Origin of the sequence: Halomonas campaniensis (genome assembly GCF_002211105.1) — a bacterium.
In the GTDB taxonomy this organism is placed as follows: Bacteria; Pseudomonadota; Gammaproteobacteria; order Pseudomonadales; family Halomonadaceae; genus Vreelandella; species Vreelandella campaniensis_A.
Window position 1 is genome coordinate 140,687 of the sequence record NZ_JPUA01000003.1, and the last position, 56,327, is coordinate 197,013.

Genomic DNA, 56,327 nt, shown 5'->3' on the forward strand with positions numbered 1-56,327 from the left:
CGCTACTGGCTTGTCAGTCCGCTGCGCGTTTGGGAGCGGGTAAAGTGAGTTTGGCGACGGCGCCTGAGCATATTGTCGCCAGTTTGATGCGTTGTCCGGAAGTGATGGCACATGGCATACGTGGTGGCGCTGAGGCGGCTGAGTTGCCCAATAACGCTGATGTCATAGTGGTCGGCCCTGGGCTGGGTCAGGCTGCCTGGGGGCAGGCTGTATTGCAGAGTGCGCTGCAGGCAGACAAACCGCTGGTAGTGGATGCCGATGGGCTGAACCTATTGGCGCGTCAGTGGCCGGATGTGCGTCGCGATAACTGGATATTGACACCACACCCCGGTGAAGCCGCACGACTATTAAACTGTTCCGTTGCCGATATCCAGTCTGATAGGCCCGCTGCTGCCCAGGCGCTGCAACGGGCCCGGGGTGGCGTGGTGATTCTAAAGGGCGCGGGCAGCCTAATCGCCGGCCCCACTGGCTTGGTCGTGTGCCCTTACGGTAACCCGGGTATGGCCAGCGGCGGCATGGGTGATGTACTCAGCGGCATGCTGGGCGCGCTGATTGCGCAGCGTGGCGAGGTAGAGTTTAGTGCCTGGCTGGGTGCCATGGTGCATGCGCTAGCGGCAGATCGCGCAGCCGAGGAGGAAGGCGAGCGTGGCCTGCTGGCCAGCGATCTGGCATTCTATGCGCGAAAATTGATTAATCCGTGAAGGCAGCCCACATGCAGGTGCAATTAGACAGTGAAGAGGCCCAGGTCGCCTTTGGCGAAGCGCTCGGGCAGGTGTTGCAAGGACGCGGGCTCGTCTATCTAGAGGGTGAGCTGGGTGCCGGAAAAACCACCCTGACTCGGGGCATTTTGCGCGCTTACGGCCATCTCGGTGCGGTTAAAAGCCCCACTTATACCTTGGTAGAGCCTTACGAGCTGGGATCCCAGCGGATTTACCATCTGGATTTGTACCGTTTGTCGGATCCGGAAGAGCTTGAGTTTATTGGTGGTCGTGACGTGCTGGCCGACGATGCGCTGAGCATTATTGAGTGGCCCAGCCGGGGTGAAGGATGGTTGCCAGCGCCTGACCTTCGCCTAACCTTGGAAGTAATGGGTCAAGGGCGTTTAGTCTCCCTGGCGCCGGGGAGTGATCAAGGTGAACGTATATTGGCTGCCTTGCAGGATCCATTAAATAAAGCAAGTAAGCTAAGTTCCGACCAGTTGGAGAGTGGTGTGATTCAATGGAAATAAAGGGCATAGCGGCACGTGTATATCGCTTATTGGCCGCCAGTTTTTTTGCCCTGGCAGCGGTTAATGTTCAAGCGTCCAGCGTAGAAAGTATGCGTCTTTGGGCGGCGCCGGATCATGCTCGGCTGGTATTTGACCTCTCCGCTGCGACCAATGCCAACGTGTTTTCGCTAGAGAATCCGGCGCGGTTGGTGATTGATTTGGATGATACCCAGATGGGCACCGACCCCAGCACGCTGCCTTTGCATGACAGTGCCATTACTTCGGTGCGTACCGGCACGCGGGAGGGGGGCGGTCTCCGGGTCGTGCTTGAGCTCAATCGAGAAATAGAGCCGCGCCACTTTACCCTGACCCCTAATGAACAATACGGCCACCGTCTGGTGGTGGATCTCGAATACCCCGGCGAAAGCGCCGTTGAGAATCCGATCGACCCTATTGAAGCGATGATTCGTGATCAGGAGATCCAGGCCCAACGCGCATCGGCCCAAAGCCAGCTGCCGGGTGAAGCAGCTCCGCCTAGCGATGCAGCACCGGTTGAAGTGCAGGAAGCCAAGCCGCATCCACGTCGAGACATCATCATCGCTGTCGATGCCGGTCATGGTGGCGAAGACCCTGGCGCAATTGGCCCTTCAGGCACACGGGAAAAGGACGTAGTGCTGGAAATTGCCCGTCGTTTAGCTGCTGAGGTGAATGGAACGCCAGGCTTTAAGGCGGTGCTAACCCGTGATGGTGACTACTATATTGGTCTGCGTCAGCGCACCGCACTGGCTCGCGAACAGAAGGCGGACTTCTTCGTCTCCATTCACGCTGATGCCTTTACCAGCCCACGTCCTCAGGGCAGTTCGGTCTATGCGCTGTCGCAACGTGGTGCCACCTCGGAAACCGCCCAGTGGCTGGCCGATAGCGAAAATCGTTCGGATCTGATCGGTGGTGTCGATGGCAACCTCTCTTTACGTGATAAAGACCAGGTGCTGCGTGGCGTGTTGTTGGACTTGACCATGACCGCGACCTTAAACGATTCGCTCTCTATCGGTGGGCAGGTGTTAGAGCAGTTAGGGCGAATTAACCGGTTGCACAAGCCCCGGGTAGAGCAGGCGGGGTTTATGGTGCTTAAATCCCCCGATATCCCCTCGCTGTTGATTGAGGTTGGCTTTATCTCTAACCCTGACGAAGAGCGTCGTTTGCGTGACCCGGTGCACCAGTCAGGGCTTTCCCAGGCGATTTTCAGTGGCTTACGCGACCACTTCCAGCGCTACCCGCCGCCAGCCAGCCTGCTAGCCTGGCAGCGTGATAATCAGCGCCAGCCGTCGGGTAACGAGTACCGCATTCAGTCAGGAGATACTCTTTCAGCGATTGCCGTGCGCCACGGCGTGCCGGTGAATCAACTGAAGCAGGCCAATGATTTGAATGGTGACGTGATTCGCGTTGGCCAAGTGTTACAGATTCCCCGCTCATGAGGTTTTGTCGTGACTGATATGACCGCTACCGTACCGCGCATACAGGTACTCGACCCACGGCTGGCCAACCAGATTGCCGCCGGTGAGGTGGTTGAGCGTCCTTCATCGGTGACCAAAGAGCTGATAGAGAACGCTATCGACGCGGGTAGCCAGCGCATTGAAGTGGAAATTGAGCAGGGCGGAGCGCGGCTGATTAAGGTGCGCGATGACGGCATCGGTATTGGCGAAGAGGATTTACCGCTGGCCCTGGCCCGCCATGCCACCAGTAAGATCGGCAGTTTGGAAGACTTGGAAGGCGTTAGCTCGTTGGGCTTTCGCGGCGAGGCGCTGGCGTCGATCAGCTCCGTCTCCCGGCTGGAATTGATCTCCAATGCCGAAGATGACCCCCGCCATGGTTGGCGGGTGGTGGCAGAAGGGCGGGGCATGGATGCACGGGTGACCCCCGCGCCACACCCCCGAGGTACTAGCGTCGGCGTGCGCGACCTGTTTTTTAATACCCCCGCTCGGCGCAAGTTTCTGCGCACAGAAAAGACTGAGTTTGCCCATGTAGAAGAGGCGTTTCGCCGTCAGGCGCTATCCCGCTACGATATTGCCTGGGTGTTGCGTCATAACCAAAAAGTCATTCATCAGCTGCCAGCGGGTCACTCAGCGGCGGCCCGGGAGCGGCGGATTGCCTCGCTGTTGGGTAAGAATTTTATCGAGCACGCCCGTTACATTGAGCGCGAAGCGGGCGGTTTGCGGCTAAGTGGCTGGGTGGGTCTGCCCACCCACTCGCGCTCCCAGGCCGACCAGCAGTACTTCTTCGTTAACGGACGCGTTGTGCGTGACCGCCTAGTTGCCCATGCGGTGCGCCAAGCCTACCGCGATGTTCTGTTTAACGGTCGTCATCCGGTGTTTGTGCTCTATCTGGAGCTCGATCCAGACGTTGTGGACGTCAACGTTCACCCCACCAAGCACGAAGTGCGCTTTCGTGATGGTCGCATGGTGCACGATTTTCTCTACTCCAGCCTCCACCACTCCCTGGCGTCCGCTAAACCCGCCGAGAGCGCAGAGGAGGGTGAGGCTGAGGTAGCTGATACACCGGGCGCATCGCCACAGGGCGAAGCTTCAGAAGCGGGCGCCGAACAGCCCCGCTGGCAGCAGCAGGGGATTGCGCTGACCCACTCGCCGGATCGCCACCCAGGAGCCGAGCGAGTGCGTCGCTTTATGCAGGGCTATCAGGCGCTCCACCCCAATCATGAAGAGACCCTGTTAACGCCACAGCCGAGCGCTCCCCAGCGAGGTGATGAGGTGCGTGAAGCGCCCCTGGCGATGCCCGATAACGACCCCACTGCGCCGCCGCCGCTGGGGTTTGCCTTGGGGCAGTTACACGGTATTTATATTCTTGCCCAGAACGCAGAGGGCTTGGTGTTGGTGGATATGCACGCCGCCCACGAGCGCATTGTCTATGAACGCATGAAAACTCAGCTGGCGGCGGCGAAAGGACTGGATGCGCAACCGCTGCTGGTGCCTGTTTCCATTGCTGCCAGCCGGGCTGAAGTAGCCACCGCAGAGAGCGAGCAAGAAGCGATTGCCAAGCTGGGTATTGAGCTGGATATCGCCGGGCCAGAAACGCTGCTGGTGCGCCAATTGCCTGCCTTGCTTGCCCAGGCTGACCCTGAGGCGCTGGTACGCCAGATGCTGGAAGAGCTGGCGCGGTATGGGCGTACCCATCAAGTCGAGGCTCGCTTGCATGAACTGCTCTCCACCATGGCTTGCCATGGCAGTGTGCGCGCCAACCGACGGCTAACGATTGATGAAATGAACGCGCTGCTACGCGATATGGAGCGCACCGAGCGCAGCGACCAGTGTAATCATGGCCGTCCTACCTGGACGCAGATGGGGCTAAAAGCGCTCGATCGGCTGTTCTTGCGTGGACAGTAGCTGAGCAGACAATAGCAATCACCCTTTTTCTTACCTGATGGAAACGCATGGCTGATACGCGCCCCTGGGCGATTTTTTTAATGGGCCCGACGGCCGCCGGGAAAACCGATACCGCAATGGCACTGCACGAGCGCCTGGGGCATGAGCTGGTCAGCGTTGATTCGGCCATGGTGTATCGCGGCATGGATATTGGCAGTGCCAAACCCAGCGCGGCGGAGCTTGCCCGTGCGCCCCATCATCTGATCGATATCCGTGACCCAGCAGAACCCTATTCGGCCGCTGATTTTCGGGTAGATGCGTTTTCGCTTATGCGACAAATCAGCGCGGCGGGCAGGGTGCCACTCTTGGTCGGCGGTACTATGCTCTACTACAAACGGCTGGTCGAAGGGGTTGCAAATCTTCCGTCTGCAGATCCGGCGATTCGCCAACGACTTGAAGCCCAGTGGCAGGCTGAGGGGCTAATCTCACTGCATAAACAGCTCGCGGAAGTGGATGCGGTGTCTGCCCAGCGCATCCATCCCAATGACCCGCAGCGTCTGATGCGTGCCCTGGAGGTGTACTTCGCCAGTGGGCGGCCAATGAGTGAACTCTGGGCGGAGCAACAGCCGGAAACCTTTCCCTGGCGCGTGTTGTCCATAGCATTGGCACCCAGTGATCGCAGCTTGCTGCATCAACGTATTGCTCAGCGTTTCGAAGTAATGTTGGGTGAGGGCTTGATAAATGAAGTCGCCGCCCTCAAAAAGCGTAACGACTTACATTTAGGCCTGCCGGCGATGAAGAGTGTTGGTTATCGCCAAGTGTGGGAGTACCTGGAAGGTGAGTATGACTATGCCACTCTCGTTGAGCGAGGCGTGATTGCAACTCGTCAGTTGGCCAAGCGACAACTAACTTGGTTGAGAAGCTGGCCAGAACTTAACTGGGTAGATTCACAGCGCTCGGATGCACTGGATCAGGTGCTGAAACTCGTGCGTGACAGCGGTGCTTAGCGTAAGATAGTCCGCTAAGATAGTAACTTAGTAGATGTGTTTTCGATTGGCTGAGTGATTGGCCTTTCGATTATCACTAGGCTCTTCGGGCATCATTCGGCCTTCCGGGCAGTAATAAATAGTGCGGCGTAGCACCAGTAGGGCACGCCATTTGATAATTAACCCCCAACGACAGTTTTAGGGAGAGCAACATGTCCAAAGGGCAGTCCCTTCAAGACCCGTACTTGAACATTCTGCGCAAGGAGCGCATTCCGGTCTCAATCTTTTTGGTCAACGGCATTAAGCTGCAGGGCCAGATCGAATCGTTTGACCAGTTTGTTATCCTGCTGCGCAATACCGTCAGTCAGATGGTTTACAAACACGCTATTTCTACGGTTGTTCCGTCTCGTAACGTACGCTTGCCTGCGCAAGACCCGGCAGAGCAGGATGCGGAGATTTAACACCGCTGGAGAAGCAAGAGAGTCCACGAGGTATTGATTGTTTTTCGAACGCCCAGACGCCGGTGAAACGGCAGTTCTTGTTCACGTCGATTTTCATGATGAACAAAAACGTGAAGACCCGGGTGAGTTTTTAGAGCTCGTACGCTCTGCTGGTGCAGAGCCTGCGACTCTACTCACTGCTAGCCGCCACCGACCTGACTCGCGCACCTTTATTGGGTCAGGTAAGTTGGAAGAGCTGCGGGCACTGCTCGCGGCTCACGAGGCAGAACTGGTGATCTTCAACCACAGTTTAAGTCCCTCTCAAGAGCGCAATGTTGAGCAAGAGCTCAAGTGTCGAGTGCTTGACCGTACCGGTTTGATCCTCGATATCTTTGCGCAGCGGGCAAGAACCCACGAAGGTAAGCTGCAGGTAGAGCTTGCTCAGCTTGAATATATGTCGACTCGCCTAGTGCGGGGTTGGACACACTTAGAGCGCCAAAAAGGCGGGATAGGCCTGCGCGGCCCAGGTGAAACACAGTTAGAGACTGACCGTCGACTGCTCCGCGGGCGGATCAAGTCGATCCATAAGCGGCTCGATAAAGTACGCAGTCAGCGTGACCAGAATCGCCGCGCGCGCGCACGTGCGGAAATTCATAGCGTATCGCTGGTAGGGTACACCAACGCCGGTAAGTCGACCCTGTTTAACGCTTTGACCAATTCCGAGGTGTATGCAGCCGACCAGTTGTTTGCGACACTTGACCCTACCCTACGACGGCTTGAGATTGAAGACGTGGGCCCCGTGGTGATGGCTGACACCGTTGGCTTTATTCGCCACTTGCCGCACAAGCTGGTTGAGGCGTTTCAAGCGACGCTACAGGAGGCCTCGGAGGCGTCGCTGCTGGTACATGTGATCGATGCTGCAGACCCCGACCGCGAATTAAACATGGAGCAGGTGGAGCTAGTGCTCAAAGAGATCGGCGCCGATGATGTGCCGGTACTCAAAGTCATGAATAAAATTGATAAGCTCGATAGCGCCCCCCGTATAGAGCGCGATGGCCACGGCATGCCCGAAGTTGTTTGGCTATCAGCCCAGCAGGGGCAGGGCTTAGAACTGTTGCATGAAGCGCTGAGTGAGCGCCTGGCCAACGATGTTATAGGCTTTTCGCTGACGCTTACGCCAGAGCAAGGTAAGCTGCGCGCAGGTCTGCATGAGCTGAATGCCGTTCGCGAGGAAGCCTTTGATGAGCAGGGGCACTCGGTGCTGGATGTGCGTTTGCCGCGTCGCGATTTTAACCAGCTAATGGCTCAGCTTGGCGAGCGTGCCAATACCTATTTACCTGAAGCGTTGCAGGAAACTGAAGATTGGTAGCCTCACCGTATAATGTCTAGTACGCTGTCGGTATCTGGTTTTGTATAAAAATGGTACAAGATTTAAAGAGCAATAATATCAAAACGCCAGCGCTTCGTTGATCGATGAAGCCAGATGCGTGAGCGAATACCCTTAGTGGAGAAGAAGTATGGCCTGGAATGAGCCTGGTGGTGGCAACCAGCACGACCCTTGGAGTAGTGGCGGCCGACGCGGTGGAAACGATGGTAATGGAAACCGTGGCAATAACAGTGGCGGCGACAATGGCAATAAAGGGGGCAACAACCAAGGCCCGCCTGACTTGGATGAAGCGCTGAAGAAGTTTCAGGACAAGCTCAACAGTATGCTGGGTGGGGGCAAAAAAGGCGGTGGCAGGAAAACCGGCGGTGGCGGTAGCGATAAAAACCGCAACCCCTTTGCACTTCCAGGCCTTCTGATTGTCGTTGCGCTGGCGATCTGGGCCGCGATGGGCTTCTACTTGGTGGATCAATCCGAGCGGGGTGTTGTGCTTCGTTTTGGTAAATACCAAGATGTTGTCAATCCAGGCCTTCAGTGGAATCCGCCGCTGATCGATGATGTGCGTATGGTCAATGTGACCCGTGTACGCTCGCTGTCGCAGACACAGTCGATGCTGACGCGTGACGAAAACATTGTCGAAGTGGAAATTTCTGCTCAGTACCAAGTGGCTAACCCACGTGATTTTGTACTCAACGTACGTGATCCTGCTGTCTCGATTGAGAACGCGCTGGATTCGGCGTTGCGGCACGTCGTAGGTGGTACCGATATGATCGATATTCTTACCTCGGGTCGTGAGATTCTGGGTAGCTCGGTCGCCAGCCGTCTGCAGTCTTACCTGGATAACTACGGTGCCGGTATTCGTTTGCAAACCATCAACATCGAGTCCACTTCGGCCCCGGCGCCAGTGATCGATGCTTTCGATGACGTTATCCGTGCCCGTGAAGATCGCCAGCGTACTATCAACCAGGGTATTGCTTACGCAAACGCGATTATTCCTGAGGCGCAAGGTCAGGCGCAGCGTATTGTTGAGCAGGGGCAGGGTTACCGTGAGTCAGTAGTTGCTGAAGCGCAGGGTCAAGCCAACCGCTTTAACTCGCTACTTTCCGAGTACACAAATGCCCCGGATATCATGCGTGAGCGCATGTACCTGGACACGATGGAAGAAGTGTTCGGCAAAACACCGAAGGTGTTGCTGGACGTGAGCGAAAACGCGCCGTTGATGTATCTGCCGCTAGATCAGCTTAGAGGTGGCAGCAGTAATCGCAGCAACGCTTCCAGCGGCAGTAGCGATAGCGATGAACAGCTAGACCCGAGTGTGCTTGAGCGGTTACGCAACACCCAGGGCAGTTCCAGCTCTTCTTCGAATACCAATAGTAGCTCCATCCGCAGGGAGGGCCGGTAAATGATTAATAATCGATCCCTGCTGATTGTTGGTGGTCTGGCTGCCGTGGCGTGGCTGGCAAGCAACACTCTGTACGTGGTAGACGAAACCGAGCGAGCCGTTAAGCTGCGCTTTGGTGAAGTCATTGAAGAGAATATTCAGCCTGGCTTGCACGCTAAAGTGCCGATCGCGCAAACGATCCGTAAGTTTGATGTTCGTCTCCTAACGCTGGACACCGAGACCAGCCGTTACCTGACTCTTGAGCAAAAAGCGGTCATAGTCGACTCCTACGTTAAGTGGCAGGTGGTCAATCCTACCCGCTACTACGAGGCAACGGCGGGTGATGAGTTGATGGCCATTCGCCTGATACAACCGCGGGTGGATGAGAGCCTGCGTAACGAGTTTGGTCGCTTGAATCTTCAGGAAATTATCGCTGAACGTCGTGATGACCTGATGACAGGCCCCACAGAAGAGCTTGACGAGCTGATGCGTGAAGAGCTCGGGGTCGCCATTCGCGATATTCGTATCAAGCGCATCGATTTGCCTGAAGACGTATCAGCCGCTGTTTTTGAGCGGATGCGCTCCGAGCGTGAGCGTGAAGCCCGTGAGTGGCGTGCTCAGGGGCAGGAAGAGGCTGAACGTATTCGCGCCAATGCGGATCGCCGTCGCCAGGTACTGCTTGCTCAGGCCAATGAGCGCTCCGAAACCCTGCGCGGTGAAGGTGATGCCCAAGCCGCTGCGATTTTCTCAGAAGCGTATGGTCAGAATCAGGAGTTCTTCTCTTTCTGGCGTAGTCTCAATGCCTATAGCGAAAGCTTTGCCGACGATGGCAATCTGATGGTGCTGGAGCCCAGTAGCGATTTCTTCCGCTATTTGCGTAATCCTGCTCCAGAAGGTAATGAAAGCGACAGCGAGTAAGGCGTTTTTTGCGGGTGTTCCTCGTCTCGCCATTCCTATGGCCAGGCGGGGTTCACCCGGCCAATAAACGTGATAGAATTCATTAACCGGGCGTCGCCCGGTTTTTTTGTGGCCCTTGTTTAACGCTAATGTCGCCAATGACCATGCGACGTTACTGATTGAATGTGCTGGGCCTTCATCGTCTTGCAGGACTGTTCACATGACCATCGCTGACCGCTGGCTGCTGCCCGACGGCATGGATGAGGTGCTTCCGCCTCAGGCAAGCCGTATGGAAGAGCTGCGCCGTGCGCTGCTCGATCTTTACCACTGCTGGGGCTATGACCAGGTCATGCCGCCACCGGTGGAGTTTCTAGATTCCCTATTAACCGGCACCGGTACGGATCTGGATCTTCAGACTTTCAAGCTGACCGACCAGTTAACCGGCCGCATGATGGGCGCCTCGGCGGACGTTACACCGCAAGTGGCGCGGATGGATGCCCACTCGCTAAAACGTCAGGGACCGGTGCGTCTTTGCTACTGCACTAACGTGCTGCGTGCCAAGGCAGACCAGCATCAGGGTGGCCGTAGCCCAGTGCAGGTGGGTGCTGAGTTGTTTGGTCATGCGGGGCTTGAGGCAGACAGTGAAATTATTCACTTGGCGCTGGCCAGTATGAAAGCCGCAGGTGCGGAGGAGATTCACCTGGCGCTTGGGCATATCGGCATCTACCGTAGCCTTGTTGAAGCCGCAGCGCTCAGCGATGAGCAAGAGGGGGCGCTATTTGAGGCGTTAGCGCTAAAGTCGCCCACTCAACTGGCGCAGCTTGTAGACGCCAGTGTCAGCGACCCGGCCTTGGCGGATATGTTATTGGCCTTGGGCGAACTGCATGGCGGCGCGGATGTTTTGCCTCAGGCGCGGGAGCGTTTTGCCGGGGCGCCTGCCTCGGTGACAGCGGCACTGGATCAACTGGATGCGCTTTATCAAGGGGTGCTGGCACGCTTTGATGTGTCGCTCTACTTTGACTTGGCGGAGCTGCGCGGCTATCAATACCACACGGGTATGATGTTTGCCGCCTATGTGCCGGGCTATGGCCATGCGCTGGCTAAAGGCGGGCGTTATGATGATACCGGGCGGGCTTTTGGTCGTGCCCGCCCGGCCACTGGCTTCTCAATGGATCTGAAACAGTTGGCATCGCTGGCACCGGCATCCCCTAGTCGTGGGGCTATTTGGTCGCCCGCTACGCAGGATGCGTCGCTCAACGCTGCCATTGTCGCGCTGCGTGAGCAGGGTGAACGCGTGATTCAAGCGCTGCCAGGGCAGCGTACTGGGCCGGCGGAGCATGAGTGTGACCGCCGTCTTGAGCTTATCGACGGCCGTTGGCAGCCAACGGCCCTGACACAAGAGACGAGTGCATCATAATGGGTAAGAATGTCGTAGTGCTGGGCACCCAATGGGGTGACGAGGGCAAGGGTAAAATCGTTGACCTGCTGACTGAATCCGCCTCCGCCGTGGTGCGTTTTCAAGGTGGTCATAACGCCGGTCATACGCTGGTGATCGACGGCGAAAAAACCGTACTTCACCTTATACCTTCCGGCGTTTTGCGCCCAGGCAAAACCTGCGTGATTGGTAATGGAGTGGTGCTTTCACCTGAAGCGCTGATCAAAGAGATTCGTGAACTGGAAGCCAAAGGTGTGCCGGTGCGCGAGCGCCTGCGTCTGTCGCCAGCTTGTCCGCTGATCCTGCCTTACCATGTGCGCCTGGATCAGGCCCGTGAAAAAGCCCGTGGCATTGCCAAAATTGGAACCACTGGCCGGGGCATTGGCCCTGCCTACGAAGACAAAGTCGCCCGTCGCGGCCTGCGCTTGGGCGATATGCTGCATCGCGAGCGTTTCGCTTCCAAGTTGGGCGAAGTGCTCGACTACCACAACTTCGTGCTGGTGAATTACCACGGCGAACCGGCAGTCGACTTCCAGGAAGTGCTGGATACCGCGATGCAGATGGCCGAAGAGCTGCGCCCCATGGTGTGCGATACCGTCAGTATGGTGCACGACCTGCGCAAAGCCGGTGAGAATATCCTGTTTGAAGGTGCTCAGGGCTCGCTGCTGGATATCGACCACGGTACCTACCCCTACGTGACCAGCTCCAACACTACCGCAGGCGGCACGGCCACCGGCTCTGGCGTCGGCCCGCTCTATCTGGATTACGTGCTGGGTATCACCAAGGCGTATACCACCCGTGTGGGGTCAGGTCCGTTCCCCACTGAGCTATTTGATGTCGATGGTCGTCACCTTGCCGAGCGTGGCCATGAGTTTGGTGCCACCACCGGTCGTGCCCGCCGCTGTGGCTGGTTTGACGCCGTGGCACTGCGTCACGCAGTGCAGATCAACTCGGTCTCCGGTATCTGCCTGACCAAGCTGGACGTGCTGGATGGCCTGGAAAATATCCGCGTTTGCGTTGGTTATCGCAGTAAAGATGGCGACGTGCTGGAAACGCCGGTGGATTCGGAAGGCTACGAAGCTGTCGAGCCGCTTTACGAAGACCTGCCAGGCTGGAAAGAGTCGACCCTAGGCGCTAAAAAGGTAGAGGATCTACCCGCTAATGCCCGCGCTTATATCAGCTATCTCGAACAGCAAGTAGGTACCAGCATCGATATTATCTCCACCGGTCCAGACCGCATGGAAACTATCGTGCTGCGTAATCCCTTCGATAGTTAAGAGCGGTTAGCGCGCTGGTCACTGTTAGTGAGCAGATGAGTAGATGAATCAAAAGGGGCAACTTAGTTGCCCCTTTTGCGTAGATGGTGGGTATTTAAAAGTCGATCCCGCGGCGTGCCTTAAGGCCATTGTTGAAGGCATGGCGCACTTCCTGCATTTCGGTCACCGTATCGGCCATGGCAACGAGTTCGCGGTGAGCGTTGCGGCCGGTAATAATCACTGTCTGCTCAACAGGGCGATTCTCCAGCGCCCGTTTAACGGTTTCTATCTCCAGATAGCCAAATTTGAGCATATAGGTGATTTCGTCGAGTACCACCAGATAGGTGGCTGGATCCGCGAGCATACGCTCAGCCTCTTTCCATACGGCTTGGCAGGCGTCGGTGTCCGCTTGTCGATTTTGCGTATCCCAGGTGAAGCCGGTCGCCATGATAGCCACCTCTAGATTGGTATCTTCTTCCAACCGATTGCGCTCGCCGCACTCCCACAGTCCTTTGATAAACTGCACCACGCCTACTTTATAGCCATAGCCCAAAGCGCGGGTGACCGTGCCCCAGGCAGCGGTTGTTTTACCTTTTCCGTTCCCGGTGTTAACAATGATGAGGCCCCGTTGCTCGTTGGCACTGGCGACTTTCTCCTCTACGCGCGCTTTGAGCTTCTCCATAGAGGCTTTGTGGCGGGTGTCGCGGTCACTCATGGTATCTCCTGATAAAAGACAGTAGTCACTGTTATAAACCGCTAGCCTAAGCTATCAGCAAAGGGTTGAACATCTTTACGGTTGCCCTTGGAGATAATTTTTGTATAGATATTTTCCCAGTTTCGTGAACCTTTGTCTTAATAATTCATTCCCAAAATCAACAAACAACAACAGAATTGGCCCCTAGGGGGCTGGCTGCTCTAGAATAGGGGGTCATGTCTTGCCAGGAATTACACCATGCCCTCATTTGATATTGTCTCAGAGTTCGATAAGCACGAAGGCGCTAACGCCGTGGATCAAGCCAACCGAGAAGTGCAGTCGCGGTTTGATTTTAAGGGGGTCGACGCCAGCTTTACCCTTGAAGGCGACAAAGTACAGCTAGAAGCGGAAGTTGATTTCCAGCTTAAGCAGATGCTCGATGTACTGCGCGCCCGGCTCATTGCTAGGGGCATCGATGCCCGCTGTATGGATATTCAAGACCCGGTACTCTCCGGGGTTAAGGCGCGCCAGGAAGTCGCTCTCAAGGAGGGGCTGGATGCGGCGGAAGCCAAAGACATCGTCAAGCGCATCAAAGCCAGCAAGCTCAAAGTGCAGACGCAAATTCAGGGTGAGAAGGTGCGTGTCACGGGGAAAAAGCGCGACGATTTACAAGCTGTCATGGCGTTGCTGCGCGGCGAAGAGGGGCCGGATCTTCCGCTCCAGTTTGATAACTTCCGCGACTAGCCCGTGGTAGTTAATCTTCGAACATTTTAATTATGTAATATTCGTTTTATACAGGAGTCACGCACTATGTCTGATCCGCAGCCGGTTTATTTAAGCGATTACCAGCCACCCGCTTATCGGGTAACTCATACCGAGCTGACGTTTGATCTTGACCCCGCCGCGACCCGTGTGAAAGCGCGACTGTTGATGGAGCGGCACTCAGAGGCTGCCCCTGATGCACCGCTTGTCTTGAATGGCGAGCACCTAAAACTGATCTCCCTGGCGATCGATGCAACGCCGCTGGATGCCGCTGCCTATGAACTAGATGATGAAGGCCTGCGTATCGCGCAAGTGCCGGAGCGCTTTGTGTTGGAGAGCGAGGTGGAGATCGCCCCGCAGGAGAATACGGCGTTAGAGGGGCTGTACCAATCCAACGCTATGTACTGCACCCAGTGCGAAGCCGAGGGTTTTCGGCGGATTACCTTTTACCCTGACCGCCCGGACGTCATGGCGACCTTTAAGGTCACCGTGATTGGGGATCAGCAGCACGAGCCGATTTTGCTCGCTAACGGTAACCCGATCGAGCGCGGGGAGCTGGAGGGCGGTCGTCATTTTGTTACCTGGGAAGATCCACACCCCAAGCCCTGCTACCTGTTCGCCCTGGTGGCAGGCAACCTGCATAGCGTAGAGGATCACTTCACCACCATGAGCGGGCGGGATGTCACGCTGCAGATTTGGGTGGAAAAAGAGAACCTGGATAAAACCGAGCATGCCATGGCCTCGTTAAAGCGCGCCATGGCGTGGGACGAGCAGGCATACGGCCGTGAGTACGACCTGGATCTGTTTATGATCGTGGCCGTCAATGACTTCAATATGGGGGCGATGGAGAATAAAGGGCTTAATATTTTCAACTCCGCCGCGGTATTGACCCACCCCCAGACCGCCACCGATGCAGCGTTCCAAAACGTAGAAGGCATAGTCGCCCACGAATACTTTCACAACTGGTCGGGCAATCGTGTTACCTGCCGCGACTGGTTCCAGCTCTCGCTCAAAGAGGGCTTTACCGTCTTTCGCGACCAGTGCTTCTCGGCGGATACCAACTCTGCGCCGGTTAAGCGGATACAGGATGTCTCCTTTTTCCGCACCGCCCAGTTTGCCGAAGATGCTGGGCCCACGGCGCACCCGATTCGTCCCGACCACTATATTGAAATTACCAACTTCTACACCCTGACGATTTACGAGAAAGGGGCTGAAGTCGTCCGTATGCTGCGTAATTTGGTGGGAGAGGAGAGTTTTCGTCGCGGTTCCGATCTCTACTTTGAGCGCTTCGATGGCCAAGCGGTGACCATTGAAGACTTTGTCGGCTGTATGGCAGACGCTTCCGGTGAAGACTTCAGCCAGTTTATGCGCTGGTACTCCCAGGCGGGAACCCCAGATATCGACGCCCATGGTGAGTACGATTACGTGCAGGGTGAGTACCACTTAACGCTGCGTCAGCGAACGCCTGCAACACCGGGCCAGCCAGATAAGCTGCCGCTGCATATTCCGGTGCGCATGGGATTGGTGGGTACCAAATCCGGCCAGGATCTTACCCTGACGCTCAATGGTGAAAAGATCGGTAAAGATGCGGTGATTCATCTGCGCGAAGATGAGCAGACCTTTGTGTTCACTGATGTGGCTGAAGCGCCGGTGCCCTCTTTGTTGCGCGAATTTTCCGCCCCGGTGAAGCTGCATTACCCCTACTCCAGGGAAGATCTCGCCTTCTTGTTGACCCACGACAGCGATGGTTTCAACCGCTGGGATGCTGGTCAGCGATTGGCGCTGTTGGCCCTGGATGACCTGATTGCCGCTCACCGGAATGGCGTGGAAAAGGTCATGGATAGCCGCGTCGTGGATGCCTTTAAAGCGTTGCTTAATGGGCCAATGAACGATAAAGCAGTGCTGGCAGAGATGCTGACGCTGCCCTCCGAGGCGTATATCGCCGAGCAACAGCCTATCGTTGATGTGGATGCCATTCACGCGGCCCGGGAGTTTGTGCGTCAGTCGTTAGCCATGGCGCTGCGCGATGAGTTTCTCGCCATCTACGAAGCCAATATGTCAGACGAAGCGTACGCGCCGACGCCGGAGCAAATAGCTCAGCGCAGTCTGAAAAACGTGGCGCTGGCTTATCTGATGTCGATTGAAGATGAGCAGGGCCTGGCGCTGTGTGAAGCGCAATTCGCCGCCGACCACAATATGACCGATGTGCGTCAAGCGCTTACCCTGCTTGTGCACAGTGATCGCGATGATTTGGCCTCGCCAGCACTCAAAGCCTTCGGTGAGAAGTGGGCCCATGACCCGCTGGTGATGGATCAGTGGTTCACTGTCCAGGTATCGCGCCCTCAGCCAGATGTGCTTGAGCGGGTGAAGTACCTAATGCAGCATCCTGCATTCTCACTTAAAAACCCCAATCGAGTCCGTGCGCTGGTCGGCGCCTTTGCTCAGAACCGGGTCAATTTTCACCGTTTGGATGGCCTGGGCTACCAACTGCTGGCTGACGTGGTCATCGAACTCAATCGGCTTAACCCGGAAATTGCTGCGCGGCTGATTACACCATTAACCCGCTGGCAGCGCTTTGATGAAACCCGTCAAGCATTGATGCGGTCGGAGCTTGAGCGGATTAAGGCGCAGCCCCTCTCTTCAAATGTTTACGAGGTGGTCGAGAAGGCATTGGCATAAGGTATTGCTATTAAACGTGTATTCTAAGGAAAGGAATAACAACAGTGACAGACTCTCAGCAACACTATTTACTGATTATCAATGGTAAATCCGCCGGTAATCCGGCATTGCGTGAAGCAGTCGATGAACAGCGCCGGGCAGGGATGCTGATTACTGTTCGCGCTACCTGGGAAGGGGGCGACGCTGCTGATATTGCTGAGCACTCTAATGCTATGGGTATTACCCATGTAATTGCCTGCGGGGGCGACGGCACCGTCAGTGAAGTGATGAACGGGCTGATGCGTTTGCCCCATGACCAACGGCCTGTGTTGGGCGTTGTGCCCCTTGGCAGTGCCAATGACTTTGCTACTTCCGTTGGTTTGCCGCTGGAGCCAGCGGCCGCTCTGGCCGCTGCTCGGGAGTTAAGCGCCTATCCCATTGATGTCGTGCGCGTCACTGCAGGCACTGGAGGCGAAACTACCACCAGCTACTATATCAATATGACGACCGGTGGGTTTGGCGCTGAAGTGACGTCATCAACACCCAAAACCTTAAAGCGGCTGCTGGGGGGCGGGGCCTATTCAGTGATGGGGGCGCTAAAAGCTTGGCGCCACCGCAGCTACCGCGGCACGCTCCATTGGGATGAAAAAGAGGAGAACGCGTCGCTACTGCTCCTGGCGCTGGGCAATGGCCGCCAATCAGGTGGTGGGCAGGTATTGTCACCACGTGCCAAGCTGGACGATGGCCGTTTGGACGTACTGTTGGTGAAAGACTTTCGGTCGGTAACCGAGCTGACCAAGCTGATTAGCGAGCTGCAAAGTTTTCCTTATGATGGGCGGTTTGTGCGCTATTTCACCACGACCCAACTGAGGTTAACCACCCAGGAGAAGGATTCGCCATGGCCACTCACGCTGGATGGCGAGGCGCGCTACTACGATCAGTTCTGCGCGGAAGTCGTGCCCCTCGCGCTACGTGTGCTACTACCTGAGGAGTGCCCGCTGCTCTCCTCGACCAGTCAACCTTAGCTCTGATGACGACTGATTTAACCATGGCCCAGATTTTTAACGTTATATAGGAGAAGAACCCAATGGCAAATCGCGTGTGGATACCCGCATTCGCCGCCGTGGCACTACTGTTGAGTGCCTGCGGTGATTCCCAGGAAGATCCCACCGTGACAACCGATGATAATTCTGCGGTGACGGATGAAGCAACGACCCGGGAGGAGGGGGCTGGCGCAGAAGAGGCGCCGGAGGCGGCTGAAAATTCAGCAGATATATCCACGCCCGAAGAGGTAGAGGATGATATTGAAGCACGTCAAGCCGCTGAAGAACTTGAACGAGCGGAAGCGCTAGAGAGTGACACTCAGCCTGACGACACCTCATCCAGTGACGTTGCAACGGCTGGCGGTGAAGAGGTTGAAGCCGGAGAAGATACGCTGGCCGCTAATCCTGAAGATGTACTCGATGAAGAGAGTGCAATGCCAGGTGAGGCTACCCGCTCGGACGTGGATGACATTATTGCTGAAACCGAACGCCGTTTTGAAGAAGCCGAACAGCGGTTAGAGGAGCAGTTTCAGGAGGTGGAGCAGCAGTCGCCGACCTTGGAGCCGATGGAAAGTGAGGACGTTTCGCCCAGTTGGGACACCGAAAGCAGTTTGCCAGAGCGGACGCCGTTGCAAGATGATCGCGAGGCAACCGATGTTGACGCCTTGATTGAGGATACCGAACGCCGCTTTGAAGAGGCACAACAGCGGCTCGAAGAGCAGTTTCAAGAGCTGGAAAATCGAGAGGCCGAGAGTGGCGCGGTAGTTGAGCCATCAGGCGAGCTTGATAGCAGAGCAGATAGCCAGGAAGCCGACGGTGCCGGTGAGCCTCAGAGTGAGAGGTAACGCTTTGGGTAATTACCGTTAGGCAATAAAAAAGGCCCGCGTTTGCGGGCCTTTGTCCATCCGTTAGCAATTAAGCTGGGCGGATGTTGGAAGCCTGAAGGCCTTTTTTACCCTGAGTCACTTCAAAGCTGACTTTTTGACCATCTTGCAGGGTCTTGAAGCCTTCAGCTTGAATTTCGGAGAAGTGGGCGAACAGATCGTCTCCGCCGTCATCAGGAGAGATGAAGCCGAAGCCTTTAGTGTCGTTGAACCACTTAACAGTGCCAGTTGCCATTTTCTATTTCCTTAACGTGCTTAGTAATCACGGGCAACTCAATTGTTCACCCGCTACAATTACTCTAGATGTAAACACGGCTGTCGTCCAGCGACATTCCTAAGATTTTTTATTTCGTTGCGAGCAGGCTTAAATGATCGAGTTGGGTTTTATTGATGCGCAGTTTATTTCCTTTTTGGTGGCGATCACGCTGTTAACGATCAGTCCCGGTGTCGATACGCTGCTGGTGATTCGTAACACGGCGCGCGGAGGTATCCGTGATGGCGTCACCACGAGTTTAGCTATTTGCTGCGGCCTGTTTGTTCATGCCACGATTTCTGCGCTGGGGATCTCGCTGATCCTGCTGCAATCGGCCTGGGCGTTCCATATGCTGAAGCTGGTGGGAGCGGGTTATCTCATCTGGCTGGGCATTACCAGCTTGTTAGCGGCGCGGCGGGGGCAGCCGCTGCCTATTAATGGAATGCTACAAGGTATGCCGACCGTTTCACGCTGGCAGCCGGTCAAAGAGGGCTTTTTGTCCAATGTGTTGAACCCCAAAACCGTGGTGTTCTACATGGCCTTTTTGCCTCAGTTCATCGCTCCCGGCGACCCTGCTTTACTGAAATCGCTATGGCTGGCGGGGGTGCACTTTATCATCGCTAATATCTGGCAAATCAGTGTAGTGATGATGGTGGGGAGCGCCGGCAAATGGTTGGCTAACGCACGTTTTGCGCAAGTGCTTAATGCCGCGACAGGCAGTGTATTGGTGGTGTTTGGTATTCGGTTGGCATTAACACAACGCCCGGTATAAACCGGGCGTTGGTGTCAATCTAAAGCAGAGGATGCGGTTTAGCGGCGGGCAAGGAGCGCCCGGTCGTAGCGTACCTGCTGCTCGTTATCGCTAAGCAGTGAAACGCCTTCGCTGCTGCCACCGTTAGCGAGGCTTTCAAAAATCACCCGATAGCTAAGCACTGCCTGCACGTAGTCGCGGGTTTCGCGGAAGGGAATACTCTCAACAAAAAGGTCAAAGGCTTCTACTCCGTCCCCCAGCCACTGATCGACGCGGCCAGGCCCCGCATTATAGGCCGCTGCGGCGGCCAGTCGATTGCCCTGGTAGCGCTGCAGCTTGTCACGCAGGTAAGTGCTACCCAGGCGGATATTAAGCTCGGGGTCGAGTACGCCGTAGGGGCCAGGATCGCTAATGCCCAATTCGCGGCTGACTTGGCTGGCGGTACCGGGCATTAGCTGCATAAGTCCCCGCGCCCCGGCGGGTGAAAGGGCGTTGGGGTTATAAGCACTTTCGCGCCGGGTAATCGCCATCAACAAGTAGGGATCAACGCCCGTCATACGGCCCCAGTGCTGAAAGCTATCGTGGTAAGCCTGAGGGAAGCGCCAATCCAAAGCGTCCCACATTTCAGCGGCAATAGTGGTCTGCACTAAGCGCGCATGCCACTGCTGCTGTGCGGCATAGTCGGCGAGTGCGCGTGCCTGTTGCGGTGAGCCGCTCTGTACCGCGTGTAGCCACTCGCTGTTGGCGAGACCGTCCTCGCCAATGCGTAACAAGGCCTCGGTGCGCTGAACGGCGGGGAGTTGGGCAATGCGTTGGCGCGAGGCTTCATCAAAATGATTGCGTTCAAGATTCAACTGATAGGGTTGGCCGAGCTTTTCTGCTGCCGCGAAGCCGTAAAAACTGCGATCCTGCGCAGCCTGCTGGTAGCGTGCTTCGGCGGCTGCCTGATTACCAAGCTGGCCATTGGCGCGGCCTAGCCAATATTGCCAACGGCTATTTTCCTGTTGGCTTGCAGGCATTTCCGCAATCCAGTGGATCACCCCGTTCCAGTCCCGGTTAGCTAGCGCATGACGCACACGCAGTTCTAAGACGCGCTCGCTCTCAAGGGTCGGTAGCACGCTGTCGACCCAGCTTAGCGTGCCCGGTACATCGCGCACCAAGGCATAAAAAGCCAGCTCTTCCTCAATGGCTTGGCGGTCACTGGGCAGCAGGTTTAAACGCGGCGAGAGCGTCTGCCAGGCGGCAAAAGCGGCTGACGTATCTTCACGGGTGAAGCGCTGCATGGCCGCTCGGTAGAAGCTTGCCGTGGCGGCACACTCTGGGCCTAAGCAGGCAGGCGCCTGGGTGATCGCGCTGCTGCGTGCCGTTACGTTATCCACCGTTTCTAATGCAGTTTGCCATTGGCCACTTAATAGCCTGCCAAGATAGTTTGAGAGGCTCGACTCTCCCGCCTGCCAGGCGAGCATCTTGCGTTCCCAAATAGCCGTGGCATCGATGGTGCCGTTCGCCCGCAAGCGATCAAATAGCGGGTCGCAAGCGTTGGGCTGTGAGCTGCCTACGCGCCATAACTTTAACCCTGCCTCGCTCGCCAGTTGGGGTTGAGTCGCCAGTAGTGCCGTATAGTAATAACACTGACGAGCGGTGCCTGCTGGCTCACCATCGGCCACCGCGAGCAGATCGCTATAGCGCCCTGCGTGACCATACTTTGCAATCGCTTGACCGCGTATCCACCCCGCGAGAGGAGAGTCAGCGTGCTGGTCGATAAATTGATGCACCCGTTCAGGAGCCACGTTAGGCAATTGCCCCCTTATGCGGTGGTACTCCACGTAACCGCGTAGCGGGTGATCTGCAATTGAGCGCTCATCGACACGCGCCCACTGCTGCTCGCGGGCAGCGGCGAGGGCATCGCGTAATTCACTATCAGATGCAGCCCACGAAAGCGCAGGTAAGCCCGCCAATAATGCGGTACACAGCACGCGGGCGGTATGGCGAAATGGCGAAACCAACATGGTGCTCTCTCTCTATAAATCGGTGTCACTTAATCTGGGCCTGGGAGCAGCCCACGCAGATTGCGGTGCAACCGCTATACTGAACGAATATAAGCCGTCATGATCTGACAGCCTAGATACGCAAAGGATCTAATTTCGATGGCCCCATTATCCACTTGGTGGTTGCTGCGTCGACTCAAATCCCGCGTTTGGGCGACAAAACGTATTGTGCGCGCGTTAAAGCTGTTTATTCCCATGACCCGTGATGTGATCCGTGGTGAGTTTCGACCGATTCCCTGGTCGGCATTTGGCATGATGGCATTAGCGCTGGGCTATCTGGTAATGCCATTTGATCTGATTCCCGATTTTCTGCTGCTTATCGGCGTCGTTGACGATGTGCTGATTGTCGGCTGGCTGCTCAATCGCATCGACCAGCGCCTGGAAGGCTATCGGGCCTGGAAATATAGCGATCCCGACATGACGCCTTCTTAGTGGATCTCTTCTCTTAACGCTGTTTCTTCATCCCCGACTGCTTGAAAAAGCGCGGCTTAACCCCATATCAGGCTCACGATACGACTTTTATGCCCCTGCCCACTGGCGCAGGGGCAATTGACCAACGTGAGCCACAAGGGATAAGCGCATGACTACAGCTACCCACGAACAAGCGGCTGATAAATCAGCTAACCACGAAGAGACGCTAGGCTTTCAAACGGAAGTCAAGCAACTGCTGAATTTGATGATTCACTCCCTGTACTCCAACCGGGAGATATTCCTGCGCGAGCTGATCTCAAACGCTGCAGATGCCTGTGACAAGCTGCGCTACGCGGCGCTGGATAACGACGCGCTCTACGAAGGTGATAGCGAGCTGCGCATCGAAATCGAGCATGATAAAGAGGCCAACACCATCACCCTGCGTGATAACGGTGTGGGTATGAATCGCGAAGACGTGATCGCCAACCTGGGCACCATTGCGCGCTCCGGTACCGCTGAGTTTCTCAAGCAGCTCTCCGGCGAGCAGCAGAAAGACGCCAAACTGATCGGTCAGTTCGGCGTAGGCTTCTACTCTGGCTTTATTGTCGCCGATGAGATTTCGGTGCGTACCCGCAAGGCGGGTACGCAGGCTTCAGAAGGCGTTGAGTGGCGCTCAAAGGGGGAAGGTGAGTTTACCGTTGCCGATATCGAGCGTGCCCAGCACGGTACGGAAATCACGCTGCACCTGAAAGAGGACGCCAAAGAGTTTGCCGACGACTATCGGCTGCAGGGCTTGGTGCGCAAGTACTCGGATCATATCGAAGTGCCCGTGCGCATGCCGAAAACCGAAACGGCCAAGGACGACGAGGGCAACCCCGTCGAGGGTAGTGAAGTGACTACCTGGGAAACCGTTAACGAGGCGACGGCGCTCTGGTCGCGCCCCAAGAGTGAGGTTTCCGACGATGAGTACAAGGCGTTCTACAAGCACGTTGCCCACGACTTTTCGGATCCGTTGACCTGGAGCCATAACAAGGTCGAGGGCAAGCTTGAGTATACCAGCCTGCTTTATGTGCCGGGTCGGGCACCCTTTGATCTGTTTGAGCGTGACGGTGCTCGCGGCGTTAAGCTCTACGTTCAGCGCGTGTTTATTATGGATGACGCTGAACAGTTCCTGCCGCTTTATCTGCGCTTTATTAAGGGCGTGCTGGATACCCGCGAACTGTCGCTAAACGTCTCCCGTGAGCTGCTCCAGCAGGATCCCAAGGTCGATAAAATCAAATCGGCGCTGACCAAGCGCGGATTGGATATGCTCAAGAAGCTGACCAAAGATAAAGAGCAGTATCAAACTTTCTGGAATACCTTCGGTAGCGTATTGAAAGAAGGGCCGGGTGAAGATCCCTCCAACCGCGAGAAAATCGCTGGCCTGTTGCGCTTTGCCTCTACCCATACCGATACGGCTGCCCAGGAGCATGCGCTGGCAGACTATGTTGAGCGCATGAAAGAGGGGCAGCAGAAGATTTACTACGTGGTGGCGGATAGCTTCAATGCGGCCAAAAACAGCCCGCACCTGGAGATCTTCCGCAAAAAAGGCATCGAAGTCCTGCTGCTGTCTGACCGTATCGATGAGTGGCTGATGAGCCATCTCACTGAGTTCGATGGCAAAACCTTTGCCGATGTGGCCAAGGGCGAGCTTGACCTTGGCGATGTGGAAGACGAAGCAGAGAAGAAAGCGCAGGAAGAGACCGCTAAAGCCAAAGAGGATCTGGTGAAGCGTGTTAAAGAAGCGCTAAGCGATGGTGTGCAGGAGGTGAAAATCACCCACCGTCTGACTGATTCGCCTGCCTGCGTCGTGCTGCCTGAGCATGAGATGGGCTACCAGATGCGTCGTATCATGGAAGCGGCCGGTCAGCCTCTGCCCGAAGTAAAACCGATTCTGGAGCTAAATCCAGATCATGCGTTGGTGGCTCGCCTGGAGAGCGCTGAAGGTGACCTGTTTGGCCAGTTAGCGCATATACTGCTGGATCAGGCAATTATCGCCGAAGGTGGCCACTTGGATGACCCCGCCGCCTACGTGAAGCGTCTGAATAGCGTTCTGACGGCCTAATAATCTACGCTGCGCTAACGACGACGGCCCGCTTGGTTAACCCCAGCGGGCCGTCTGTTTTGATAGAGTAGGGTAATACGTTCTGCAAGACTTATTGGGACACTATTATGATGGCTGAGCAGCAAACCAATGGTGCAGTGCCCGCCCGTGTAGCGGTACTGGGGGGCGGTAGTTTTGGTACGGCGCTGGCGAGCATTGCCGCCGATAACGGCGCCCGGGTTCGTCAATGGATGCGCGATGAGGCGTTGGTCACGCAAATTAATCAAGAGCATCGCAATGGGCGTTATCTGCCACACTACGCAATGAATCCGGCAGTAGAAGCCTCGACCGACCTTAAAGCCGTGCTGGCGGATGCCGAGCTGGTGTTGATTGCCATTCCCTCAAAAGCCTTTCGCAGCGTGGTGCAGGCGGCAAAAGCGTGGCTACGACCAGAGCAGATATTGGTGAGTACTACCAAGGGGATCGAGCAGGAGGGCTTTCTGCTCATGAGCCAAGTGCTTGAGCAGGAAACAGGTTTTAGCCATATTGGCGTGATTGCCGGCCCCAATTTAGCCTCTGAAATTGCCGATAAGCAGTTAACCGCGACGGTGATTGCAAGCGCAGACCCGCTAACTCGCACCCGCGTACAGCAAGTATTGGGCTGCCGTTATTTTCGAGTCTACGCCAGCGATGACCGGCATGGCGTTGAGCTGGGCGGTGCGCTGAAAAATATTTATGCGATTGCCGCCGGTATGGCGGCGGCGCTGGGCATGGGTGAAAACACCCGCAGCATGCTGATGACCCGCGCCTTGGCGGAAATGAGCCGCTTCGCCGTTGCCCAGGGGGCTAACCCGATGACCTTTTTAGGGCTGGCGGGGGTGGGGGATTTGATCGTTACCTGCTCGTCTAACCTATCGCGCAATTACCGGGTTGGCTACGCCATGGGCGAGGGGCGAACGCTGGAAGAGGCTGTCGATGCCCTTGGCCAGGTCGCGGAAGGGGTAAACACCGTTAAGCTGGTATGCGCTAAAGCGAGTGAAATGGGCGTTTATATGCCGCTGGCGGAAGGCCTCAACCATGTGTTGTTTGACGGCGTGCCGGCGCAGGAGATGGCGCGTACCCTGATGATGGGCGAACAGAGTAGCGATGTAGAGTTTATTCTGCCCCGTGAAGCCGTACAGCAGGCCCATCGGGATCAAGCTCCTTCCAAGAACAGTGGAGGCAGTAATGCCTGATGTGCTGATTATGCGCCACGGTGAAGCGGCGCCGGGATATCCGGATCAGGCGCGCCGATTGACGCCCCGCGGCGAGCTGGAAGCCGAAAAAATGGCGCGTTGGCTGGCGGAGCGTTTGGCATCGGGGGAGCTGTGTATGCCGAGGATTTATGCCAGCCCCTATGCGCGGGCGCAGCAAACCGGGCAAAGGCTCTGCGATGCGCTGGGAGCGTTGCTTGAAACGCTGGATTTTATTACTCCGGATGACGCACCGGGCGCGGTAAGCGACTGGTTGCTTGAGCAGCCTGAGGGCGCGCCAATAATACTGGTCAGCCATATGCCGCTGGTAGGCGAGTTGGCGGGTTTATTGGTCGAGGGCAGTCCAGCCCAGGGGGTGGGCTTCCCAACCGCTGCCATAGCCGAGCTAGAGGCCGAGGTGTGGGCAGCAGGCTGCGCGCAACTGAAGCGATTTACCCAGCCCAGCCAGCTTTAAGAGCTAGGTGCCGCAACGAGCATAGTGAGATCGGAACAACCCTTCGCGGGGGCGCTGTTAACCCATCCATGGGCGCTACTTTTGTCATCCCTGACAAAAGACCCCCGCTACGGGTTGCTCCAATCTCGTCAGCAAAAATTGAGATAGCACCCGTCTATTTGGTATTACAAAAGCGCGTCGAGCTTCTCTTTTAACAAGCCGTTCACCTGCTGTGGGTTGGCGGTGCCGCGTGAGGCCTTCATCACCTGACCCACAAAGTAGCCAATCATCTTGCCGCGTTTCTCCGGCTCCGAGTCGCGATACTGGGCGACCTGGGCAGGGCTGTCGGCGATCACTTGATCGATCATCGCTTCGATAGCGCCGGTGTCGGTTACCTGCTTGAGGCCTTTCGCGTCGATCACCTCGTCAGCGCTTTCACCCTGACCATTCCACAACGCCTGAAAAACCTCTTTAGCGGCTTTACCGTTAATGGTGTCATCCAGTACGCGGCTGATCAGCTCGCCTAGCTGGCGCGCTGAGATTGGGCTATTGGCAATGCTCAGGCTTTCGCGGTTAAGTGCCCCGGAAAGTTCACCCTGTACCCAGTTGGCCGCCTGCTTGGCATCGCCGCACTCGCTATGCACCGCTTCAAAGAATTCAGCCATATCGCGACTGGCAGAGATCACGTTGGCGTCGTAAGCAGAGAGGCCTAGCTCATTCTGGAAGCGCTCGCGCTTATCCGCCGGCAGTTCGGGCAGTTGGCCCCGCAGGTGATCCAGGTAGGCCTGGTCAAGCACCACCGGCAGCAGGTCAGGGCAGGGGAAGTAACGGTAGTCGTTGGCCTCCTCCTTGGTGCGCATGCTGCGGGTTTCATCGCGGTCAGGGTCAAATAGGCGGGTTTCTTGAACCACGCTGCCGCCATCTTCGATCAGCTCAATCTGGCGCTCCACCTCAAAGGCAATCGCGCGCTCGACAAAGCGGAAGGAGTTAACGTTTTTAATCTCTGCACGGGTGCCAAAAGCTTCCTGGCCTTTGGGGCGTACCGAGACGTTCACGTCGCAACGCATCGAGCCTTCCGCCATATTGCCGTCGGAAATGCCCAGGTAAGTCACGATGGAGTGAATTGCCTTGAGATACGCCGCGGCCTCTTTGGCACTGCGCATATCCGGCTCGGAGACGATCTCCAGTAGCGGCGTGCCCGCCCGGTTTAGGTCGATACCGGTCATGCCATGAAAATCTTCATGCAGTGACTTGCCGGCATCCTCTTCCAGGTGGGCATGATGAATGCGGATACGCTTGGTGCTGGCATCTTCCAGGGTAATTTCAACCTCGCCAGGGCCGACGATGGGGTGGTACATCTGGCTGGTTTGGTAACCCTTGGGCAAGTCAGGGTAGAAGTAATTTTTACGGTCAAACACCGAAACTTCGGCGATGTCCGCATGCACTGCTAGGCCAAACTGCACGGCCATGGCCACGGCCTGCTCATTGAGCACTGGCAGCACGCCGGGTAGGCCTAAATCCACCGCGCAGGCCTGGGTGTTGGGCTCCGCGCCAAACGCCGTCGAGGCGCCGGAGAATATTTTTGAACGTGTTGCGAGCTGAACGTGGACTTCAAGCCCAATCACGGTTTCCCATTGCATTAGGCGTACTCCTCGGCAAAGGCAGGACGTTGTAAGTGCCAGTCAGTCGCTTGCTGAAACTGGTGGGCGACGTTAAGCAGCTGCGCTTCGGCAAAGTGGGTGCCCAGAATCTGCAGGCCGACGGGGCGGCCACCGGCAAACCCTGCTGGTACGCTGATGCCGGGAATGCCCGCCAGGTTCACTGCGATGGTGTAGATATCCTGCAGGTACATCGACACCGGGTCTTTTTTGGCGCCCAGGTCAAAGGCCGGGGTGGGTGAGGCGGGGCCCATCAGCACATCGACGTCTTCAAAGGCGTCCAGGAAGTCCTGACGGATCAGTCGGCGCACTTGTTGAGCCTTGGTGTAGTAGGCGTCAAAGAAGCCTTCAGAGAGCGTGTGGGTGCCGATCAGGATGCGTCGCTTCACCTCTTCGCCAAAGCCCTCTGCACGGGAGCGGGTATACAGGTCAATCAGATCGCTGGGATTGTCACAGCGATAACCGAAACGCACGCCGTCGTAGCGGGACAGGTTCGATGAGGCCTCGGCAGGGGCGATGACGTAGTAGGCCGGAATCGCATAGTGGGTATGCGGCAGGCTAACTTCGCGTACCGTGGCGCCCAAAGATTCGTAAACCTTTACCGCTTCGCGGACGGCTTTCTCGACCTCTGGATCCAAGCCATCGCCAAAATACTCTTTGGGCAGGCCGATCTTGAGGCCCGAGAGGGGCGCATTCAGGCCCTCCACGTAATCGGGGACGCCACGGGCAACGCTGGTGGAATCGCGGCCGTCATGGCCAGCGATGACACCCAGCAGATGGGCGCAATCTTCGGCACTGCGTGCCATGGGGCCGGCCTGATCAAGGCTTGAGGCGTAGGCAATGATGCCAAAGCGCGACACGCGGCCATAGGTGGGCTTCAAGCCGGTAATCCCGCAAAACGCCGCGGGTTGGCGAATCGAGCCACCGGTATCGGTACCCATGGCGGCGGGCACCAGACCCGCCGCGACCGCTGCTGCACTGCCGCCAGAACTGCCGCCGGGTACTGCAGTGAGATCCCAGGGGTTTTTGACCGGGCCGTAGTAGCTGTTTTCGTTGGAGGAGCCCATGGCGAACTCATCCATATTGGTTTTGCCCAGGCTGATGGTGCCCGCCGCGTTAAGTTTTTCCACTACGGTGGCGCTGTAGGGGGCGATAAAATTATCCAGCATTTTCGAGCCGCAGCTGGTTTTTACACCCTGGGTACAAAAAATATCTTTGAGTGCCAAGGGGATTCCCGCCAGCCGCCCGGCGTTGCCCGCCGCTCGCGCTTTATCGGCGATTTCCGCCTGCTGCAGCGCCTGCTCCGCGGTCACGCTGATAAAACTATTCAGCTGGCCGTCAGCCTTTTCAATGCGCTGTAAATAGTGAGCGGTCAGCTCGCGGCTTGAAAACTCACCGCTTTTTAGCGCGGCGGCGAGTTGCGTTAAGGTTTTCTCATACATGACCCAGAAGCTCCGTTCAGGGGAGAAAAAAAATGGCAATAGTGGTGGCTTGATTAAAGGTGCCTGCGCCGTTACGCAGCGTGCTACTCAATGCGTTTATTCAACGACGCGGGGCACGAGATACAGGCCATTTTCCACTGCCGGAGCACAGCGCTGAAACGTGTCGCGCTGGTTGGTTTCCGTTACTTCATCGGCGCGCAGTCGCTGGGTCGCATCCAGCGGGTGGGCGAGCGGCGTCACGCCTTCCGTATCGAGGCTTTGTAGCTGGTCGACCATGTCCAGAATCCGGCTTAGGTCGTCTACAAAGCCGCTGGCTTGGTCATCGCTGACGGCGAGTCGGGCCAAGTGAGCAGCCCGGCGCACATGAGATTCTTCAAGCGCCATGATCGAGAATTCCTCGTTAACGTGATGGAACATAATCCGCTTTCAGCGGTATACATACCGATATCAAAAAAACGTCTTGTGCCGCAGACGTGGAAAATAGCCGCAAAAGGTACCACATTTTGGCCCCAACGGGCAGTGTTAGGCGCGACTCGTGCTTGCTGCCAAGGGGTTGCAGTGATACCGTTTGCATCCGCACAGGGTTCCCGGTCTGCACTAGGTAACAACATCCATGTTTAAACGTTTGAGGGGGCTGTTTTCCAGCGATCTATCGATCGACTTGGGTACGGCCAACACACTGATTTATGTTCGCGGTCGCGGTATCGTGCTCGATGAGCCGTCCGTGGTTGCTATCCGCCAGTCTGGCAATATGCGCAGCGTTGCCGCAGTTGGTACTGATGCCAAGCGAATGCTGGGGCGTACGCCCGGTAATATTACCGCGATTCGGCCGATGAAAGATGGCGTTATTGCCGACTTCACCGTCACCGAACAGATGCTTCAGCACTTTATTCGTAAAGTCCACCAAAGCACCTTCTTAACCCCCAGCCCGCGTGTGCTGGTGTGCGTTCCTTGCATGTCAACGCAAGTAGAGCGCCGGGCGATTCGTGAGTCAGCAGAAGGTGCCGGTGCCCGCGAGGTGTTCTTGATTGAAGAACCCATGGCGGCGGCGATTGGCGCAGGCCTTCCGGTCGATGAAGCGCAGGGGTCGATGGTGGTGGATATTGGTGGTGGTACCACTGAAATCGCGATTATCTCACTCAATGGCGTGGTCTACTCCGAGTCTATTCGGGTGGGTGGCGACCGTTTTGATGAGGCGATCACCGCTTACGTGCGTCGTCATTACGGCAGCCTGATTGGTGAAGCCACCGCCGAGCGCATCAAAGAAGAGATTGGCTGTGCCTATCCTGGTGGTGAGCTGCGTGAAATTGATGTGCGCGGCCGTAATCTAGCCGAAGGCATCCCACGCAGTTTTACGCTCAACTCCCACGAAACCCTGGAAGCGTTGCAAGAAACGCTGGGATCTATCGTGGCCGCGATCAAAAGCGCCCTTGAGCAGTCGCCGCCGGAATTGGCCTCAGATATTGCCGAGCGTGGCTTGGTATTGACGGGCGGTGGGGCGCTGTTACGCGACCTGGACAAGCTGATCGCTGAAGAGACAGGGCTGCCGGTGATCGTTGCCGAAGACCCGTTGACCTGCGTTGCTCGCGGCGGTGGTAAAGCGCTGGAGATGATTGATCAGCATACCTTTGAGTTGCTGTCGAGCGACTAATCGCAGCGGTTAATTGCGGGGGGATTGCCTATTAAACCGCTGTTTTCGCACGGGCCACTGCCGGGCTACCGGCTGTTTTTTTGCGTCCTGGCCGCCAGTGCATTGATGTTTGTCGACCTGCATTTTACCCGCATGGAGCAAGTGCGTGCGCAAATGTCGATGGTCGTTGCCCCAATTCAATGGGTTGTTAGTGTGCCTAGCGACCTGTTGAATTGGGGGTCACTTGCGCTCTCCGATCAACAGGCCTTGGTGGATGAAAACCGTCGCCTGCGAGAGCAGATTCTTACCCTTTCTCATCGTGGTCAGCGGTTGGCAAATCTGACCGCGGAAAACAGTGAGCTGCGTGAATTGCTGAGAGCAGCAAAGCGGCGTGATATTCCCTATATCACGGCTGAGCTGATATCGCTGGATAATGACCCCTTTAGTCACCAAATGGTGGTTAATCGTGGCCATCGTAACGGCGCCTACGTGGGGCAGCCGGTGATCGATGCCTCGGGTTTGGTGGGGCAAATTACCGCGGTTTCTGCCTACTCCAGCCGGGTATTGCTGTTAGCCGATGCCAGTCATGCTTTACCGGTTCAGTTGAATCGCAATGGGCTGCGCTTTATCGTCCAAGGGACGGGGCGTTACAGCAGTGTTAACGTGATGTACGTGCCGGATACGGCGGATATCCGTGAAGGCGATTTATTGACCACATCAGGCTTGGCGGGACGCTTTCCACCGGGTTATCCAGTGGCACGTGTTACCGAGGTCTATCACGATCCTGGCCAGCCTTTTGCGCGCGTGACGGCTGAACCCATGGCTCAACTACAGCGCTCGCGTCACTTCTTACTCCTTTTTCCGCCTCCGCGAGCAGAAGTGGATGAACACGCCTGGGATGAAACGCTGGATATCTCATCAGAGGCTTTAAGCTCTTCGCTTCAGCTCTCCACTAACTTAAGCCGTGCATTGCCTGAACAACCTACATCATCCCAAGAGGTGCCCTGATGCCGCGTGCACCTATTGTTCCGCTAGTGGTTATTTGGTTTAGCCTGCTTCTGGCGTTATGTTTACAAGTGATGCCGCTAGCCGATGGTTGGCAGGTATACCGCCCTGAGTGGTTGGGGCTTATGTTGATCTACTGGTGCATGCGTACTCCCGACAGAGTCGGCGTTTTTCATGGCTTTGTGCTGGGCATTTTAATGGATTTGATTGAAGGCACTGCGCTGGGTCAGCATGCGCTTATCTACGCTCTGTTGGCATTTCTCTGTGCCCTGGTGTATCCCCGCTTTCGGGCCTATTCGCTGGTACAGCAGTCGGCACTGGTGCTGGTACTGCTGGGGTTAATGCAGCTGGTCGCCCAGTGGCTGCGCACTATCGTGGGTGACTTTTCGATTCATTTAGCCTTTTTGATACCTGCGCTGATCAGTGCGTTGCTATGGCCGTGGCTGGCGACGATGTTTCAAGCCTTAGAACGTCGGTTGGCCGCCTCATGAGCGCGCCTGTTTTGTGCTTGGCGTCTGCGTCTCCCCGTCGTCGGGACTTGCTCGCATCCATTGGTGTGCCGGTGACGGTTCACCCTTGTGATATCGACGAAACACCGCTGGTCGGTGAGACGCCCCACGCCTATGTGCAGCGCTTGGCGGTTGCCAAAGCTGAGGCGGCTGCCCCCTTAACCGGTCTGCCTACGCTAGGTTCGGATACCGCTGTAGTGGTCGATGGGCGTATTCTAGGTAAGCCGGCGGATTTTGATGAGGGCGCCGAGATGCTGCGACTGCTTTCAGGGCGGACTCATGAGGTGCTTACCGCCGTCGCAGTGAGTGGGCCAGCGGGGATGCTCTCCAGCTGTGTGGCCACCCAGGTGACCATGCGTGAAATAAGCGCAGATGAAATCACAGCCTACTGGCGCACCGGCGAGCCGGCTGATAAAGCTGGCGGCTACGCAATACAGGGATTAGCGGCCATATTTGTAAAACAGATTCAAGGCAGTCACTCGGCAGTGGTAGGGCTACCGCTGTTTGAAACGACGCACTTGCTATGCCGACAGGGAGTGCCTATCTGGCGGCGCGTTTAATTCCCTTGAATAGAGGGCGTCGCCGCCTGTATCGCTGGCAAGGAATACGTCAACCAACAAGGAATTTTGCATGAGCGGTGAAGTTCTCATCAATTTAACGCCAATGGAGACCCGCGTCGCGCTGGTGGAAAATGGCGTTTTGCAAGAGGCACTGATCGAGCGTTCCCGTCGGCGTGGCATTGTGGGCAATATCTACAAAGGCAAAGTGGTTCGCGTGCTGCCTGGTATGCAGGCTGCCTTTGTTGATATTGGCTTGGAACGGGCGGCGTTTATTCATGCCCACGAAGTGATGCCGCCCGGCACACCGCTCGATGAGCAGCAGACCATCGGCCAGTTGCTTCATGAGGGGCAGGCACTCGTGGTGCAGGCCACCAAAGACCCCATTGGTAGTAAGGGCGCGCGATTAACCACCCATCTGTCGATCCCTTCGCGTTATTTGGTGTATATGCCGGATTCGCCGCATCATGGCGTTTCCCAGCGTATCGAAGATGAGCGCGAACGCGAGCGCTTAAAAGCCCTGCTGGATAGCAGCGTGGCGGAACAGACGCTGGAAGTGACGGGAGGCTTTATTGTTCGTACTGCCGCGGAAGGCGTCGGTGACGAAGAGCTAAAAGGCGATATGCACTTTCTGCTGCGACTGTGGCGCAAGGTCAGCGAACGTAAGGTAACTGCGACACCACAAAGCGTCATTTATGATGATTTACCGCTGTTTATGCGCACGTTACGCGATGTAATGCGTGACGATATCGAAAAAGTGCGTATCGATTCACGGGAAAATTTCGTCAAGCTGGTCGAGTTCGCCGAAGAGTTTATGCCCGATGCCGTTGAACGGATTGAGTACTACCCCGGCGAGCGACCCATCTTTGATCTTTACAGTGTCGAGGACGAGATCCAGAAAGCATTAGGGCGCAAGGTGCAGTTGAAATCCGGTGGCTATCTGGTGATTGATCCCACCGAGGCAATGACAACCATTGATGTCAATACCGGTGGTTATGTCGGCCATCGCAACCTTGAAGAGACCATTTTCAAAACCAACCTTGAGGCCGCCACGGCGATTGCCCGTCAACTTCGTCTGCGCAACCTGGGCGGCATTATCATTATCGACTTTATCGATATGGTTGATGTTGAGCATCAGCGGCAGGTGTTACGGGTACTCGAGAAAGCGTTAGAGCGCGATCATGCCAAAACCAAGTGTACCGGTGTCACCGAGCTTGGCCTTGTTCAGCTTACCCGTAAACGCACCCGGGAAAGCCTGGAGCAGACGCTCTGCGAAGCGTGTCCCACCTGCAGTGGCCGGGGTACGCTTAAAACGCCTGAAACCGTCTGCTACGAAATTTTCCGTGAGATTCTGCGCGAAGAGCGTGCCTACAGTGCTGAAACCTATATGGTGCTGGCATCGCAGCCCGTTGTTGATCGCTTACTAGATGAAGAGTCAGCGGCGGTGGCCGACCTGGAGACATTTATCAATAAAACCATCCGCTTTCAGGTTGAGCAGCACTACTCCCAAGAGCAGTACGATATTGTGCTGATGTAACCATGCCTACTCGTTCGCTGGTGCGTTGGAGTTTGCTAATCGTCGCCTGGTTACTAGGCAGCGCTGCTGTACTGCTGTTGCTGCTGCGCTTGGTGATTAGCCAGTCCGATGCCCTTACCCCCCGTATTGAAGCGCTGATTGAAGCGCGTATTGGCGTACCGGTCACTATTGAGCATCTCTCGCTTTCTCTTGCTCGGAATGACCTGTTGCTGCGTCTTGACGGCGTAAACGCGGAAACCCCAGAGGGCCAGGCACTGTTTTCCCTTGAGCATGCGGGACTGCGTTTGGATACCTGGGCTTCGCTTGTCAATATGGCGCCCATTTTTAGCGATGCCCGCATTAGCGGTACCGAGTTTCATCTCTATCAAGGCACTGGAGCGGCTTGGCAGTGGCCAAAGCCCGCTGAGCTACCGCTCTTGATGGCGCCAGATCCTGAAGTAGATCTGGCGACCATCGATGACTGGGCGGGGTTGATTTTGCGCCAACGCCTGTGGGTGGAAGACACGCGCGTGGTGCTGCATGGCAAGCAGGATACCGTCCTGCTGCATGCCCAAACACTGTTATTGACTGGTGATGAGCGGCGTACACGATTGGAAGGTGCTATCAATATTGCTCAATCGTTACAGCAGGCGCGCGAAGTGGCGCTGCCGGCGGCTGAAATGAAAGTTGAAATGCAGCCTGGAAAACGTGGCTTTAGCGACTTTTCGGCTGCGCTACAACTGGATATTCAGCTTGATCAGTTAGTCGTTCTGGCAGATATGTTCCGACCTGATCACGCGGCCTATTTGGAGCAGGCCGGCGGCAGTGCTCGGCTGTGGGGACGCTGGAGTGCCGGACGTCTCGAAGAAGCCCGGGTTGCGGTCGACGTTCCACAATTGACGCTCCGTCATAATGTCCAGTACGCGGTATTAAGGGATATTGAAGCCAATGGCCTGTGGCAGCGGGATGGTGATGGGGGCGAGGCGTGGTTAAGCGGCGATGCGGATAGCGTGGAGTGGGCCCAGCCCCCCGGTGGCAGCGTTGGGCCAGCCTTGCCGCGCCACTGGCACGCTACGCACCAGCCAGGAGAGTGGGAAGTTCGCACCAGTGCCTTTGAGCTCGCCTCGCTGACCGCTTGGCGCGACTATGTGTTGCTACCTGAGTCCGTTACGCGGGTATTGCAAACCCTCGCCCCCCGGGGGCAAGTCGAGGGGTTGCATGTCGGACAGCAGGATGGTCACTGGGGGGTGGACGCGGCGCTAACCGGCGTGGAAGTTTCGCCTTGGCAGCAGGCGCCTGGTGGCGGCCCGCTGGATGCCTGGGTGCAGGCGCGGGATTTTCGCGGTCGCGTGCTGTTTAGCAGTAATGGTGACAGTACCCTCTATTTTCCTGAGTTTTTTGCTGCCCCCATGCAGCTGCGGCGCGCTGAAGGGGAAGTAGAGTGGGTATACGACGGCCCCAACACCATGGTGAGCGGTAAGCGGTTAAGCGTCGATTGGGACGGTGCACAGATTGCCGGTGGTTTTGGTTTAGTAGTGACCGCTAATCAGCGCGGGCATTTTGGCTTAGAGCTGGACTTCAGTGACGTGGATGCTGTTGAGCGCCCGCTGGCCCAGTGGCTGCCGCTAAGTGTCATGGATGACGAGCTTCGCGAGTGGCTGCTCAATGATATTGGCGGCTATGTCAGCAAAGGCTCGCTGCAGTTAAGCCAGCCGCTAGGCGATAGCGTCACCGCCGAGGACTTTACTGCGACGCTCGCGCTGGCCGTTAGCCAAGGGCATTTACCGATTGCCCCAGGTTGGCCGCGCCTTGACGATGTAGAGGGGCGTCTTAAGTGGCAAAACAGGGTGTTAGAAGCTGAAATTGATAACGCGCAGAGCCACGGCGTCACTGCTTCTAAGGGTGAGGTAGTGATGGAGGATGAGACGCTCAATATTTCGGGGCAATTACAATCGGATGGCCCAGCGCTAATATCGTTTTTACAGGCAATGCCCGAAATTGACCTTTCCCAACTAAGCGATCTGCGCGTAACAGGTGGCGTTAACGGCGATATTGCGCTGTCGTTGCCGTTAGCAAACCCGGAGGCGCTTCAGCTGGAAATTAATGCTCAGCCACGCTTTCCGGAAGTGGTGTATCAACCGCTCGATCTACGTCTTCAATCGGTTGAGGGGGATCTTGCCTGGCTCCAAGATGGGGAAAGTTCAGGTCTCGTCGGAGAGGCTCGTGGGCAGTTGCTTGGTGGCTCTATCAACGCTGATATTGATACTCAACGCAACGGCATACAGCTGCAGGGAAGTGTCGCCACCGAGGCGCTTTTTGGACTTGCGGGGTTGGGTAATCAAGGGCGTATGCCGCTAGAAGGGCCGTTAGAGTGGCAGGGCAGCGTCGTCCTAACGCCAACGCCCACTCTGCGCTTGGAGAGTCGTTTAGTCGGTGTCACCAGCCATCTACCCGAACCCTTTGCAAAAACACCACAGCAGGCCTGGCCCTGGACATTAACCGCCGATATGGACACAAAACGTCTCGAAAGCCGCCTCGCTGATATTGCTTCTGCACGACTGCAACAGCTTAACGGCTTGCTTGCCGGGACGTTAAATTTAGGCAGCCGGGCGGAGCGCCTGCCCGACTGGCCCTCTCAGCCTGGGGTTAGTCTCGACGCTGCCGTACCTCGAATTGACCCTCTAGTGTGGCAGCAGGCGATTGCACCGCTAATGGCAGGCGGGACACTCAGCACGTCTGGCGAAGGCACGCAAATGCCGTTGACGGTCTCGCTAGCCACCCCCTGTGTGATTTACCAAAGGGAGTGTTTAGGCAGTCTTAACGCCTCGGGCAATATGAACGATGGTCGGGTGGATTTGGGCCTAAGCGGTAACCTGGTTACTGGACGCTTAAACTACAATGCTCAATCGCCGCAACCGTTAGATGTGGCCATTGAAGCGCTGGCGCTTGATCGCTTGCTGGCACTAGCCAATGTCGAGCATGACAGCGATGCACCGACGCCAGACTCCTGGATGGGATCGGTCGAAACGCAGCTTAAGGAGCCGGTGGCCATTCCTGGCTGGCTAGCCGATGTGCCCAATGGGCGATTGCGTTTAGCCGAAATTGCCATGGGGCCGCGTCGTTTTGGCCCCTTGACCGCCTACTGGGAAACCGACGGTGAGCGTTTTTCGCTTACCCCCGTTGGGTTAACCCTGGGCCAGCTCTCCGCACGCGGCGAGCTGCACTGGGAGGGGGATGCCGTCTCCAGCCATACCCGCGCGGACATTACGATTCAGGGCGGGGATATCGGCACCGCTCTTGAGCGTCTTGACCAGCCGGTAGCTATGCGCAGCCGTAGTACCGATGTGGCTGCTTCGCTGGACTGGCCGGGGGCGCCTTGGCAATTGGAGTTAAGCCGCTCAGATGGCACTATCAGTACCGACATTCGTGATGGCAGCTTTGTCACTCTGGAATCGGCCCCTGCGCGGTTAATTGGCTTGCTCAATTTCGATAATATTTTACGTCGCCTGCGCTTGGATTTTTCCGACGTTACCGGTCAGGGAACCGCATTTGATCGTGTGAAGGGTACCGCCGATGTCACCGGTGGGCTGCTGACGCTACGCGGGCCATTGCAAATTGATGCGCCGGCCACCACCCTAACGCTTACCGGCAGTGCCAATCTGGTGACCCGTGAACTCGACCAGCGGCTTGGCGTCACACTACCAGTAACACAAAGTTTGCCGATTGCGGCGATTGCCGTTGGCGCGCCCATCGTGGGCGGCGCACTGTTTCTTGCCGACCAGCTGTTTGGCGACGCACTGGATCGTGCCACGACACTCCATTATCGCGTGCGAGGCCCTTGGACTTCGCCGCAGGTTACTTTAGAAGGCCCCCAATGACCGCATATAAAAGTGATGTAGATACGGCTGCCGCCATTCTTTTGACCCCTGGAGGTCTCGATTTAGAGGCCTTGGAAACGGGGCTGGGCTACGCCATGGGCGCGGGCATTGACTATGCAGACCTCTATTTTCAGCGTACCTGGCAAGAGGGCTGGGTACTGGAAGATGGCGAGGTAAAAGAGGCCAGCTACAGTATTGACGGTGGCGTCGGCGTGCGCTCACTGGCAGGTGAAAAAACCGGCTTTGCCTACTCCAACCAGATTACCGCCGATGCGCTAATGGACACCGGCCGCACGGCGGCGGGCATCGTCCGCAGCGGCCAACGTCTGCCTGGGCAATTGGTTCGCCCGGTTTCCGCCATGTCGCGCTATGAGGGAATCGACCCTCTGGCCGGGCTAAGCGCCGAAGACAAAGTCGCCATGTTAAAACAGGCTGACAAAGTCGCTCGTGCTGCAGACCCGAGCATCAGTCAAGTGAGTGCTTCCCTATCAGGTACCTACGAGGTGGTGCTGGTGCGGGCCAGCGATGGCACCTTGGCGGCGGATATTCGCCCGCTGGTGCGCTTTAATGTCAGCGTTATCGCGGTAAAGAATGGCCGACGTGAGCGGGGCAGTGCGGGCGGCGGCGGCCGTTACTCCATGGCTAAACTGCGCGATGACCAAGTTGCCGAGCAGTACGCTAAAGAGGCGGTGCGCCAGGCGCTGGTCAACCTGGAAGCCGTCGATGCACCTGCGGGGCAAATGCCCGTGGTGCTGGCGTCGGGGTGGCCGGGGATTCTGCTCCATGAGGCCGTCGGCCACGGTCTGGAAGGAGATTTCAACCGTAAGGGCAGTTCCGCGTTTGCTGGCAAGATGGGCCAGCGTGTTGCCGCTAAAGGCGTGACCATTGTCGATGATGCAACGCTGGCGGATTGTCGTGGCTCCATGAGCGTGGATGACGAGGGCACTCCAGGGCAATACACGCCGCTTATCGAAGACGGCATTTTGACCGGCTATATGCAGGACAAGCTCAATGCCCGGCTAATGGGTATGGCGCCCACAGGCAACGCGCGGCGTGAATCTTTTGCGCACTTACCCATGCCGCGTATGACCAATACCGTCATGCTAGCGGGTCAGGATCAGCCTAGCGATATTATTAAAAGCGTTAAGCGCGGTATTTACGCGGTGAGCTTTGGTGGCGGGCAGGTGGATATTACCTCAGGCAAATTTGTCTTCTCCGCCAGCGAAGCCTACCTGATTGAAGATGGTAAGGTGACGGCGCCGGTGAAAGGGGCCACCTTGATTGGTAACGGGCCGGAAGCGATGCAGCGTGTCTCCATGATTGGCCACGACATGGCGCTGGATACCGGCATCGGTGTGTGTGGTAAAGAGGGGCAGGGCGTGCCAGTGGGTGTCGGCCAGCCCACCCTGAAATTGGATGAGCTGACCGTCGGCGGCACACAGTCTTGAAGGGCGGTCTTAAAGAGCCGCTTTTAAGATGCTGTTTTTAAAGAACCGCCTTTAAAGTGAGAGGGTTTCGCGGAGGTGTTTGAATAGCTTGCGCGAGCTGGTGGGTGGTTTGCCCTGCTCGCGTTCCCGCTGGGCGTTGCGAATCAATTGACGCAGGCTCTGGCGGTCGGCATCGGGGTGCTCCGCCATAAACAGGTCGACAGCAGGATCGCCCTCATCAATTAAGCGTTCCCGCCATTTTTCCAGGCGATGAAACGCGTGGTCGCGCTGCTCCTGCTCCTGGTCGATGGAATCGAACACGGCTTGAATGGCGGTGAGATCCTCTTTACGGATTAACTTGCCGACATACTGCATATGGCGGCGGCGACCTTCGTGGGAGCGAATGCGCGAGGTTTCCTCGATAGCGCGCAGCATATCGTCAGAGAGGGGGAAACGGGCGCGTTCCGCCGGTCGCATGGCAATTAAGGTTTCCCCAAGTGCCTGTAAGGCATGCATTTCGCGTTTGAGTTGCGACTTGCTAGGGCGTTCTTCCTGCTCTTCTGTTTCTACGGGATCGGGACGTTGCTTACGCATAGTGTGACTCACAGACAAGATTCGTGGCGGCATTATACCAGCTGCGAGTACAACATTGATTCACCGAAGAGACTCTCTTGAAAGACATTTAGTTGAGAGACATTCGGTTGAAAAAGGAGGCCATATGGCACAGGCATTTGATGCATCCGCGCAGCAGTCGCTTTTGACCGCGCGCGCCGAAGAGGCGCTGGCACTGGCGAAGCGCTTGGGCGCTGATGCTGCCGAAGTGGGTGCAAGCGTTGACCAGGGCATCGGCATTAGCGTGCGCCTTGGCGAAGTTGAAACGGTTGAGTTATCCCGCGACCAGGGCATAGCCGTCACGCTTTACGTGGGCCAGCGTAAAGGCAGCGCTTCTTCCACCGATGCCAGTAGTGCTTCGATTCAGGCAGCCGTAGAGAAAGCGCTCTCGATTGCCCGCTATACCGGTGAAGATAAGGCCGCAGGGCTGGCCGATGCCGCGCTGATGGCTACCGAGCTGCCCGATCTTAAAGTGCACTACCCCTGGGCGCTCACTACGGACGAGGCGATCGAGCTGGCGCTTGCCTGCGAGCAGGCGGGGCGTGACGTAGACGGTATCTCACAGTCAGATGGCGCGTCTCTCTCCAGTGGCGAAGGGGTGCGCGTTTATGCCAATAGCCACGGCTTTTTAGGTACCCAAAAGGGCAGTAGCCACTCGCTTTCGTGCATGCTGATAGCTCAAGACGCCAGCGGTATGCAGCGCGACTACGACTATACTTCTGCCCGCAACCCCAAGGCGCTACGTGACCCCGCGGAGGTGGGGCGCGAAGCCGCAGGTCGCACGCTGCGCAGGCTTGGCGCTAAACGCCCACCCACGGGCACCTTCCCGGTGCTGTTTGACCCCTCGCTGGCCAGCGGGTTAATCGGTCACCTTCTCAGTGGATTGGCCGGTGGTGCGCTCTACCGCCAAGCCTCGTTTTTGTGTGACCGGCTCGGCACACCGCTGTTTCCCGACTGGTTTAGCCTAGAAGAGCGACCGATGGAAATTGGCGCCATGGCCAGCTCGCCGTTTGATGGTGAGGGCGTGCAAACGCGTAATAATCGCTTTATCGACCAGGGGCGCATTGCCAGCTATATGCTCTCTTCCTACAGTGCTCGTCGCCTTGGCATGCATACCACCGGCAATGCCGGAGGGGCGCGTAATGTGCGTTTAGCGGCGCCACTGCAATCACGCGACAGTCTGCTGCAGGAGATGGGGCGGGGGATTTGGGTAACGGAGCTAATGGGGCAGGGCGTCAACGGTGTAACCGGCGATTACTCCCGCGGTGCCGCAGGTTTTTGGGTCGAAAACGGAAAGGTGCAGTACCCCGTTGAAGAGTTCACCATTGCCAGTAACCTGGAGCGGATGTTCACTGGCCTCGTCGGTATTGGTGATGACACCGATACCCGCGGCAGTGTTCACACGGGTAGCTGGTTGATTGATGCCATGACCGTGGCGGGTGACTAGCAAGCACAAGCGACGGCTACTGATCCTCCTCAAAGCGGGCGTCGAACAGCGCTTGAATCGCTTCAAGCGCCTGTTCGGCATCATCGCCTTCGGCATTGATCTTCAGCTCGGTACCGCAAGGTGCTGCCAGCATCAGCAACGACATGATGTTGGCGGCGTCAGCGACCTGATTCTGCTTGTAAACATGTATTTTAGCCGAAAACTGTTGACCGCATTTGACCAGTTTTGTCGCCGCGCGAGCGTGTAGCCCGCGTTGATTGGTGAGTGTGAGTGTTCGTTCTGGCACCCTGGTTCCTTTTCGCCGAGTGGTGTCATTAATGGATAGACGCGTTTAAGAGGTCTCTCGCCGTTCGTTAGTTGGAGTAGAGCTGATAAGGGTGGCGGCTGACTGCTTGCTTAAGGTGTAGTGCAGGCCCAGTTCGCGGTGGCGAAGTTGAACTTCGCCCATGCAGGGAGCCAATTTTTCCGCTAACTTCTCGACCATATAAACCGAACGGTGCTGGCCACCGGTGCAGCCAATCGCGATGGTCATGTAGCTACGCTGGCTATTTTGGTAAGCGGGTAGCCAACGTTCCAGCCAGCCCAGAATGTCATTGCTCATGGCGTCAACGATCGGGTAGCTGCTGAGAAACGTTACAATGTCAGCGTCGCGACCTGTGAACTGGCGCAGCGTTGGATCCCAATAAGGGTTCGGCAGGCAGCGTACATCGAAAACCAAATCAGCGTCTAATGGCACGCCGCGTTTGTAACCAAACGACTCGAGTGTCAGCGTAAGCTTATCGCTCCGCTGATGCGCGACCTGATCGGTAATGCGACGGCGTAAATCGTGCACCGATAAACGAGATGTATCGATCAACAGATCGGCCAGGTCGCGAATATCCTCCAGCGTCTCCTCTTCTTTGTTGATCGCCTCTTCCAGCGTCATCTCACTATCCCGGGTCAGCGGATGGCGTCGCCGAGTAGCGGAGTAGCGCTCAAGCAGTATGCGTGCATCGGTGGTCAGGTAGATAACCTGGAAGTCGATTTTACGCTGGCGTAGCTCTTCCAACAAAGCGGGCAGGCGCTCTAGCGCGCCTGGCAAATTACGGGCATCAATGCTGACCGCCAAATGGGTGCGGTCACCCTGGTCGCGTATTTCGTCCACCAGCGATCCCAGCAGCATAGCGGGAAGGTTATCAATCGCGTAGTAGCCAAGATCTTCCAGCGCCTGTAGGGCGATAGATTTACCTGACCCTGAGCGGCCGCTAATGATCACCAGTTGCATAGAGTCTCTCTTTGCCTTGGTCAAGCTGCGTTGAGGGGGGAGCGAAACATATAAACCTGCCCTGACAAGCTTAAACAGGTTTTAAGACCGGTTAGGCCGCTGATTGCTCACGGATTTTGGCAGTGATGAGCTCAAGTAATTCACGCTGGCTGGTTGCTTTACGTAGTTGCTGCCGTGTATCCGCATCATTCATGATGGTTGCGACTTGGCCGAGCAATGAAAGGTGCGTGTCATCCGCTTCTTCGGGTACTAGCAGTACAAACACCAGGTCTACCGGGTCGCCGTCGATAGCGTCAAAATCAATCGCTTCTGACAGTTTTAAAAAACCAGCGATAGGGGCTGTGCAGTGGGGGCTACGCGCATGGGGGATAGCCACACCGTTTCCAATACCCGTACTGCCTAAGCGCTCACGGCCGATTAAACGGCTAAACACTTCTTGGCTGTCCAGGCTGGGTATATTTTGGGCAATAAAGGTGCTGTAAAACTCCAGCACCCTTTTTTTGCTGCCCCCGGGTACGTCGAACAGAACGCGCTCCGGGGGGAGTATGGTTTCCAACGTCATTGAATTAACGCACGCCTGCGCCTTGGGCGCGAGCTTGTGCTTTTTCCTTGTGTTTAACGAGTTGACGGTCGATTTTGTCCGCTAGGGCGTCGATAGCGGCGTACATATCACTGTCCATGGCTTCTGCATGTAAATCCGCGCCTGCGGCGTGCAGCGTACAGGCGGCCTGCTGGCGCTCTTTCTCCACTGATAAGGTGACTTGCACCGTGGTTATATTGTCGTAGTGGCGCTCTACACGCTCAAGTTTTTCGTTGACATAGTCACGCAAGGCGTCAGTCAGTTCTACGTGATGACCAGTGATATTAACTTGCATTGACGTACTCCTTATCCATCGGACTGTACTTCGATTGTAACCCTTTTTGCCGCGTTGCAAAGCCCTTGTCGAGAGTTTCCCTTAAACGGCATCAGGGTCTAGCGTAAACGACGACGTTCGCTGGAGGAGGGGATGCCCATGGCTTCACGGTATTTAGCTACCGTACGACGCGCCACCTGCACCCCCCCTTCGCCTAATAGCGTGACTAAACGGCTGTCAGAAAGCGGTTTGCCAGGGGGCTCCTCTTGAATGAGTTTTTTGAGCCGCGCGCGGATGGCGGTACTGGAGTGGCTGTCGCCATCCTGACTGCTCACTTGGCTGGAGAAAAAGTACTTGAGCTCAAATACGCCGCGTGGGGTATGAATATATTTCTGCGTCGTTACCCGTGAGATAGTCGATTCGTGCATCTCAACGGCTTCAGCGATATCAGCCAGTATCAGCGGCTTCATGGCCTCTTCGCCGTGCTCTAAAAAGCCAATCTGACGGGTGATGATTTCGCGACCCACCCGCAGTAAGGTGTCGTTACGGCTGGAGAGACTCTTGATCAGCCAGCGCGCTTCCTGCAGGTGCTCTTTGAGAAACTGGTTGTCATCGCTTTTGTCCGCACGCTTAATCAGGCTAGCGTAGTCGGGCTGAATACGCAGCCGCGGCAGTGCCTCAGGGTTGAGTTCTAAGTGCCAGCCTTCGTTATCGTGGCGGACGACTAAGTCAGGGGTCACATAGCTGTCGTCGGTGTCGCCATAGGCGCTGCCTGGGCGAGGATCCAGGCTGCGAATAAGTAGAATGACATCGGCCAACTGTTCGTCGTCGAGCCCCAGACGGCGTTTTAGCAGCCGCATGTCATCCTTGCCGAGCGCTTCAAGAAACTGACGCACCAGGCGGCGGGCGGGTACCAGCAGCGGCGTATCGTCGGGAAGGGCGGCTAGCTGCAGCATCAGGCATTCACGCAAATCGCGGGCAAATATGCCGGTCGGCTCAAACTGCTGTAGCTTAAGCAGTGTGGTTTCCACTTCTCGCTGACTAAGCCCATCAATACCCTGGGCTCGTAAGCCTTCGCGGATATCATTAAGCGGCTGAGTCAGGTAGCCGTTAGCATCTAGTGCGTCAATTAAACTCTCCGCGACAAGCTGCTCGCGGGGGCTAAAATCGGTCATGGCAAGCTGCCACAGCAGGTGCCCATGTAGGCTCTGCCCGGCCGCCTGACGCTCGAAATCGGGGCCTTCGCTGCTGCTGCCCCCCTGGCTACCCATATCTTGATAGGTATCGGACCAGTCGCTATCTACCGAGAGCTCCGTAGGGATGCTCTCTGACCACTCTTCTTCCTTAGGCTCGCTGACAGCCTGCTCACTAAATTCATCCTCCTGCTCCAGCATGGGATTGGCATCAAGAGCCTGCTGAATTTCTTGACGAAGATCCAGCGTCGAGAGTTGCAACAGCGCAATGGCCTGCTGCAACTGGGGCGTCATGGTCAGCTGTGTGCCGATACGCAGTTGGAGAGAAGCTTTCATGACCATCTGAGAACCACTCGTTAATCAGAAGGCTCCACACTAGTGCGAGTGAGTGCCTGGTGCAAGTGCAATAAGCATGCCATTGGTAGTAAAGTTGTTGCAGAGCGCTATTTACAGAGCCAAAAAATAGGTTTATGGGTAGGTGGTGATTGTAGGCACAACTGATTAGTTTAAAGGCGAAAATCAGCACCCAGATATACGTCTCTGACCTTCTGATTATCGAGAATGGCACTTGGTGAGCCGCTGGCAATGATTTGCCCATCACCGACGATATACGCAATATCGCAAATATCCAGGGTTTCACGCACGTTGTGGTCGGTGATCAGTACACCGATATGGCGTTGCTTCAGGGCACGGATGATAGTTTTAATCTCGCCTACCGAAATAGGGTCGACGCCGGCAAAGGGCTCATCCAGTAAAATAAAGGCAGGGTCAGTGGCCAGCGAGCGGGCAATTTCGACTCGCCTGCGCTCACCGCCTGAAAGGCTCATGCCGAGATTGTCGCGAATGTGAGTGATATGAAAGTCTTCGAGCAGTGCTTCCAGGCGCTGCTCCCGCTCGCTGCGATTAAGCTCTTTGCGGGTTTCGAGGATTGCCATAATATTATCGGCAACCGAAAGTTTGCGGAAAATAGACGCCTCTTGAGGGAGGTAGCCGATGCCCGCCGCGGCACGTTCGTGCATGGGGGCGCGGGTTAAGTCCCTGTCGTCGATGCCTACTTTGCCAGCATCGGATTTTACCAGTCCGACAATCATATAGAACGAGGTGGTTTTGCCTGCACCATTCGGGCCAAGTAGGCCCACAACGCTGCCTTGGCAGATCTCTAGGTTAATATCTTTAACCACCCGACGCCGTTTGTAGCTTTTAGCCAGGTGGTGGGCATAAAGGGTTTTGATCGGCGCAGTATCAGCAGTGGCCACAGCTTGGCTCCCTATTGTTCAGGCTGAAGGGTCATTCGAATGCGCTGGGGCTCGCTGCCGTCAACGTCAGAGCGTGCTTGAATCACTTCACGGTCAATAAAATACTCAAGACGTCCGCCGGTAAATTTATCCTCTTGTTGGGTCAATTCGGCTTGGTCAATCAACTCGACGCGGCGTTCCGCAACGTGATAAATGATCCGCCGTGCCCAACCCTCGGTGGGGCCCTCCTGGCCTTCACCCTGATGGCGCAGATAGGCGCGCTCACCGGTGGCTGTCGCTGTCGAGAGTTCACCTGCCTCGTTGCGTTTGACCTCTACCCGCTCGCCCCGCAACTGCATTTCGCCCTGGCGAATGTCCACGTCTCCACTATAAACGGCGGTACCCGCCCGTTGGTCGAGATCCAAACGGTCGGCCTCCACTTCAATAGGTGCCTGCTGTGAGGTCTGAGCCAGCGCTGTTAGCGGCATCGCGAGCGCAAAAAGGGCGGTGTAAACAAGTGCTTTCATGGCGACTCCTCTCTAGATTGCTTGGCCGGGGGGTGTGTGCCGCGTACATTATCCGTGAGGCGAACCCGACTATCGTTAAGCCACACGTCCATACGTGAAGCACTCATTTGTTGGGGCGGTTGCTGCAATATGACCGGTGTATCACTCCAGGCATGCTGAGTGACTCCATCATAATGCAATAGCTCGGTATCTAGCTGCCAACCTTCATCCGGTGCTATCAAGCGTGCCGAGCCTGACAGCAGCAGCGACTGGGTGGCGGTGTTGAGTGTGCCTACATCCGCACTAGCCAGCCACTGACGATCCTCATTGTCGTAAAGCAGCGCTTCGGGCTCTTCTGTCCAGGTTTCGCTTTGCTGAGGCGTATGGATAAGGCGCGGCGTTTTTAGCGACTGCAGGACGTTGCCATTATCACCGAATAAAGTGATTTCAGCATTTTCCAGTACGTGGCCTGGCTCTTGAGCCTGCGCTTCTGGATCAATACTGGTGTCTTTCGGTCCGCGGGGGTCAAGCCATACCAGTAGAGCCCCCAGCGCTATGACCAGCCCAGCTAACCAGATACGCACTTTAAAGCGTTTAACCATTTACGTGCGGCCGTGGAGGTAAGTGTCGAGCACCGCGCCCCAGTGCCCTTGGGATTCAAGCAGGGTATCGCAGATTTCGCGCACTGCACCGTGGCCACCCAGTCGTTCTGTGATCCAGTCGGCGTGAGTATGCATATAGTCTGGTGCGTTAGGGACGGTAATGCCAACGCCGCAACGCTTGATCGCCGCCAGGTCGGGTAGGTCGTCGCCGCAATAAGCCACCTGTTCCAGCTCGATATCGAGGCGCTGACAGAGCCCTCGCAGGGTGGCCAGCTTATCTTCACAACCCTGATGGACATGATCAATGCCCAGTGCGGCGGCGCGCTGGCTCACCATGGGGGAGTCGCGGCCGGTAATCAACGCTACATGTACGCCCACGCGTTTGAGAAGTTTTAGCCCATGACCATCCTGGGTGTGGAATGCCTTGATTTCGATTCCATCGGCCTGAAAGTAGAGACGGCCATCAGTGAGAACGCCGTCAACATCCAGCGCCAAAAGGCGTACACGGCGGAGACGGTCAAGTAGCGCAGCAGGTAGGGACATAGAGCCTCCATATCAGTAAATTGGTAAAGCCAGGCGGAGTAAAACGCCGGTAGGTTAAATAACGCCGCTGGCGAGCAGGTCATGCATATGTAGAGCCCCAATAGGGCGCTGTTGTTCATCGACCACCGCGAGCGCGGTAATGCGGCTCTCTTCCATGATGCGTACCGCTTCGGCTGCCAGGATGTCTGGGCCGATGCGTTTGCCTGGTCGAGTCATGACATCATCAACGCGCACATCGCGCAGATTATGGAACTGATCCAGCGTGCGTCGCAGGTCGCCATCGGTGTAGACCCCGGCGAGGCGCCCATCGCTATCCACCACGCAGGTAAAGCCAAGCCCTTGCCGGGTGATTTCCAATAAGGCATCGCGTAGTGGGCTGCCCAGTGCGACCTGGGGTAGTCGCTCGCCATCATGCATCAGGTCTCTCACACGCAGCAGTAGGCGCTTGCCTAAGCTTCCGCCAGGGTGGGAAAGGGCGAAGTCTTCAGCGGTAAAGCCGCGTGCTTCCAGCAATGCAACCGCCAGGGCATCACCCAGGGCGAGAGCAGCGGTGGTGGAGCTGGTGGGAGCAAGATCGAGCGGGCACGCTTCACGCTCAACGCCACTATTGAGATGCGCGTCAGCGTGTTTGGCAAGCGTGGAGTGGGGGCGGCCGGTCATGCTCACCAACGGGGTGCCGAGGCGTTTAAGCAGCGGCAGAAGGGCAGTGACTTCGGCTGTTTCCCCCGAGTTGGATAACGCCAGCACCACATCGGCGCGGGTAATCATGCCTAGATCGCCGTGGCTGGCTTCACCGGGGTGAACGAAAAAGGCCGGTGTGCCCGTGCTGGCCAGTGTCGCTGCCAGCTTGCCTGCAATATGCCCCGACTTGCCCATGCCTGTCACTACCACGCGGCCTTGGCAGGCGAGGATCAGCTCGCAGGCGCGGTCAAAGCTTTCGTCCAGTTTCGCCTGGAGGCCCCCAATCGCTGCCTGCTCAATTTGCAGCGTACGCAGTGCGCTTTCGCGTAGTAGGCTGGATGAAGCAGGAGGCTGGCGCATAGCGTTTTCTCTTAACAATTGAAAATGAACAAAGTGGTAACCGCCAAGAATAACATCTCGATACGCCTAATAGGCAGTAATTGAGGCCGTTACTCAAGGCGACTGGTGTTGACGAGCTACCTAAGGAGAGCCCATTCGCACCGTAATGTCTTGTAGCGTTATAGTACGATGTTCGATAATGTTTTAGAAACACTGTTTTCTAACTGCGGTCGCAGCAAGTAGGTTATGCTACTTGGTTCTGGCCGTGCCATGTTAAGAGTCAACTGATCCATGACAGATGCACCCTTTATAGAAATTGAAGAGCTCTATTTTTCACGTGGCGATCACGAAATTTTCCGTGGGGTGAATATGACCATACCGCGGGGGAAAGTGACCGCGATCATGGGGCCGAGCGGTACCGGTAAAACCACGCTGCTAAAGCTGATCGGCGGTCAGTTGACGCCGGAGAGTGGGCGAATACTGATTGATGGGCAGGATGTGCATAAGCTTTCGCGGAAGGCGCTATTCACGCTACGCAAGCGGATGGGCATGCTGTTTCAGAGTGGTGCGCTGTTTTCCGATCTGGATGTGTTTGAGAACGTTGCCTTTCCGCTGCGGGTGCATACGGATTTGCCCAATACCATGGTTCGCGACCTGGTCTTGCTCAAGCTACAGTCAGTTGGCTTGCGCGGTGCGCGACACTTAACACCTGCTGAGCTTTCCGGGGGGATGGCGCGTCGAGTGGCTTTGGCCCGTGCGGTCGCGCTGGATCCGGAGCTGATTCTGTACGATGAACCTTTCGTAGGCCAGGATCCCATCTCCATGGGGGTATTGGTACAGTTGATTAAGCGTCTTAACCAAGCGCTTCAGCTCACCTCTGTGGTGGTCTCTCATGATATCAAAGAGACCTTGAGCATTGCCGACTACCTCTACCTGATTGCCGATGGTCAAGTGGTGGCTCATGGCACCCCGCAGACCTTGGATACCAATGAAGACCCGCGGGTTAGTCAGTTTATTCATGGTGAGCCCGATGGTCCGGTGCCATTCCACTACCCCGCCGAGGCGTTTTATCGCGATATTCTGGGTGACGCCCCGATGATACAGATAGGTTAGGTGACCACGTTAGCGTCAATGCACACATGCAGGGTAAATAAAGGGCAGGGTTAATGCAGTCAAAATTCTCTAACAGCGCCGCGCGTATCACCCGGCTGGGGCGCCGGGGGTGCGACTTAATGGAAGCATTGGGTCGAGCGGGTGTGTTTCTATTTCAGTCAGCGGTGGGTGTGCCTTCCCGAGAAGGTTGGCGGTTATGGTTGCACCAGATGCACTTTGTTGGCGTGCTTTCGTTAGCTATCGTGCTGGTGTCGGGACTGTTTATCGGCATGGTGCTGGCGCTGCAGGGCTACACCATTCTGGTCGATTTCGGCGCAGAGCAGGCGCTGGGTCAAATGGTGGCGCTGTCCCTATTGCGAGAGCTGGCGCCAGTGGTGGCGGCGCTGCTGTTTGCCGGGCGGGCGGGCTCTGCGCTTACCGCCGAGATCGGTTTGATGAAAGCGACCGAGCAGCTCACCAGCATGGAGATGATCGGCGTTGATCCCCTGCGTCGTGTGGTGGCCCCGCGTTTATGGGCAGGCTTTGTGTCGCTGCCTATTCTGACGGTGGGGTTTAGCGTGGTGGGTATCTGGGGGGGCTACCTGGTGGGGGTTGAGTGGCTAGGCGTTTTTGAGGGTTCCTACTGGAGTAACATGCAGGCCAGCGTAGCCTTTGTCGATGATATTGGTAACGGCATGATCAAAAGCGCTGTATTTGCCCTGGTGGTGACCTGGATTGCGGTATTCCAGGGGTATGATTTGGTGCCGACTTCTGAAGGTATCTCGCGTGCTACGACGCGCACAGTAGTGTATTCGTCCCTGGCAGTGTTGGGGCTTGATTTTGTATTGACCGCCATCATGTTTGGCGGCCTTTAATGGCTGGAGCAGTTTCATGAAACGCAGTAAAACCATGGAGTTCGGTGTTGGCCTGTTTATGGTGGCGGGCATCCTGGGGCTGGTGTTCCTAGGCTTACGTGTTAGTGGACTGACGTTCTCTGCGCCCTCGCAGTCATTTCAGCTAGAGGCCAACTTTGCCAATATTGGCAGCTTAAAGCCCCGCGCCAGGGTTACTATGGCTGGCGTGACTGTGGGGCGGGTGGAGGCGATCGAGCTGGATACCGAGTGGTTTGATGCGCGGGTCGTGCTAAGTCTGGACAGTGAGCTTGAAGGTCAGCTTTCCAAAGACTCGATCGCCTCTATCCTGACGGCAGGCCTGTTGGGTGAGCAGTACATTGGGCTTAGTGTGGGCGGTGACCCTGAGATGTTGGAAGATGGTGACACCATTCGCGACACCCAGTCGGCGCTGGTGCTGGAAGAACTTATTCAGCAATTTGTGTCCAATATGGCGAGTAACTAGTGTTTCAAGTGGCAGGCACGAATCCAGTGTGATAATGGGCCCAGTGCAATAACGGGTAGGGAGATAATGGTGATGAATGGAGTGAGCTTGATGTTGGGTCGTTGGCTCTTGGTGATCAGTATGGTGGCAGCGTTAATGGTGCCACTGCAGTCCCAGGCGCAGTCCCAGACACCAGAAGCAAAGATTCGCGAGAACGTCGAGTCGCTGATGGCGGATCTGCAGGGCCGTAAGGATTATTATGCTAATAACCTTAGCGAGCTTGAGGCGTTAGTGGATAGTAATCTCGACCAAGTAGCGGACTTTCGCTATATCGGTGCCAGCGTAATGGGCAATTATTTCCGCAATGCTACCCCGGAGCAGCGCCGTCGTTTTGTGGATGTGTTTCGGCAAACACTGATCGATACCTACACCCGTGGCTTGGTGACGTTTGATTATGATGAGCTACGAGTGCTGGATTCCCAGCAGGCTCAGCGCCACGACGACCAGGCCAGTGTGGCGATGGAAGTAGTGGCCAGCGATGGCCAAGTGTACCCCGTCAGCTATAGCCTGAGGCTCTCCGACGGCGAGTGGCGGGTGGTGAACGTGATCGTTAACGGCATTAATTTAGGCCTGACGTTCCGCAATCAGTTTGACCAAGCCATGCGCGAAAACAACCGCGATTATGATGCGGTTATTGACGGCTGGTCGCCTGAAGTGGGCGTTGAGGAGCTTGAGCAGGGAGGCGATGCGTGACAGCGCTGTTTTCACGCCCCGGCGTCACGGTGAGTGAAGAAAACGCCACCCTGCTTGTGGCAGGCGATGTGGACGTCACCTTGGCGGCCGATTTGGCCGCCAGTGGCGTTAAATGGCTCAAGCAAACCGAGCTAACCACGATCAGTTTAGATTTTAGTCGCGTTGAGAAAGCCAGCAGTGTTGCTATCAGCGTGCTATTTGAATGGCTGCGTATTTGTCGGCAGCGCGGTATTCAGGTTCAGGCCATTCTTTTGTCAGCGCCGCTACGCCGCCTTGCCTCCCTGGCTGAGTTGGATGCTTTGATTGAGCAGCCAGCCACTACTCTGGCCGTTTAGCGCTGCGGCATCGCCAAGCGCACTGCTTTTCTTTATTATGTCGACCCAATTACGTTCATTAATAACGATGACCCCAAAGGAGTTCTCTGCGCCATGCAACCCAATGAGGTAAAAGCACTGCTTGAATCCCGTATCGACGGATGCCAGTTCCATATCCAGGGTGAAGGCTGTAACTTTCAGGTGATTGCGGTTGGCGATGCCTTTGAAGGTCTCTCTCCGGTCAAGCGTCAGCAGCTTGTTTACGCTGCACTGAGCGATGAGATCGCCTCAGGTGCGCTCCACGCTATTAGCATCAAAACGTTTACTCCGGCGCAGTGGCAAACTGCACCGGAAAACGTTCAATAACGGTCGCCCCATGGATAAGTTAATCATTACCGGCAACGGATCGGTAGACGGTGAAGTGTGGGTGAGCGGTGCCAAAAATGCGGCGCTGCCTATTCTGTGTGCCAGCCTGTTGGCCGATGGTCCCGTGATCATCGGTAATTTGCCGCACCTGCAGGATATTACCACCACGCTAGAACTGCTTGGCCGCATGGGCGTTGAGCCGGTGATGGGTGAGAAGCTGAGTATTCAGTTGGATGGATCCCAGGTGACCCAGTGCCACGCGCCCTATGAGCTGGTCAAAAAAATGCGTGCCTCCATCCTGGTGCTGGGCCCTCTGCTTGCCCACTTCGGTAAAGCCGATGTGTCGCTACCCGGTGGGTGCGCCATTGGGTCGCGCCCGGTGGATTTACACATTCGCGGTTTGGAAGGCATGGGGGCGGAGATTCGCGTGGAGGCTGGCTATATTCGAGCGCGGGTCGATGGTCGTTTAAAAGGGGCGACTATCTACTTCGATACCGTGACAGTGACCGGTACCGAAAATTTACTGATGGCGGCGACCTTGGCCGATGGCAAAACCGTTCTTGAAAACGCGGCCCGCGAGCCTGAAATCGTCGACTTGGCCGAGTGCTTGATCAAAATGGGCGCTAACATCAGCGGCCAAGGAACCGACACCATCACCATCGAAGGTGTCGAGAAGCTGCACGGCTGCGAACACGATGTCATGCCCGACCGTATCGAGACCGGCACCTTTCTAGTTGCCGCCGCCATGACCGGTGGGCGGGTGAAGGTCAAGCGTACCCGCGCCGACATCCTGGATGCCGTTATCGCCAAGTTGGAAGAGGCGGGTGCCGAAGTCACCAGTGGCGACGACTGGATTGCCCTGGACATGCACGGTAAACGCCCCAAGGCGGTCAATATTCGCACCGCGCCCTATCCGGCGTTTCCTACTGACATGCAGGCGCAGTTCGTGGCCATGAATGCCGTGGCTGTGGGGCACTCTCGGGTAGTCGAGACGATTTTCGAAAACCGCTTTATGCACGTTCAAGAGCTAAACCGCATGGGCGCCAACATCGTGCTGGAGGGCAACACCGCCTTGATCGAGGGGGTCGAGAAGCTTTCTGGTGCGCCGGTAATGGCCACCGACCTGCGTGCGTCTGCTTCGCTGGTGATTGCAGCCATGATGGCCGAAGGCGAAACGCTGGTGGATCGCATTTACCACATTGACCGTGGCTACGAGTGTATCGAAGAGAAACTGCAGCTGCTGGGTGCGCGTATTCGCCGTATACCTGGTTAAGTCATGCTATGAATCCTTGCATTCGAATAACGACGGGCCAATACGATGAGTAAGCAACTGATTTTAGCCCTCTCCAAGGGCCGTATTCTGGAAGAGACGCTGCCGCTGCTAGCCGATGCGGGGATTTCGCCTGCCGAAGATCTAAGCAAAAGTCGCAAGCTGCTATTTGACACCAACTTACCCGACGTAAAGCTGGTGATTATCCGTGCCACCGACGTCCCCACTTACGTTCAGCTTGGGGCGGCCGACGTTGGCATCGCAGGTAAAGATGTGCTGCTTGAGCACGGTGCCGAAGGGCTCTATGAGCCGCTGGATTTGGAAATTGCCCGCTGCAAGTTGATGACCGCGGGAGTGACCGGTCAGTTGCCAGCCCGTGCCCGGCGTCGGGTCGCAACGAAATTTGTTAACGTGGCGCGCCGTTATTACGCCGAGCAGGGCATCCAGGCCGAGGTGATCAAGCTCTACGGTGCCATGGAGCTGGCGCCGTTAATGAACCTCGCCGATGAGATTGTCGATATCGTCGATACCGGCAACACCCTGCGTGCAAACGGTATGGAGCCGCGTGAGCTTATCGCCCATATCAGCACCCGGCTCGTGGTCAATAAGGCCGCGATGACCATGAAGCATGAGCGTATTAAGCCGTTACTTGACCGCTTGGGCAGTGCGGTCAAGAAGCGTCAGACCCAGCTTGCCGAATGATGTGAGGTGACCCATGAGTGAACGCCAACAGACGACTGCTACGATTTCACGCCTATCGACAAGCGATACTGCCTTTCACCACCGGCTTGATGAGTTGTTAGATTGGGAAGGGGTGTCTGATAAAGCAGTGCAAGCGCGGGTAGAAGAAATTCTAGCCAGCGTAAAACAGCGGGGCGATGCCGCGGTCGTGGAAGCCACTAACCGCTTTGACCGGCTTTCTGTTACTTCCATGGATGAATTGACGTTAACGCCCGGACAGTTGGAGAGCGCCTTTCATAACTTGCCTGCTGAGCAGCGCGAGGCGCTCTCCAGTGCCGCCGAGCGGATTAAGCGCTACCACGAGCGTCAAAAGCCTAATTCCTGGAAATATGAAGAGGCAGACGGCACGATCCTGGGGCAGAAAGTCACCCCGCTGGATCGTGCCGGTATTTATGTCCCAGGGGGGAAGGCGGCTTACCCCTCCTCGGTGTTAATGAATGCAATCCCTGCCCATGTGGCCGGTGTACGCGAAATCGTTATGGTCGTGCCTACGCCGGACGGCGTACTCAATGAGCTGGTGTTGGCTGCGGCCCATTTGGCAGGTGTCGACTATGTGTTCACGATTGGCGGTGCCCAGGCGGTCGCAGCACTTGCTTACGGCACTGAAAGTGTTCCCCGAGTCGATAAAATTGTCGGTCCTGGCAATATTTATGTGGCCACGGCTAAGCGTGCGGTATTTGGTCAGGTGGGCATTGATATGATTGCCGGGCCTTCGGAAATTATGGTGGTTTCCGATGGGCTGACTGATCCTGAATGGCTGGCGATGGATCTGTTTTCCCAGGCTGAGCATGACGAAGATGCCCAGGCGATCCTGGTGAGCTGGGATGCCGAGCACTTAGATGCCGTCGAGGCGGCGATTGAAAGGCTGCTGCCAAGCTTGGAGCGTGAAGCGATTGTACGTGAATCGCTGCGCCGACGTGGCGCCTTGGTGCTCTGTCAGGACGCCCAGGAAGCCATTACGCTGATTAACCGGGTTGCCCCTGAGCACCTGGAGCTATCCGTCGCCGCCCCCGATACATGGTTAGACGATATTCGCCATGCCGGGGCCATCTTTATGGGGCGTTACACCGCCGAGGCGCTGGGTGATTACTGTGCTGGGCCGAATCACGTGCTGCCTACCTCTGGCACGGCGCGCTTCTCTTCACCGTTGGGCGTTTACGATTTCCAGAAGCGCTCTTCGATTATTCACTGCTCCGCAGATGGCGCTTCAGAGCTGGGTAAAATCGCCTCGGTATTGGCCCGGGGGGAGTCGCTAACGGCCCACGCCCGCTCAGCGGAGTACCGTATCCGCGACTGATACATCGAGACTGATACATACAGGGCCACTCCAGCGCGCTCATATTGCAAACTATGAGTCGCGCTGGCCGGGGGTCTCTTGATTAATGGGGATGGTTGGTAGCGGGCGTTCTCCCACTTCCAGCGTCATTTCCATGCGCTCACCGCTGCGCACAATGGTTAGCGGTAGTGACGTGCCGGGCGGAATCGAGGCAATTTCGCTCATCGTCGAGCGGGCATCCAGAATCGGCTGACCATCGACGGCAAGGAGTACATCGCCGGGCTCCAGTCCTGCTTTTGCGGCGGGCCCGCCGCTGACAACGCCAGCGACGATGACTCCTTGAGGTGTTTGCAGGCCAAAAGAGGCGGCTAATTCCCGTGATAGCGCCTGCGCTTCTATGCCCAGCCAGCCGCGAATCACACGCCCTTGAGTAACCAGCTCATCCAGGATGCTATGAGCAAGATTGGCAGGAATGGCAAAGCCAATGCCCTGAGAGCCACCTGAGCGTGAGAAAATCGCCGTATTGATCCCCACCATGGCGCCCTCGGCATTGACCAGCGCGCCCCCTGAGTTACCCGGATTGATGGCCGCGTCTGTTTGAATAAAGTCTTCGTAGGCGTTTAGCCCTAAATGATTTCGTCCGGTG

General features: G+C 56.5%; 55 protein-coding genes (1 of these 55 cut by a window edge). 37 read left to right on the forward strand and 18 right to left on the reverse strand.

The window, feature by feature from the left end:
- The 11 genes from JI62_RS22810 to JI62_RS01900 form a co-directional block, all read left to right on the forward strand.
- Positions 1-701 (forward strand): NAD(P)H-hydrate dehydratase (locus JI62_RS22810; protein ID WP_240513103.1); only part of this gene is annotated, 701 nt, incomplete at its 5' end.
- Positions 702-712: 11 nt separating this feature from the next.
- Entirely contained in the window at positions 713-1,228 is a 516-nt protein-coding gene (gene tsaE / locus JI62_RS01855; protein WP_088698534.1) for a tRNA (adenosine(37)-N6)-threonylcarbamoyltransferase complex ATPase subunit type 1 TsaE, read from the forward strand.
- Positions 1,219-2,682, forward strand: a complete 1,464-nt coding sequence (locus tag JI62_RS01860; protein WP_088698535.1) for an N-acetylmuramoyl-L-alanine amidase — start codon at positions 1,219-1,221, stop codon at positions 2,680-2,682. Before tsaE ends, JI62_RS01860 begins: the two co-directional genes overlap by 10 nt.
- Before the next feature lie 18 nt (positions 2,683-2,700).
- Positions 2,701-4,605 (forward strand): DNA mismatch repair endonuclease MutL, encoded by a 1,905-nt coding sequence (gene mutL / locus JI62_RS01865; RefSeq protein ID WP_088698654.1) that lies wholly within the window; start codon positions 2,701-2,703, stop codon positions 4,603-4,605.
- Between the two features lie 47 nt (positions 4,606-4,652).
- Complete coding sequence (gene miaA, locus JI62_RS01870; RefSeq protein WP_088698536.1) at positions 4,653-5,591, forward strand: tRNA (adenosine(37)-N6)-dimethylallyltransferase MiaA; 939 nt, start codon at positions 4,653-4,655, stop codon at positions 5,589-5,591.
- A gap of 191 nt (positions 5,592-5,782) precedes the next feature.
- A complete protein-coding gene (hfq, locus tag JI62_RS01875; RefSeq protein ID WP_007114649.1) occupies positions 5,783-6,031 on the forward strand; it encodes an RNA chaperone Hfq in 249 nt (82 codons plus the stop codon).
- A gap of 37 nt (positions 6,032-6,068) precedes the next feature.
- The gene (gene hflX / locus JI62_RS01880; protein WP_088698537.1) at positions 6,069-7,379 is read left to right on the forward strand and encodes a ribosome rescue GTPase HflX; all 1,311 of its coding nucleotides are present in this window, start codon (positions 6,069-6,071) and stop codon (positions 7,377-7,379) included.
- Positions 7,380-7,527: 148 nt separating this feature from the next.
- On the forward strand, positions 7,528-8,796 hold the full coding sequence (gene hflK, locus JI62_RS01885; protein WP_088698538.1) for an FtsH protease activity modulator HflK: 1,269 nt from the start codon (positions 7,528-7,530) through the stop codon (positions 8,794-8,796).
- Complete coding sequence (gene hflC / locus JI62_RS01890) at positions 8,797-9,693, forward strand: protease modulator HflC (RefSeq protein WP_088698539.1); 897 nt, start codon at positions 8,797-8,799, stop codon at positions 9,691-9,693.
- Between the two features lie 199 nt (positions 9,694-9,892).
- Positions 9,893-11,089 carry an ATP phosphoribosyltransferase regulatory subunit gene (locus tag JI62_RS01895; RefSeq protein WP_088698540.1) on the forward strand — a complete coding sequence of 399 codons (1,197 nt, stop codon included), beginning with the start codon at positions 9,893-9,895 and terminating at the stop codon, positions 11,087-11,089.
- The gene (locus JI62_RS01900) at positions 11,089-12,384 is read left to right on the forward strand and encodes an adenylosuccinate synthase (RefSeq protein ID WP_088698541.1); all 1,296 of its coding nucleotides are present in this window, start codon (positions 11,089-11,091) and stop codon (positions 12,382-12,384) included. Before JI62_RS01895 ends, JI62_RS01900 begins: the two co-directional genes overlap by 1 nt.
- Positions 12,385-12,478: 94 nt before the next feature.
- On the opposite strand, the gene cobO is transcribed toward JI62_RS01900, so the two are convergent.
- Positions 12,479-13,078 (reverse strand): cob(I)yrinic acid a,c-diamide adenosyltransferase, encoded by a 600-nt coding sequence (gene cobO / locus JI62_RS01905; protein WP_088698542.1) that lies wholly within the window; start codon positions 13,076-13,078, stop codon positions 12,479-12,481.
- Positions 13,079-13,315: 237 nt separating this feature from the next.
- Between cobO and JI62_RS01910 the strand changes: the two genes are divergently transcribed.
- The 4 genes from JI62_RS01910 (at position 13,316) to JI62_RS01925 (ending at position 18,365) form a co-directional block, all read left to right on the forward strand.
- Positions 13,316-13,801 (forward strand): YajQ family cyclic di-GMP-binding protein, encoded by a 486-nt coding sequence (locus JI62_RS01910; protein WP_088698543.1) that lies wholly within the window; start codon positions 13,316-13,318, stop codon positions 13,799-13,801.
- Positions 13,802-13,867: 66 nt separating this feature from the next.
- Positions 13,868-16,498, forward strand: coding sequence for an aminopeptidase N (gene pepN / locus JI62_RS01915; RefSeq protein WP_088698544.1), 2,631 nt, complete (start codon positions 13,868-13,870; stop codon positions 16,496-16,498).
- Between the two features lie 44 nt (positions 16,499-16,542).
- A complete protein-coding gene (gene yegS / locus JI62_RS01920; protein ID WP_088698545.1) occupies positions 16,543-17,502 on the forward strand; it encodes a lipid kinase YegS in 960 nt (319 codons plus the stop codon).
- A 62-nt stretch (positions 17,503-17,564) separates the two neighbouring features.
- Entirely contained in the window at positions 17,565-18,365 is an 801-nt protein-coding gene (locus JI62_RS01925) for a hypothetical protein (protein ID WP_088698546.1), read from the forward strand.
- Between the two features lie 70 nt (positions 18,366-18,435).
- Here the strand turns inward: JI62_RS01925 and JI62_RS01930 are convergent, their stop codons facing one another.
- Entirely contained in the window at positions 18,436-18,639 is a 204-nt protein-coding gene (locus tag JI62_RS01930) for a cold-shock protein (RefSeq protein ID WP_007114660.1), read from the reverse strand.
- A 133-nt stretch (positions 18,640-18,772) separates the two neighbouring features.
- Here JI62_RS01930 and JI62_RS01935 point away from each other — a divergent pair, with 133 nt between their 5' ends.
- Positions 18,773-19,429 carry a LysE family translocator gene (locus JI62_RS01935; RefSeq protein WP_088698547.1) on the forward strand — a complete coding sequence of 219 codons (657 nt, stop codon included), beginning with the start codon at positions 18,773-18,775 and terminating at the stop codon, positions 19,427-19,429.
- Between the two features lie 38 nt (positions 19,430-19,467).
- Here the strand turns inward: JI62_RS01935 and JI62_RS01940 are convergent, their stop codons facing one another.
- Positions 19,468-21,417: a transglycosylase SLT domain-containing protein gene (locus JI62_RS01940; protein ID WP_088698548.1), complete on the reverse strand. Its 1,950-nt coding sequence runs from the start codon at positions 21,415-21,417 to the stop codon at positions 19,468-19,470.
- Between the two features lie 138 nt (positions 21,418-21,555).
- Here JI62_RS01940 and JI62_RS01945 point away from each other — a divergent pair, with 138 nt between their 5' ends.
- From JI62_RS01945 to sixA, 4 genes are all read left to right on the forward strand, one after another.
- Positions 21,556-21,888 carry a YkvA family protein gene (locus JI62_RS01945; RefSeq protein WP_088698549.1) on the forward strand — a complete coding sequence of 111 codons (333 nt, stop codon included), beginning with the start codon at positions 21,556-21,558 and terminating at the stop codon, positions 21,886-21,888.
- 148 nt (positions 21,889-22,036) lie between these two features.
- A complete protein-coding gene (htpG, locus tag JI62_RS01950; RefSeq protein WP_088698550.1) occupies positions 22,037-23,971 on the forward strand; it encodes a molecular chaperone HtpG in 1,935 nt (644 codons plus the stop codon).
- A gap of 110 nt (positions 23,972-24,081) precedes the next feature.
- Positions 24,082-25,185 carry an NAD(P)H-dependent glycerol-3-phosphate dehydrogenase gene (locus tag JI62_RS01955; RefSeq protein WP_088698655.1) on the forward strand — a complete coding sequence of 368 codons (1,104 nt, stop codon included), beginning with the start codon at positions 24,082-24,084 and terminating at the stop codon, positions 25,183-25,185.
- Positions 25,178-25,657 carry a phosphohistidine phosphatase SixA gene (gene sixA / locus JI62_RS01960; protein ID WP_088698551.1) on the forward strand — a complete coding sequence of 160 codons (480 nt, stop codon included), beginning with the start codon at positions 25,178-25,180 and terminating at the stop codon, positions 25,655-25,657. Before JI62_RS01955 ends, sixA begins: the two co-directional genes overlap by 8 nt.
- A 164-nt stretch (positions 25,658-25,821) precedes the next feature.
- Here the strand turns inward: sixA and gatB are convergent, their stop codons facing one another.
- From gatB to gatC, 3 genes are all read right to left on the reverse strand, one after another.
- On the reverse strand, positions 25,822-27,276 hold the full coding sequence (gene gatB / locus JI62_RS01965) for an Asp-tRNA(Asn)/Glu-tRNA(Gln) amidotransferase subunit GatB (RefSeq protein ID WP_088698552.1): 1,455 nt from the start codon (positions 27,274-27,276) through the stop codon (positions 25,822-25,824).
- Entirely contained in the window at positions 27,276-28,736 is a 1,461-nt protein-coding gene (gatA, locus tag JI62_RS01970) for an Asp-tRNA(Asn)/Glu-tRNA(Gln) amidotransferase subunit GatA (RefSeq protein WP_088698553.1), read from the reverse strand. The genes gatB and gatA overlap by 1 nt, the downstream gene beginning before the upstream one ends.
- A gap of 96 nt (positions 28,737-28,832) precedes the next feature.
- Positions 28,833-29,120, reverse strand: coding sequence for an Asp-tRNA(Asn)/Glu-tRNA(Gln) amidotransferase subunit GatC (gatC, locus tag JI62_RS01975; protein WP_022523948.1), 288 nt, complete (start codon positions 29,118-29,120; stop codon positions 28,833-28,835).
- A 229-nt stretch (positions 29,121-29,349) separates the two neighbouring features.
- On the opposite strand from gatC, the gene JI62_RS01980 reads away from it, so the two are divergent.
- From JI62_RS01980 to tldD, 7 genes are all read left to right on the forward strand, one after another.
- A complete protein-coding gene (locus JI62_RS01980; protein ID WP_007114671.1) occupies positions 29,350-30,387 on the forward strand; it encodes a rod shape-determining protein in 1,038 nt (345 codons plus the stop codon).
- Positions 30,388-30,411: 24 nt separating this feature from the next.
- On the forward strand, positions 30,412-31,374 hold the full coding sequence (gene mreC, locus JI62_RS01985) for a rod shape-determining protein MreC (RefSeq protein ID WP_088698554.1): 963 nt from the start codon (positions 30,412-30,414) through the stop codon (positions 31,372-31,374).
- Entirely contained in the window at positions 31,374-31,862 is a 489-nt protein-coding gene (gene mreD, locus JI62_RS01990) for a rod shape-determining protein MreD (protein WP_088698555.1), read from the forward strand. Before mreC ends, mreD begins: the two co-directional genes overlap by 1 nt.
- Positions 31,859-32,440, forward strand: a complete 582-nt coding sequence (locus tag JI62_RS01995) for a Maf family protein (RefSeq protein ID WP_088698556.1) — start codon at positions 31,859-31,861, stop codon at positions 32,438-32,440. The genes mreD and JI62_RS01995 overlap by 4 nt, the downstream gene beginning before the upstream one ends.
- A 70-nt stretch (positions 32,441-32,510) precedes the next feature.
- Positions 32,511-33,974 (forward strand): ribonuclease G, encoded by a 1,464-nt coding sequence (gene rng / locus JI62_RS02000; RefSeq protein ID WP_088698557.1) that lies wholly within the window; start codon positions 32,511-32,513, stop codon positions 33,972-33,974.
- Positions 33,975-33,976: 2 nt separating this feature from the next.
- Complete coding sequence (locus tag JI62_RS02005; RefSeq protein ID WP_088698558.1) at positions 33,977-37,831, forward strand: YhdP family protein; 3,855 nt, start codon at positions 33,977-33,979, stop codon at positions 37,829-37,831.
- Positions 37,828-39,279, forward strand: a complete 1,452-nt coding sequence (gene tldD / locus JI62_RS02010) for a metalloprotease TldD (protein ID WP_088698559.1) — start codon at positions 37,828-37,830, stop codon at positions 39,277-39,279. The genes JI62_RS02005 and tldD overlap by 4 nt, the downstream gene beginning before the upstream one ends.
- Before the next feature lie 51 nt (positions 39,280-39,330).
- Here tldD and yjgA read toward each other — a convergent pair whose 3' ends face one another.
- On the reverse strand, positions 39,331-39,852 hold the full coding sequence (gene yjgA / locus JI62_RS02015) for a ribosome biogenesis factor YjgA (protein WP_088698560.1): 522 nt from the start codon (positions 39,850-39,852) through the stop codon (positions 39,331-39,333).
- Positions 39,853-39,976: 124 nt separating this feature from the next.
- Between yjgA and pmbA the strand changes: the two genes are divergently transcribed.
- Positions 39,977-41,317, forward strand: coding sequence for a metalloprotease PmbA (gene pmbA, locus JI62_RS02020; RefSeq protein ID WP_088698561.1), 1,341 nt, complete (start codon positions 39,977-39,979; stop codon positions 41,315-41,317).
- 16 nt (positions 41,318-41,333) lie between these two features.
- Here pmbA and JI62_RS02025 read toward each other — a convergent pair whose 3' ends face one another.
- The 10 genes from JI62_RS02025 to JI62_RS02070 form a co-directional block, all read right to left on the reverse strand.
- The gene (locus tag JI62_RS02025) at positions 41,334-41,603 is read right to left on the reverse strand and encodes an HPr family phosphocarrier protein (protein WP_088698562.1); all 270 of its coding nucleotides are present in this window, start codon (positions 41,601-41,603) and stop codon (positions 41,334-41,336) included.
- Positions 41,604-41,648: 45 nt separating this feature from the next.
- Entirely contained in the window at positions 41,649-42,581 is a 933-nt protein-coding gene (rapZ, locus tag JI62_RS02030) for an RNase adapter RapZ (protein ID WP_088698563.1), read from the reverse strand.
- Between the two features lie 91 nt (positions 42,582-42,672).
- Positions 42,673-43,143, reverse strand: coding sequence for a PTS sugar transporter subunit IIA (locus JI62_RS02035; RefSeq protein ID WP_088698564.1), 471 nt, complete (start codon positions 43,141-43,143; stop codon positions 42,673-42,675).
- A gap of 4 nt (positions 43,144-43,147) precedes the next feature.
- Positions 43,148-43,456: a ribosome hibernation-promoting factor, HPF/YfiA family gene (gene hpf, locus JI62_RS02040; RefSeq protein ID WP_088698565.1), complete on the reverse strand. Its 309-nt coding sequence runs from the start codon at positions 43,454-43,456 to the stop codon at positions 43,148-43,150.
- Positions 43,457-43,554: 98 nt separating this feature from the next.
- Entirely contained in the window at positions 43,555-44,970 is a 1,416-nt protein-coding gene (locus tag JI62_RS02045) for an RNA polymerase factor sigma-54 (protein WP_088698566.1), read from the reverse strand.
- Positions 44,971-45,134: 164 nt separating this feature from the next.
- Positions 45,135-45,884, reverse strand: a complete 750-nt coding sequence (lptB, locus tag JI62_RS02050; RefSeq protein ID WP_088698567.1) for an LPS export ABC transporter ATP-binding protein — start codon at positions 45,882-45,884, stop codon at positions 45,135-45,137.
- Positions 45,885-45,895: 11 nt separating this feature from the next.
- Positions 45,896-46,390 (reverse strand): lipopolysaccharide transport periplasmic protein LptA, encoded by a 495-nt coding sequence (gene lptA, locus JI62_RS02055; RefSeq protein WP_088698568.1) that lies wholly within the window; start codon positions 46,388-46,390, stop codon positions 45,896-45,898.
- Positions 46,387-46,971, reverse strand: a complete 585-nt coding sequence (lptC, locus tag JI62_RS02060; protein ID WP_088698569.1) for an LPS export ABC transporter periplasmic protein LptC — start codon at positions 46,969-46,971, stop codon at positions 46,387-46,389. The genes lptA and lptC overlap by 4 nt, the downstream gene beginning before the upstream one ends.
- Entirely contained in the window at positions 46,972-47,514 is a 543-nt protein-coding gene (locus JI62_RS02065; RefSeq protein WP_088698570.1) for a KdsC family phosphatase, read from the reverse strand.
- Between the two features lie 54 nt (positions 47,515-47,568).
- Positions 47,569-48,555 (reverse strand): KpsF/GutQ family sugar-phosphate isomerase, encoded by a 987-nt coding sequence (locus JI62_RS02070; RefSeq protein ID WP_088698571.1) that lies wholly within the window; start codon positions 48,553-48,555, stop codon positions 47,569-47,571.
- 270 nt (positions 48,556-48,825) lie between these two features.
- On the opposite strand from JI62_RS02070, the gene JI62_RS02075 reads away from it, so the two are divergent.
- The 9 genes from JI62_RS02075 to hisD all read left to right on the forward strand — a co-directional run bounded on the left by JI62_RS02075 (position 48,826) and on the right by hisD (position 55,702).
- Complete coding sequence (locus tag JI62_RS02075; RefSeq protein WP_088698572.1) at positions 48,826-49,647, forward strand: ATP-binding cassette domain-containing protein; 822 nt, start codon at positions 48,826-48,828, stop codon at positions 49,645-49,647.
- 53 nt (positions 49,648-49,700) lie between these two features.
- Complete coding sequence (mlaE, locus tag JI62_RS02080) at positions 49,701-50,501, forward strand: lipid asymmetry maintenance ABC transporter permease subunit MlaE (RefSeq protein ID WP_088698573.1); 801 nt, start codon at positions 49,701-49,703, stop codon at positions 50,499-50,501.
- Between the two features lie 16 nt (positions 50,502-50,517).
- Positions 50,518-50,982, forward strand: coding sequence for an outer membrane lipid asymmetry maintenance protein MlaD (gene mlaD, locus JI62_RS02085; protein WP_088698574.1), 465 nt, complete (start codon positions 50,518-50,520; stop codon positions 50,980-50,982).
- 90 nt (positions 50,983-51,072) lie between these two features.
- The gene (locus tag JI62_RS02090; RefSeq protein ID WP_088698575.1) at positions 51,073-51,714 is read left to right on the forward strand and encodes an ABC transporter substrate-binding protein; all 642 of its coding nucleotides are present in this window, start codon (positions 51,073-51,075) and stop codon (positions 51,712-51,714) included.
- Entirely contained in the window at positions 51,711-52,049 is a 339-nt protein-coding gene (locus JI62_RS02095; RefSeq protein ID WP_088698576.1) for an STAS domain-containing protein, read from the forward strand. The genes JI62_RS02090 and JI62_RS02095 overlap by 4 nt, the downstream gene beginning before the upstream one ends.
- 93 nt (positions 52,050-52,142) lie before the next feature.
- Positions 52,143-52,394, forward strand: a complete 252-nt coding sequence (locus tag JI62_RS02100; RefSeq protein WP_007114696.1) for a BolA family protein — start codon at positions 52,143-52,145, stop codon at positions 52,392-52,394.
- 10 nt (positions 52,395-52,404) lie between these two features.
- Positions 52,405-53,667 carry a UDP-N-acetylglucosamine 1-carboxyvinyltransferase gene (gene murA / locus JI62_RS02105; RefSeq protein WP_088698577.1) on the forward strand — a complete coding sequence of 421 codons (1,263 nt, stop codon included), beginning with the start codon at positions 52,405-52,407 and terminating at the stop codon, positions 53,665-53,667.
- Positions 53,668-53,712: 45 nt separating this feature from the next.
- A complete protein-coding gene (gene hisG, locus JI62_RS02110; RefSeq protein ID WP_088698578.1) occupies positions 53,713-54,366 on the forward strand; it encodes an ATP phosphoribosyltransferase in 654 nt (217 codons plus the stop codon).
- A 13-nt stretch (positions 54,367-54,379) separates the two neighbouring features.
- Complete coding sequence (hisD, locus tag JI62_RS02115; protein WP_088698579.1) at positions 54,380-55,702, forward strand: histidinol dehydrogenase; 1,323 nt, start codon at positions 54,380-54,382, stop codon at positions 55,700-55,702.
- A 51-nt stretch (positions 55,703-55,753) separates the two neighbouring features.
- Here the strand turns inward: hisD and JI62_RS02120 are convergent, their stop codons facing one another.
- Positions 55,754-56,327 carry the final stretch of a Do family serine endopeptidase gene (locus JI62_RS02120; protein WP_088698580.1) on the reverse strand. Its footprint extends 695 nt past the window's final position, so only the last 574 of its 1,269 coding nucleotides appear in the window; its start codon lies beyond the right edge, outside the window — the gene reads right to left on this strand; the stop codon is at positions 55,754-55,756.

What these genes read in the sequence shown, in the direction of transcription:
- sixA (WP_088698551.1), top strand. Translation starts at nt 25,178, where the DNA reads ATGCCTGATGTGCTGATTATGCGCCACGGTGAAGCGGCGCCGGGATAT.
- JI62_RS02070 (WP_088698571.1), bottom strand. Translation starts at nt 48,555, where the DNA reads ATGCGCCAGCCTCCTGCTTCATCCAGCCTACTACGCGAAAGCGCACTG.
- miaA (WP_088698536.1), top strand. Translation starts at nt 4,653, where the DNA reads ATGGCTGATACGCGCCCCTGGGCGATTTTTTTAATGGGCCCGACGGCC.
- mreD (WP_088698555.1), top strand. Translation starts at nt 31,374, where the DNA reads ATGCCGCGTGCACCTATTGTTCCGCTAGTGGTTATTTGGTTTAGCCTG.
- tsaE (WP_088698534.1), top strand. Translation starts at nt 713, where the DNA reads ATGCAGGTGCAATTAGACAGTGAAGAGGCCCAGGTCGCCTTTGGCGAA.
- cobO (WP_088698542.1), bottom strand. Translation starts at nt 13,078, where the DNA reads ATGAGTGACCGCGACACCCGCCACAAAGCCTCTATGGAGAAGCTCAAA.
- lptC (WP_088698569.1), bottom strand. Translation starts at nt 46,971, where the DNA reads ATGGTTAAACGCTTTAAAGTGCGTATCTGGTTAGCTGGGCTGGTCATA.
- hisG (WP_088698578.1), top strand. Translation starts at nt 53,713, where the DNA reads ATGAGTAAGCAACTGATTTTAGCCCTCTCCAAGGGCCGTATTCTGGAA.
- JI62_RS01955 (WP_088698655.1), top strand. Translation starts at nt 24,082, where the DNA reads ATGGCTGAGCAGCAAACCAATGGTGCAGTGCCCGCCCGTGTAGCGGTA.
- gatC (WP_022523948.1), bottom strand. Translation starts at nt 29,120, where the DNA reads ATGGCGCTTGAAGAATCTCATGTGCGCCGGGCTGCTCACTTGGCCCGA.
- hpf (WP_088698565.1), bottom strand. Translation starts at nt 43,456, where the DNA reads ATGCAAGTTAATATCACTGGTCATCACGTAGAACTGACTGACGCCTTG.
- JI62_RS01910 (WP_088698543.1), top strand. Translation starts at nt 13,316, where the DNA reads ATGCCCTCATTTGATATTGTCTCAGAGTTCGATAAGCACGAAGGCGCT.
- JI62_RS02075 (WP_088698572.1), top strand. Translation starts at nt 48,826, where the DNA reads ATGACAGATGCACCCTTTATAGAAATTGAAGAGCTCTATTTTTCACGT.
- JI62_RS02005 (WP_088698558.1), top strand. Translation starts at nt 33,977, where the DNA reads ATGCCTACTCGTTCGCTGGTGCGTTGGAGTTTGCTAATCGTCGCCTGG.
- murA (WP_088698577.1), top strand. Translation starts at nt 52,405, where the DNA reads ATGGATAAGTTAATCATTACCGGCAACGGATCGGTAGACGGTGAAGTG.
- hflK (WP_088698538.1), top strand. Translation starts at nt 7,528, where the DNA reads ATGGCCTGGAATGAGCCTGGTGGTGGCAACCAGCACGACCCTTGGAGT.
- yjgA (WP_088698560.1), bottom strand. Translation starts at nt 39,852, where the DNA reads ATGCGTAAGCAACGTCCCGATCCCGTAGAAACAGAAGAGCAGGAAGAA.
- JI62_RS01900 (WP_088698541.1), top strand. Translation starts at nt 11,089, where the DNA reads ATGGGTAAGAATGTCGTAGTGCTGGGCACCCAATGGGGTGACGAGGGC.
- mlaD (WP_088698574.1), top strand. Translation starts at nt 50,518, where the DNA reads ATGAAACGCAGTAAAACCATGGAGTTCGGTGTTGGCCTGTTTATGGTG.
- mlaE (WP_088698573.1), top strand. Translation starts at nt 49,701, where the DNA reads ATGCAGTCAAAATTCTCTAACAGCGCCGCGCGTATCACCCGGCTGGGG.
- pmbA (WP_088698561.1), top strand. Translation starts at nt 39,977, where the DNA reads ATGGCACAGGCATTTGATGCATCCGCGCAGCAGTCGCTTTTGACCGCG.
- JI62_RS01945 (WP_088698549.1), top strand. Translation starts at nt 21,556, where the DNA reads ATGGCCCCATTATCCACTTGGTGGTTGCTGCGTCGACTCAAATCCCGC.
- hfq (WP_007114649.1), top strand. Translation starts at nt 5,783, where the DNA reads ATGTCCAAAGGGCAGTCCCTTCAAGACCCGTACTTGAACATTCTGCGC.
- rapZ (WP_088698563.1), bottom strand. Translation starts at nt 42,581, where the DNA reads ATGCAACTGGTGATCATTAGCGGCCGCTCAGGGTCAGGTAAATCTATC.
- JI62_RS01940 (WP_088698548.1), bottom strand. Translation starts at nt 21,417, where the DNA reads ATGTTGGTTTCGCCATTTCGCCATACCGCCCGCGTGCTGTGTACCGCA.
- JI62_RS02035 (WP_088698564.1), bottom strand. Translation starts at nt 43,143, where the DNA reads ATGACGTTGGAAACCATACTCCCCCCGGAGCGCGTTCTGTTCGACGTA.
- JI62_RS01995 (WP_088698556.1), top strand. Translation starts at nt 31,859, where the DNA reads ATGAGCGCGCCTGTTTTGTGCTTGGCGTCTGCGTCTCCCCGTCGTCGG.
- hisD (WP_088698579.1), top strand. Translation starts at nt 54,380, where the DNA reads ATGAGTGAACGCCAACAGACGACTGCTACGATTTCACGCCTATCGACA.
- JI62_RS02090 (WP_088698575.1), top strand. Translation starts at nt 51,073, where the DNA reads ATGTTGGGTCGTTGGCTCTTGGTGATCAGTATGGTGGCAGCGTTAATG.
- hflC (WP_088698539.1), top strand. Translation starts at nt 8,797, where the DNA reads ATGATTAATAATCGATCCCTGCTGATTGTTGGTGGTCTGGCTGCCGTG.
- JI62_RS02065 (WP_088698570.1), bottom strand. Translation starts at nt 47,514, where the DNA reads ATGTCCCTACCTGCTGCGCTACTTGACCGTCTCCGCCGTGTACGCCTT.
- JI62_RS02100 (WP_007114696.1), top strand. Translation starts at nt 52,143, where the DNA reads ATGCAACCCAATGAGGTAAAAGCACTGCTTGAATCCCGTATCGACGGA.
- JI62_RS01895 (WP_088698540.1), top strand. Translation starts at nt 9,893, where the DNA reads ATGACCATCGCTGACCGCTGGCTGCTGCCCGACGGCATGGATGAGGTG.
- gatA (WP_088698553.1), bottom strand. Translation starts at nt 28,736, where the DNA reads ATGTATGAGAAAACCTTAACGCAACTCGCCGCCGCGCTAAAAAGCGGT.
- JI62_RS01925 (WP_088698546.1), top strand. Translation starts at nt 17,565, where the DNA reads ATGGCAAATCGCGTGTGGATACCCGCATTCGCCGCCGTGGCACTACTG.
- lptA (WP_088698568.1), bottom strand. Translation starts at nt 46,390, where the DNA reads ATGAAAGCACTTGTTTACACCGCCCTTTTTGCGCTCGCGATGCCGCTA.
- tldD (WP_088698559.1), top strand. Translation starts at nt 37,828, where the DNA reads ATGACCGCATATAAAAGTGATGTAGATACGGCTGCCGCCATTCTTTTG.
- htpG (WP_088698550.1), top strand. Translation starts at nt 22,037, where the DNA reads ATGACTACAGCTACCCACGAACAAGCGGCTGATAAATCAGCTAACCAC.
- JI62_RS02045 (WP_088698566.1), bottom strand. Translation starts at nt 44,970, where the DNA reads ATGGTCATGAAAGCTTCTCTCCAACTGCGTATCGGCACACAGCTGACC.
- JI62_RS01930 (WP_007114660.1), bottom strand. Translation starts at nt 18,639, where the DNA reads ATGGCAACTGGCACTGTTAAGTGGTTCAACGACACTAAAGGCTTCGGC.
- rng (WP_088698557.1), top strand. Translation starts at nt 32,511, where the DNA reads ATGAGCGGTGAAGTTCTCATCAATTTAACGCCAATGGAGACCCGCGTC.
- JI62_RS01935 (WP_088698547.1), top strand. Translation starts at nt 18,773, where the DNA reads ATGATCGAGTTGGGTTTTATTGATGCGCAGTTTATTTCCTTTTTGGTG.
- pepN (WP_088698544.1), top strand. Translation starts at nt 13,868, where the DNA reads ATGTCTGATCCGCAGCCGGTTTATTTAAGCGATTACCAGCCACCCGCT.
- JI62_RS01980 (WP_007114671.1), top strand. Translation starts at nt 29,350, where the DNA reads ATGTTTAAACGTTTGAGGGGGCTGTTTTCCAGCGATCTATCGATCGAC.
- gatB (WP_088698552.1), bottom strand. Translation starts at nt 27,276, where the DNA reads ATGCAATGGGAAACCGTGATTGGGCTTGAAGTCCACGTTCAGCTCGCA.
- JI62_RS01860 (WP_088698535.1), top strand. Translation starts at nt 1,219, where the DNA reads ATGGAAATAAAGGGCATAGCGGCACGTGTATATCGCTTATTGGCCGCC.
- mutL (WP_088698654.1), top strand. Translation starts at nt 2,701, where the DNA reads ATGACCGCTACCGTACCGCGCATACAGGTACTCGACCCACGGCTGGCC.